We start from the raw sequence: 54,488 nt of genomic DNA, 5'->3' as shown, positions 1-54,488 counted from the left end.
GCGCTTCTTCGCCGAGAACCTCGCGACGGCGGCCCGCGGCCTGGAGCAGACGGTCACGGCCGGGGCCGGCTACCTGCAGGATGCGCCGCTGGCGCTCGCGGGCTGAGGGTCGCTCGCGGGAACCCCTCTCCCGTGCAGGAGAGGGGCTCCCCGCGCCCGATCGAGCGGCGTCACGATCCGTCACGAGGCCCAAGGATACCCATGAAGGATACCCCATGACCGAGCATGTCAGGATCACCCGCGAGGCGGGCGGGGTGTGTCTCATCCGGCTGGCGCGGCCGGAGAAGAAGAACGCCCTCACGGGCGCCATGTACGACGCCATGCGCGAGGCGCTGCTGGCCGCCGACGCCGAAGGGTCGGAGATCGGCGCCGTGGTCTTCGCAGGCGTCGAGGGCGCCTTCTCGGCCGGCAACGACATCGCCGATTTCGTCGCCCGTGCGAACGAATCCTTCGGCAGCGCGCCGTCGCTCCGGTTCATCCGGCAGCTCGGCGCCACCCGCACCCCGATGGTGGCGGCGGTCGACGGGATCGCGGTGGGCATCGGCACGACGCTCACGCTCCATTGCGACCTCGTCTATGCGACGCCGCGGGCGCTGTTCCGCATGCCCTTCGTCGATCTCGGTCTCGTGCCGGAAGCGGCCTCCAGCTACCTGCTGCCGCGCCGGGTCGGCACCGTGAAGGCGACGGAACTCTTGATGCTCGCCGAACCCTTCGGGGCCGAGGAGGCGGTGCGGCTCGGCCTCGCCAACGCGGTGGTGCCGGGCGACACGCTCCTCGAGCACGCGCTCGCCCAGGCCGCCAAGCTCGCGGCGAAGCCGCGGGCGGCGCTGGCGGCCACCCGCGCGCTGATCCGGGGCGACCGCGCCGCCGTCGAGGCCGCGATCGAGGCCGAGGCCAGGGCCTTCGATGCGGCCCTGCGCTCCCCGGAGGCGCAGGCAGCCTTCCGCGCCTTCCTGGACAAGGCCCGCTCATGAGGCCGGCGGGCGTGCCGGACCTCTCCGACAAGGTCTGCCTCGTTGCGGGAGCCTCGCGGGGCGTCGGGCGCGGCATCGCGCGGGCGCTCGGCGAGGCGGGCGCCACCGTGATCGTCACCGGCCGCTCCAGCGAGAGCGGCCCGCGCACCGATGGGCGCCCGGAGGTGCTGGAGGACGCCGCCCGCGAGGTCGATCTCATGGGAGGGCGCGGCGTCCACTATCTCTGCGACCACATCCGCGAGCAGGAAGTCGACGGGCTCGTGCACTGGGCGCTGCGCCGCTTCGGCCGCATCGACGTGGCGGTGTCGAGCGTCTGGGGCGGCAACGAGGGCTATGACGGGGACCGCTTCCCCGACGGGGCCGCCTGGGGCGATCCGTTCTGGCGCCGCGCCGCGACGCCGCTCGGCCATGCTTTGCAATCCGGTCCCTTCGCGGCGCTGCTCCTCGCCCGGGCCGTGGCGCCCGCCATGGTCTCGGCCAAGCGCGGCCTTCTCGTCTTCGTCTCCTTCGGCACGCAGGAGGGCTATCTGGGCGACGTCTTCTACGACCTCGCCATGGCGACGACGAACCGCCTCGCACTGGCAACGGCGGCGGAGCTCGCGCCCTGCGGCGTGACGGCGCTCGCCCTGTCACCCGGGCGGGTGCGGACCGAGCGCGCCATCGATGCCGGGCTGGGGCAGGAGGCCGGCGAGACGCCGCTCTATGCGGGCCGCGCCGTCGCGGCCCTCGCGGGCGATCCCGGTGTGGCGGCGCGCGCCGGCCGCACGCTCCACGTCGCCGACCTCGCCCGCACCTACGGCTTCACGGACGAGGACGGCAGCCGGCCGGACCGGTTCCGCATCGGCGCCTAAGGAGGGCTTTGCCCCCGACCCGCGGCGCCGCCAGGCCAGAACGGGAGGATTCCATGTCGCTCAAGGGCAAGACGCTGTTCATCACCGGGGCCTCGCGGGGCATCGGCCTCGCCATCGGGCTCAGGGCCGCCCGCGACGGCGCGAATGTCGCCATCGCGGCGAAGACCGCCGAGCCGCACCCCAAGCTCGACGGCACCATCCACACCGCCGCCGCGGCGATCGAGCAGGCGGGCGGCACGGCGCTGCCCCTCGTCGTCGACGTCCGCGACGAGGCGCAGGTGAAGGAGGCGATCGCCGCGACCGCCGCGCGCTTCGGCGGGCTCGACATCGTGGTCAACAATGCGAGCGCCATCGCGCTCACCAACACGCCCGCGACCGAGATGAAGCGCTTCGATCTGATGCATCAGATCAACACCCGCGGCACCTACATGGTCTCGAAATACGCGATTCCGCATCTGGAGAAGGCCGAGAACCCGCACATCCTGATGCTCTCACCGCCTCTCGACCTGCAGGAGAAGTGGTTCGCGCCGCACCTCGCCTACACGATGGCGAAGTTCGGCATGTCGCTGTGCGTGCTCGGGCTTGCCGGGGAGCTGCGTCCGAAGGGCATCGCCGTGAACGCGCTCTGGCCGCGCACCACCATCGCGACGGCGGCGGTGAAGAACCTGCTCGGGGGAGACACCCTCATGCAGGCGAGCCGCACGCCCGAGATCCTGGCCGATGCCGCGTGGCGGATCTTCCAGAAGCCCGCGCGCTCCTTCAGCGGCCGCTTCCTCATCGACGACAGCTTCCTGGCGGAAGAGGGCGTCACGGAGTTCTCACACTACCGCGTCACACCGGGCGTGCCGCTTGCACCCGACTTCTTCGTGCCGGATACGAGCCTCCCTCCGCCCCACGCCCTCGACTGAGCCCGCCCTTGATCTTCGTCCACCAGCCGAACGCCTGCGCCAGCACCGGTCAGCCTCTCCTCGAACGGCGCCTCCTCGACCCTCACGAGCCGATCCCGCCCGACTGCCTCTGGATCGACCTCGTCGAGCCGAGCCGCGACGAGGACCTGCGCGTCGAGGCGTTCCTGGGCATCTCCATCCCCACCCGCGAGGAGATGCAGGACATCGAACCGTCCGAACTGCTCTACGTGGAGAACGGCGCCCGCTACATGACCGGGCGCCTCCTCTGCCGGGTCGAGACGGACGACGCCAAGCTCACCGGGGTCACCTTCATCCTGCGCGACAACCGCCTCGCCACCGTCCGCTACGAGGATCCGCAGGCCTTCCGGATGTTCGTGCAGCGCGCCGCCCGGCCGGCGGGCGTGATGCTGGGCGGCGAGGCGATCCTGTCCGGGCTGATCGAGACCGTGATCGACCGCGCCGCGGACGTGCTCCAGCTCCAGGGCGAGCGCATCGATACGCTCTCCCGCCTGATCTTCGACGATCATGCGGATCCGGGAGCGCGCAATGCCGAGCTGCAGAAGACCCTGCGCGGGCTCGGCCGCCACAACGATCTTCTGTCGAAGCAGCGCGAGAGCCTCGTCTCGATGGAGCGCATCCTGCTCTCGCTCTCGGCGAGCTACCGGGCCACCAAGGCGCCCCGCGAGATCCGCGAGGAGGTCCGCTCGACGCTGCGCGACCTCCAGTCCCTGGAGGAGCACGCCACCTTCCTGTCGGGCAAGATCCAGTTCCTCCTCGACGCCACCCTCGGGCTCGTCAACCTGGAGCAGAACAACATCATCAAGCTGTTCTCGGTCATGGCCGTGGTGTTCATGCCGCCGACCCTGATCGCCTCGATGTACGGGATGAACTTCAAGGCGATGCCGGAGCTCGACTGGCCCTACGGCTATCCGCTGGCGATCGTCATGATGGTGGTGGCGGCGATCCTGCCCTATGCGTTCTTCCGGTGGAAGCGCTGGCTGTGAGGCTCCCGCGATGTGCGGCCGGTTCGTGATCCTTTCGCCCCCGGAGGTCTTCCGGGAGACTTACGGCTACCCCGAGCAGCCGAATTTCCCGGCCCGCCACAACGTCGCGCCGACCCAGCCGGTCCCCGTGGTGACGGCCGAGCACGGGCGGCGGCGCTTCGCGCTGATGCGCTGGGGCTTCCTGCCGGCCTGGGTGAAGGATCCGGCCGATTTCCCGCTCGTCATCAATGCGCGGATCGAGACCGCCGCCGAGAAGCCGAGTTTTCGCAATGCCCTGCGGTACCGGCGCTGCATCTTCCTTGCGGATGGCTTCTACGAGTGGCGGCGCGGGGGAGGGCGCGGGGCGGCGCCCTGCCTGATCCGCCGCGCCGACGGGCGGCCGATGGCGCTGGCGGGCCTCTGGGAAACCTGGAGCAGCCCGGACGGCTCCGAGATCGACACGGCGGCCATCGTCACCTGCGGGGCGAACGGCCTGCTCGCCGCCCTGCACGACCGCATGCCTGCGATCCTGGCTCCCCCCAATGTCGACCGCTGGCTCGACCTGCGGGAGGTGGATGCGCGGGCGGCCGCCGGCCTGTGCCGGCCCTGTCCGGAGGGATGGCTGACGCTCGCGCCCGCGAATCCGCGGGTGAACGACCATCGCAACGACGATCCCGACCTGCTGGTCGGGGAGGCGGCGCCGGTTGCACCGCCGCCACCGGCCCCGCCGACGGTCCCGCCGGCGCAAGGGAGCCTGTTCTGAACTATCGGTAAGAGCGCTGCCCCCTCGCTTACCGCTTGCGCCGCCCCTCCCGCCGAAAAACGCCGACGAGTTCCACATGCGGCGAGTGGCGGAACTGATCGATCGGCACCACCTCGTCGAGCCGATAACCACCCGCCAGGAGCAGGGCCGCGTCGCGCGCGAAGCTGCCGGCATCGCAGGAGACGCCCACCACCACCGGGACCTTCGATTCGGCGAGCCGCGCCGCCTGCGCCTCGGCCCCGGCCCGCGGCGGGTCGAACACCACCGCGTCGAAGCGGTCGAGTTCGGGGGCGAGCAGCGGGCGGCGGAAGAGGTCGCGGCGTTCGGTCGTGACGGAGCGCAGGCCCGGCGTGAAGCGGGCGGCGCGGTCGAGGGCGGCGAGGGAAGCGGCATCGCCCTCCACCGCATGGACGGCCCGCTCCTCGGCCAGGCGCAGCGAGAAGGCGCCGGCGCCCGAAAACAGGTCGGCGATGCGCTTGGCTCCGCCCATGGCCGTGACGACGAGTTCCCCGAGGAGCGCCTCGCCGGCCTGCGTCGCCTGCAGGAAGCCGCCGGGCGGCGGCACGAGGGCCGCGCGGCCGGCCCGGATCACCGGCGGCCGGCGCTCCACCAGCACCTCGCCGTGCAGCGACAGGCGCGCGAGGTCGCAGGTCTCGGCGAGCGCGACCAGGACCTGCCGGGCTCGCCCATCGGCCGGGCCGTGGCCGCGCAGATCGATGTCGAGACCGCCCTCGGTGACGGTGGCCTGGACGTCGAGGGGCTTGCCGCCCCCGCCGAGCGGGCGGGCGAGAAGCCGCGCCACCTCGGGAGCCCGGTGCAGGGCGGGCTCGGTGATCGGGCAATGGTCGATCGCCACCAGCGCGTGGCTGCGCGCCGCCATGAACCCGGCCTCGGCCGCCCCCTCGATCCGGCGGACGTGGAAGGTCGCCCGGCGCCGGCCGGCCCCGTGCGCGTCGCGTAACGAGGCAACCGCAGCCTCGATCCCGGCCCGCGCGAGCGCGGTCGCGACGAGGTCGCGCTTCCAGGCCCCGTAGGGCTCCGGCGCGAGGTGCTGGATGGCGCAGCCGCCGCAGCTGCCGAAATAGGGACAGAACGGCGCGATGCGGTCGGGCGAGGGCTCCAGCACCGCATCGAGACGCGCCCGGCGCTGGCTGCCGCGCGCCGCCTCGGGGATCACCCGCACCCTCTCGCCCGGCAGGGCGCCCGCCACCAGGAGCCCGTCCGCCGCGATGCCGTCGCCCCGGGCGCCAAGCCGCAGGATCTCCACGTCCGTGCCGACCTCCCCGGCGCTCATGCGGCCTCTCCGCTCCGGCGCGTCGCGCCGATCAGGAACTCGCGGTTGCCGTCGCCGCCCTCGATCGGCGAGGGGATCAGCCCGGCGACCGTGAAGCCGAGCGAGTCCAGGAGTTCCCGGATGCCCTCGCAGACCTCCTGCTGGACCGCCTCGTCGCGCACGAGGCCGCCGCGGCCGACCCGCTCCCGCCCCGCCTCGAATTGCGGCTTGATCAGCGCGACGAGGCGGGCGTCGGGGGCGACGAGCGGTGGCAGCGTGGGCAGGATGAGGCGCAGCGAGATGAAGCTGACGTCGATCACCACGAGGGAGGGCGGGGCGGCGAAGCGCCAGGCCTCGATGGCACGGGCATCCGTCGCCTCCAGGGAGATGATCCGGGGGGCGCCGGCCAGCCGCGGATGCAGCTGGCCGCGCCCGACATCGACCGCATAGACCCGCGCCGCGCCACGGCGCAGCAGCACGTCGGTGAAGCCGCCGGTCGAGGCGCCGAGATCGAGGCAGGTCAGGCCGGCCGGATCGATGCCGAAGGCGTCGAGGGCGGCGGCGAGCTTCAGCCCGCCGCGCGAGACGTAAGGGTGCGGCGCCTCGGCGCTGAGCCGCGCGGCGCGCGGGATGAGATCGGAGGCGCGACGCACGGGCTCGCCGTCCGCCCGCACCAGCCCCGCCGCGATGGCGGCCTGCGCGCGGGCCCGGCTCTCGAAATGCCCCGCCTCCACCAGGAGACGGTCCGCCCTTACGCGCTCCTCGCTCACCCCTCGCTCCATCCGCTCGCCGCAGGCCTGACGGCCGCCCCGTCCTCCCTTACCTTATGCGGCCATGGAGAGGAGAGGGCGATGATGAGACGCATCCTGCTCGGCGCCGCGGGGGCGCTTGGCGCGGCGATCCCGGCCGTGGGACAGCCGAGCCCGCCGGCCGCGCCGCAGAGCTACGAGGCGCCTGTGATCAACACGAAGGGCGAGACGATCGGCCGGATCCAGATCCGGGACGGGGCGAACGCGCTGGTGCTGCGCCTGACGATCGGCGCCGGCGGCCTGCCGGCCGGCTGGCACGGGATCCACTTCCACGCGGTGGCGAACTGCTCCGACACGGCGAAGTTCGAACTGTCCAAAGGCCACGTGAACCACGATTCCAGCAAGCACGGGCTCCTCAACCCGGAGGGGCCGGACGAGGGCGACCTGCCCAACGTCTTCGCGAATGCCGACGGCTCGGTGAATGCCGAGGTCTCGAGCGAGACCCCGCTGACGGGCGAGGGCGGCCTTAAGGACGCGGATGGCTCGGCCCTGGTGATCCATGCCGGCGAGGACGACCACACGACCCAGCCGATCGGCAATGCGGGGGCCCGCATCGCCTGCGCGGAGATCAAGTAGACCGGAAGGCCGTGCCCTACTTGAAGATCTGCACCATGGCGGGCGTGAGGATCACCACGAACAGGACCGGGAGGAAGAACAGGATCATCGGCACGGTGAGCTTCGGCGGCAGCGCCGCCGCCTTCTTCTCCGCCTCGTTCATCCGCTGGTCGCGGCTCTCCTGGGCGAGGACGCGCAGGGCCTGTCCGACCGGCGTGCCGTAGCGCTCGGCCTGGACCAGGGCCGTGCTGACCGCCTTCACGGATTCGAGCCCCGTGCGCATCGCGAGGTTCTCGTAGGCGATCCGGCGGTCCGTGAGATAGGACAGCTCGGCCGTCGTCAGCGCCAGCTCCTCGGCCAGGACGATGCTCTGATTGGCCATCTCGGCGCTCACCCGGCGGAAGGAATGCTCGATGGCCATGCCGGATTCGACGCAGATCAGCATTAGATCGAGCGCGTCCGGCCAGTGCTTCTTGATCTCCGCCTGCCGCTTGGTGGTCTGGTTCTTGAGAAAGATCTCAGGAGCCTTGATCCCGGCATAGACGGCCGCGATGACGATCATCAGCCGGATGGAGAACGGCTGGTCCAGGGCGTGCAGCACGAAGAGGTAGAAGACCGAGACGACGAAGAAGACCACCGGCATCACGAGCCGGAAGAACAGGAAGGCGGTCTCGGCCTGCGGGCCGCGATAGCCTGCCATCATCAGGCGGTTCTTGGCATCGTCGGTGGCGAGCCAGTTGTCGAGCTTGAAGCGCTCGACGACGCGTTTCATGTAAGCCTTGGGCTGCTGGCGCAGATTGCCGCGCTGGTTGAGCCTTTCGCGCTCGCGCAGGCGGATGCGGTCGCGCTCCTCGCCGACGCTTTTCATCCGGCGCGCGAGGCGGTCCGGCTCAAGGAAGGGCTGCAGGAGCGTGAAAGCGGTGGCGGCGGCCGCCACCGCGGCCAGCATCGAGCCGACGAAGCGCGGATCGATCAGGGAGGACAGAAGGTCTAGCATCCGGCGTCTCAAGGCGGCGCGGCGGTCTCGGCTCACGCCCGGCGCAGAGGCGGGCCCCTGCGAGCCGGGATCTCGCGAGCCTAGATCTCGAAAGTGATCATCCTCTTCATCACCAGCACGCCGATGAGCATCCACAGGCCCGAGGCGGCGATGGCGATCTGCCCGACCTGCGTCGTCCAGAGGAGCGAGATGTAGTCCGGGCTCGACAGATAGCAGAGAATCGCGACGGCGAAGGGCAGGGAGGCGATGATGGCGGCGGAGGCGCGGGCCTCCATGCTCATCGCGCTCACCTTGTCGGCCATGCGGCGGCGGTCGCGCAGAACCCGCGAGAGGTTGCCGAGCGCCTCGGAGAGGTTGCCGCCCGACTTCGACTGGATGCCGATCACGATCGCGAAGAAATTGGCCTCCGGGATCGGCATCCGCTCGTAGAGCTTGGCAGCGGCCTCCGGGAGCGGCAGGCCGATCGCCTGCGATTCGACGATGGCGCGGAACTCCGTCTTGACCGGATCGGGTGCCTCGCGGGCGATGATGCGCAGGCAATCCCCGATCGGCAGCCCGGATTTGATGCCGCGCACGATCACGTCCATGGCATTGGGCAGTTCCAGGACGAAGCGCGCCATGCGGCGCTTGCGCAGATAGGCCAGGAGCCATTGGGGCAGGCCCAGGCCGGCCACGAAGGCGGTCGCCAGGCAGAGCAGCAGGCTGCCGCTCAGCAGCAGCATCGTGACGGCGCTCAGGCCGGCGGCGATCCCGCTGAAGGCATAGAACTGCGGCTTCGTGATCGAGAGACCGGATTGCGTCAGGCGCAGGTCGAGGCTGGGCCGAGCTTTCTTCTCCTTGTTCTCCAACTCCTTGAGGCTTTTGGCGACCTGATCGCGGCGGTTCACCGCCTGGATGCGCTCAGCTACCGGGCGACGTCCGGCGATGGCCTGCTGCCGCTTGGCGGCCCGCGCCTGCTCCGGCAGCAGCGGAACGATGAAAGCGTAGGCGAGGGCGGCCGCCGCCACGGCCAGCAGGCCCGCGACGATCAGGGAATCGAGGCTGGTCATGTCTCCTCTCCCGCTCGCGCCACCTCGGCCGCATCGAGCGCCGCCGCGAGCGCCCGCTCCTCCCCGTAGTAGCGTGCCCGCTCCCAGAAGCGCGGACGGCCGATCCCGGTCGAGCGATGCCGGCCGGTCAGCCTGCCGTTCGCATCCTCGCCCGTGACCTCGTAGACGAACAGGTCCTGGGTGATGATGACGTCGCCCTCCATGCCCATCACCTCGGTGATGTGGGTGATGCGGCGCGAGCCATCGCGCAGGCGCGCCGCCTGGACGATCACGTCGATGGAGCCCGCGATCATCTCGCGGATGGTCCTGGACGGCAGCGAGTAGCCGCCCATCGAGATCATCGATTCGATGCGCGACAGGCACTCGCGCGGGGAGTTCGCGTGCAGCGTGCCCATCGAGCCGTCGTGGCCGGTATTCATCGCCTGCAACAGGTCGAAGGCTTCGGGCCCGCGCACCTCGCCGACGATGATCCGCTCGGGCCGCATACGCAGGCAGTTCTTGATCAGGTCGCGCATGGTGACCTGGCCTTGCCCTTCGAGGTTGGGCGGACGGGTCTCCAGGCGCACGACATGGGGCTGCTGGAGCTGCAGCTCCGCCGCGTCCTCGCAGGTGATGATGCGCTCGTCGTCGTCGATATAGCGGGTCAGGCAGTTGAGAAGGGTGGTCTTGCCCGAGCCGGTGCCCCCCGACACCACCACGTTGCACCTCACGCGGCCGATGATCTGGAGGATCTTCGCGCCTTCGGGCGAGATGGAGCCGAAGCGGACGAGCTGATCGAGGGTGAGCTTGTCCTTCTTGAACTTGCGGATGGTGAGGGCGGGGCCGTCGATGGCCAGCGGCGGGGCGATCACGTTGACGCGTGAGCCGTCGGGCAGGCGCGCGTCGCAGATCGGCGAGGATTCGTCGACGCGGCGGCCGACCTGGCTGACGATGCGCTGGCAGATGTTCATCAGCTGCTGGTTGTCGCGGAAGCGCACATTCGTCAGCTGGATCTTGCCGGAAACCTCGATGTAGGTGCGGTTCGCGCCGTTCACCATCACGTCGGCGATGTCGTCGCGGCCGAGCAACGGCTCGAGCGGGCCGTAGCCCAGGACATCGTTGCAGATGTCGTCGAGCAGGTCCTCCTGCTCGGCGATCGACATCACCACGCTCTTGAGGCCGATGATCTCCGTGACGATGTCGCGGATCTCCTCGCGCGCGGCCTCCGCCTCCAGCCGGGCGAGCTGCGCGAGGTCGATCGCCTCGATCAGCGCGCCGAAGATCATGCTCTTCGTGCGGTAATATTCCTCCGAGCGAGCCGTCTCGACCGCGACCGGCGCCGCACGCGGCGCCTCGCTCCGCGGCGCGCTCGTGTCCTGAAGGATGGGCGCCGTCAGAGGGGCGGGGACGGCCGCCGGCGCAGCCGCAGGCTTGGGGGCCGTCGCTCCGGGTCTCCTGCCGAACATGGGTCCTGCGGCACCTTCGCTTCGGTCGTGCCCGGTGACCCGCGCCCCGCCACGACCGGCACGGGATCACGGCCTCGTGCGGCCTTCGGGCTGCCCCGGGGCCGCCCTCTGGAGCCGTGATCCGACCCCGACCGGGTCGTCTCACAGCTCCAGAGTCTCGATGTCACGCGCTCCCTTACGCCGAACCGGCGTCCACTTCGGCGGGGAGCGCTCCAGCCTGCGCTCAGGACGCCTTGCGGCGCGCGAGCTTGGCGAGGATGGGTTCGAGCAGCGTCGGGCGGGCCTTCTTGGTCTCGGCCCGTCCGGTCACCGCACCGCCAAGCTCGCTGAGGATCTCGGTGATCCTGCTGTTGGTCTGCAGCTCGGCCAGCATCTGCCCGTTATTGGCGGCCGCGCCGAACAGCGCGGGATCGAACGGCACCACGGCCGCGGCCGTCACGTCGAGGGCCTTGGCGAATTCGGCCGCGGCGATCTCCGGTCGCCGGGGCATGGCAACCTGGTTGAGCACGAGCCGCGGCGGCCGGTCGTTCGGCCGGGCTTGGCGCAGCAGGTCGAAGAGGTTGCGGGCGTTGCGCAGCGATGCCAGTTCCGGCGCGGCCACGACCAGGATCTCGTCGGCGCCGATCACCATCTTGCGGCTCCAGGCCGTCCAGACATGCGGCACGTCGAGGACGATGCAGGGCACCATCCCGCGTAAGATATCGATGAGGCCATCGAAGGCGCCCTCGCCGAAATCGTTGGTGCGGTCGAGCGTGGCCGGCGCCGCGAGCAGGCTCAGGTTGTCGGTGCATTTCGACAGCAGGCGGTCGACGAAATTCGCGTCGATGCGCTCGGGCGCGAACAAAGCTTCGGCTACGCCCTGGGGCGGATCCTGGTTGAAGTTGAGGCCCGCCGTGCCGAAGGCGACGTCGAGATCCGCGATCACCGTCGAGACCGCATGATCGCGGGCGATCGCCCAGGCGATGTTGTGGGCGAGCGTCGAGGCCCCGACTCCGCCCTTGGCGCCGACCACCGCCACCGTCCGCCCGAGAGGCTCGGCCCCGGGCTCGGCGAACAGGTCGGAGATCGCCGCGATCACCGTCACGGGATCGATCGGCGCGATCAGGTACTCGCTGACCCCGCGCCGGATGAAGTCGCGGTAGAGCAGCACGTCGTTGACGTGCCCGATCACCACCACCTTGGTGCCCGCGTCGCAAACCTCCGCCAGGCTGTCGAGCTGGGCGAGGGGGTTGGTCCGCCCGCCATGCATCTCGATCAGGAGCACGTTCGGGGTCGGGGCGCTGCGGAAGGCCTCGGTCGCAGCGGCCGCGCCGCCCATCTGGACCTTGAGATGCGCCTTCTGCATCCGGCGGTCCTCGGCCGCGCTCTCGATCACGGCGGCGACGTCCTGGGTCTCGCAGAAGGCCTGGATCGTGATGCGCGGAACCGGGGCGATCACCCGTTCGGCCGGATCGGTCCTGTCAGGCATGGATTGGCTCGCGGACTTGGCAGCTGAGGTTGCAGGCGACGGCGCGCAGGCGTGGCACCGCGTCCCGCTAGTCACTGCCCGACCTGCGACTTCACGCTGGCTTGGCCATCCTGCTTCCAACTGGTTGACGGATCCTTGCCGGTGCGCAGGCTCTCGATGTCCTGCGTGCGCGAGACCGTGTCGATGCGGCCTTCCTGCCGGCCGCGCACCAGATCGACCGGGTCGGCGATCTGGCTCGCGAAGTTCGCGCGCGTGGAGCAGCCGTAGTTCCAGAACGACTCGTTGCGCAGCTCGAAGCCCGGTTCGCTCACCCCCAGATCCTGCGGCCAGAGCCCGCAGGCGCCGCTCACCCTGGCCTGCATGCGCTGGAAGCTCATCCGGACGGGGGCCGCCACCGCGGGATTGACCACCGCGTAGGGGGCGACCACGAGTTCCCGCGCCGGCACGCCGCGGCCCACCGCCCGCTCGCGCAGGAGCGCGGCGGTGCGGGCGACGGCGGGGCCCGGCACCTGCGCCCCGCGCGGCACCTCGATCACCAGGACGCCGCGCCCGTAGCGCCGATACTCGAGCAGGAAGGCGTCGATGTCGTCGGACTGGCGCGGATCGACGTGGCCGATGCCGGTCACGAAGACGTCGAGGCTGCGGGGGGCGTCGGCGAGCACGATCGGGTGGCGGGCCGCTACCGAGGACGGATAGACCGAGCCGGTCGTCGCGGCGCGGTTGGCGACGCAGGCGCCGAGCGACAGGGCGAGCGCTCCGATGCTGACGGCACGCAGGGCGGGCCGGGAGGCGGGGCGGAGGAAGTGGATCATCGCGGGCATCCGTCGTGTCGGGTGCGTAAGGGGCGGGGCAGTCGGAGAGGCGGACTTAGCTAGTCCGTGATGAAGCCGAACCGGCCGTGATAGGCCTTCGGGGCGAGGGGCGAGGCCCCGACCACGCCGTAGAGGCGGTTGAAGCGGCCGAGCAGGACCGCCTGCCCGTCGGTCGCATCGACGAAGCCGTCGTCGGGCCGCTTGATCTCGGCCGGCTCCATCGCCTTGGCGATGTAGGGGGTGACCATGATCATCAGCTCGGTCTCGTCGCGCTGATAGTCGCGCGAGCGGAACAGCGCGCCGAGGATCGGCAGGTTCATCAGCGCGGGCAGGCCGGTGATCGCCGCGCGGTTGCGCTGCTGAATCAGGCCTGCCGTCATCATGGTGGCGCCGGAGGCGAGCTCGACCGTGGTTTCGGAGGTCCGCACCGTGAAGCCCGGGATGGCGGTGGTCGTGCCGCTGAAGTTGATGTTCATCGAGTTCTGCGGATCGATCTCCGTCACGTCGGTGCCGACCCGGATCGAGATCCTGTTCTCGGAAAGAACTACGGGCGTGAAGGTCAGGCTGACGCCGTAGGGCTTGAAGGTGACGCTCGGCGTGCAGAGCTGGACGCCATTCGAAGGGGCCGAGCAGGCGAGATTGCCCGGCACCGGGAGCTGTCCGCCGGCGGTGAACTTGGCGGATTCGCCGGAGATCGCCGTGAGCGTCGGCTCGGCGAGGACGCGCGAGACGCCGGCCTGCTCGAAGGCCTTCAGCGTCGCCGTGAGGGAGGCGCCCCCTCCGAAGTTGATGCTGCCCGAGATCGCGTTCCCGATCGGGAAGCTCCCCCCGTTGAGGGCCAGCGGCGCGACGTTGGCGAAGTTGAGGTTCGACCAGTTCCCGCTCAGGTTCACGCCGAACTGCTTCAGCACCGAGCGCGACACCTCGACCACGGTGACGCGCAGCATGACCTGGTCCTTGCCGCGGATGGTGATGTTGTTGATCACCGCGCCGCGGCCCGGCACGCCGCCGCCGCCGATGCCCACGAAGGCGTTGGCGACGTCGATGGCCTGCTGGGCTTCCGCCGCGGAGTTCACGCTGCCCGAAAGCAGGATCGAATCGCCCGCCGGGCGGACCTCGAACCGCCCCTTGGGGATGCTGCTCGCCAGGGTCTGGCGCAGCACGTTGAGGTCGCGGCCGACCGTCACGTCGAGGGCGGCGATCTGGCGCCCCTCGGCATCCATCACGAAGATCGAGGTGGCGCCGTTCTCGACGCCGATGATGAAGACCTTGCGGGTCGAGCGAACGACGGCGTTGGCGACCTTCGGGTTGGCGACGAAGACCTCCTTGGCGTCGCGCGGCAGGTCCACCACGAGGGAGCGTCCCTGCGTGAGGTCGATGCGACGCGAGATGTCGGCCTCCTGCGGCCCGACGGAGAGCACCGGAGCTGGCATCGCGGGCACCCGCTGCTGCGCCGCTGCGGGACTGGCGAGACCGGAAGGCGTGGCGAGGAGCCCGGCCGCGAGGAGCGCCCGGAGCGCCCGGAAGGGGACGAATCTCATCATGACGCGGGCTTTCTCGGCGCGGTCGGCAGGCGGCGGCTCACCGGCGGGGCGCCTGCTGGGAGACGCCGTAACGGACCACCGTCAGGGCGGGCTCTTTCTCGGTCTCGGGGCTCTCGGGCTGGACCTGGCCCGCATCCGACAGGCTCCGCAGGGCCAGGGAGAGCTGGCCGACCTTCTGGGCGAGCGTGATCTGCTCGGCCTGGGCGGGCGTCAGTTCGAGGGTCGCAGTATCGCCCGTGACCACCCGCTCGCCATTACGCTCCTGCACGGTCTGACCGACCGCGAGCACGCGCACGTTCTTCAGGATCGTCTCCGTGACCTGCACGTCGGACTTGGTCGCGCGGGCCGCCTCTTCGTCGCGGTGGGTGCGCAGCACGTCGACGCGATCGTTCGGCAGGATGAATCCGCCTGCCGTGTTGCTGCCGCGCGCGTCGATGGAGATCGCGACGGCGCGCATCCCGGACGGGAGGATCGCCGACAGGAAGCCGCTGCCGTTGGCCTTGATCAGCTTCTCCCGCCGAATCGGCTCGCCGCCGAGGAAGGGGCTGCGCACGAAGGACCCGAGCGTGTCTTCGAGCGCATTCGCGTTCTGCTCCCGCTGGAGGAAGCCGTCGTTGAGGGAGGTCTTCGGCCATGCCTGCCAGCGCAGGTCCCCGGGCTTCAGGATCTGGCCCATCGGCAGGTCGGCCGCCGCCACGAGCACATCCACGGTGTCGGCGACCATCGGCGGCGGAGGTGCGACGACCGGCGGAGGCGGGGGCGGGCTGCCGCTCATCATGTAGAACGCCGCGAGGCCTGTGACCGCGGCGATGCCGATGAGGAGGGCACGGGAGGACTTCATGGACCAACCGGGACGGGCACGGACGGCACGGCGCCGTCGACCTGTTCACCTTGGCCGCCCATTCCTCAAATTAAGGTTAACCGTTTCCTGCCAACCGCTTCGGCACATGTCCCGATCTGTGCCATCGGAGTGCGAATCCCCGCATCGGCAGACATCTCGCACAATCGGCCATGCCGCAAGGGAGCGACGCCGTCACGATCCGGAAACAAGTGGCCGAGGACGAGCCGCCGAGCCGCACATCACGAGTTTGTTCCGGCTTACCTTGGGAGACGCCGGTGTGAGGGGCCGTGTCAGGCCGAGAGGAGCGGATGCCACATCGGCGCGGCCGGGCAGACGACCAGCGCCGCGAAGGCGAGGGCGATGCCGTAGGGCACGCCGGTCCGCCGGTCGTGCAGGCGCAGGGCCCAGGGCCAGGACACGGCGATGCGAGGCAGAGGATGGATGCGCACCTGGAGGATGAGCAGCGTGAGGACGCCGCCGGCGAGGGAGGCGGCCAGCACGTAGTCGGCGAGCGGCTCGAAGCCGAGCCAGAGCGCGGTCGCCGCCGCGAGCTTGGCATCGCCGCCGCCGATCAGACCGAAGCAGAACAGCGTAAAGGTCAGCGCGAGGGTCAGCCCGCCTGCACCCAGATGCAGCCCGACCTCGCTCCAGGACAGTCCGAGCGCCAGCGCGGCGAGCGGGAAGACCGCGACCAGGACGAGCGAAAGGGCATTCGGGATCGTCATCGTCAGAAGGTCGCTCGCAGCCGCATAGGCCATGAGGAACGGGAAGACGACGAGGAGGATCACGCTGGCCATGGCGGGGAGGTTCGTTCGCGGTGAGACTCGGGTTCGGCCGCAGAGCCTCGGCCTAATCCCAATCGTGGATGACTGCGGAAGCTCAGAAAGGTCGGGTCGCCGGACGCCGAACTGTCCTCTCCGCCACCCACGCTGTTCCTTTGCGGGCGGTGACGGCGAGGCGGCCCGGGAAACGTCCGGACCGTCTCGATGCCGCAGAGTCAGTTGGTGGCCAGGTTGCCGGCAACCTTCGTGAACATCGAGTTGAGGTTGCCGCCAACCGATTTGGCAGCGGTGATCAGAGCCACCGCGATGAGGGTGGCAAGCAGCCCGTACTCGATGGCGGTCGCACCGCTCTCGTCCTTGGCGAAGCGCTTCAGCATGGTCTTCATGGCCCTGTTCCTCGAACTCGTTGCCGGTTTCATTCCCTCGACCAGCCTCTCACCGCCGAGCGGAACTGGCGTGACCCTAGCGGCACCTCGTTGAGGTTGAGTTAAAGCGATCAGTGAGGATGCGGACCTGTAGCGGACCAGAGCCAATGGTTAATGGAAGATGAGATTAGCAACCGAAAGTTTCGAGATCAATTTAGACAATCGCGACGTCTATCGCGTGGGCGGCGGCGCTGTGTCATCGCCGCACGGGACCGGCAGGGCCGGACGGGGCAGGCGCAATGCCCGGATTAGCACTTCCTCAACCATCGTCGCCGTTACCATGCGGGCGCCGCGTTCCCGCCGCCGAGGCCCGACACGATGCGTCCGCAGACCGCCCGCCTGCGCGCTCCGCTGAGCGCTGCCCTGCTCCTCGCCGTGCTGGCCTGTGCCTCGGGTGTCGCGCAGGCCCTGGAGGCCGGCGCCGATCCTGGCATGGTGGTGGTATCGGTCGACAATGCCAAGATCATTCGGCTGCCCGAACGCACCGCGACCGTGGTGGTGGGCAATCCGATCATCGCCGATGTCACGCTGCAGCGGAACGGCATCGTCATCCTGACCGGAAAGAGCTTCGGCAGCACCAACCTGATCGCCCTCGACGCGGCTGGGACGATGCTGGCGGAATCCTTCATCAGCGTGCAGGCCGCGACCTCGTCGGTCGTCACGGTCCAGCGCGGCCTCGAGCGGGAATCCTATTCCTGCACCCCGGCCTGCCAGCCCTCCGTCCAGCTCGGCGACGCGCAACGCTACTTCAGCGAGGTCAGCTCCCAGGCGGGCCAGCGCAACGGCCTCGCCACCCCGAAATAGACGGGAATTGACGCAACGTTTCCGCAAGTCTTTTCCGGCAAGCCATGACGGAACGGCTGGCGCAGGAGACGCCGGCACGCGAGTCCCCGGCATGTCCCGCCATCCCGTTCGAGCCCTGACCCGCAGCCTGCGCGCCTTCGGGCGGGCGCAGCAAGGCGCCACCGCCGTCGAGTTCAGCCTGGTGGCAATCCCGTTCTTCGGCCTCCTGGCCGCCATCATCGAGACGGCGATCGCGTTCTTCGCCGGCCAATTGCTCGATGCGGCCGTGTCCAATGCGTCGCGCCAGATCTATACGGGCGCGTTCCAGACTCAGACCGGCGTCAGCGCGACCACCAGCGAGCAGGCGCTGACCGCGTTTCGGAACAATCTTTGCGCGAACCGGGTGACGATCTTCAACTGCAGCGCCGTCAAGGTCGATATCCGCACCCTCGACGACAATGCCAGCTTCGCGGCGATCAGCCCGGTCGACCCCTCCACCAAGGGCTGGGCCACCGGCTTCGGCACGCGTTACCTCGATGCCGGCGGCAAACCGCCCGGCCCGGGCAAGATCGTGATCGTCCAGGCCGCGGTCGCCTTCCCGATCTTCTTCAGCATGATCAATCCGGCGACGTTCGGCTCCAACCAACGCCTGCTGCAATCGACCGTCGCCTTCCGCACGGAGCCGTACAAGTGATGGACCGGCTGTCGATCCAGGTGCGGGACGGCCTCGCGCCGCTCCGGGCCGTTCGCCGTTTCCGGCGCGCGGCCGAGGCGGTCGCCGCCGTGGAGTTTGCGCTCATCCTTCCGCTGATGCTGTCGCTCTATTTCGGTGTGGCCGAACTCACCCAGTACATCAACACCAGCCGCAAGGTGACGCTCGCGGCCCGCACCATGGCGGATCTGCTCTCCCGCGAGCAGGATCAGGTGTCGCAGAGTTCCCTGCAGCTGATCGTAAAGGCGGCGAAGGCGGTGATGCAGCCCTACGACGCATCGAAGGCGACATTCACCGTGAAGGCGATCGGCGTCTACGACGATGCCGGTGCGCAGGTGAGGATCTGTTCCGGCAGCCGGATCGCCGGCGCCACCGACCCGGGCACGGTCTCGGTTCTGCCCTCGACGACGCCTCCGGTCCCGCCGGGGGCTTACAAGTACAAGGGGGCGCGCTACATCCAGGCGGAACTGACCATGACCTATACGCCGCTGCTCGGATCAGCTTTCTCCACTGTCGCGAACCTGACGACGCTGTCCGAGGTGATCCCTTGGCCGGTGCGGAACGGCGCGACCCATAACGGGGCCGGGCCGGAGGTGACGCTCCCGAACGGCTCCGCGGCCGGTGCACCCTGTCCGGCCACCTTCACCGGCTGAGGCCGCGAGCGGCACGGGCCCAGCGCAGGGCCGGCGGCGCTCAGCCCCGCAGGGTGAGGCGTCCGCCCGCCGCCTCGAAGCTGCGCAGCCGGCGCAGGAACGACATGCCGAGCAGGCTGGTGCCGAGGCGTCCGCGGGGCAGGACCACCGCCTCGACGCCGCGGATCGTGATGCCGCCGACCTGCATCTCGCCGATCCGGACGGGGGCCGCATAGACCACACCGTTCGCGGTGCTCATCGGCCGGCGGAAGTCCCGCTCGCTCACCCGCAGGCCGGCGCGCTCCGCATCCTCCTGCGTGAAGGCGCAGAGCGTGGCTCCGGTATCGACCATCATGCGCAGCCGCCGTCCCTCGACCAGGGGATGAACGGAGTAATGGCCGCTCCAATCCTGCTGCAGGGTCACCACGGGGGCCTCGGACGTGCCGGAGGTTGCGGCGACCGCCGGAGCCTGCCGCTCCCTGAGGCCCGCTGCGACGCGCTCGACGGTGCCGCTGCCGAAACAGGCGGAGAGGGCCAGAACACCGAGGGCCCAGTGTAGCGGACGCGTCATCGCCGTCTCCTTGGCCAGAGGACGGCGCATCCTCGGCGGGGTTCGTTTAAGGATTGCTGGCCGCGGTCCGGCAGGCGCGGCCCCTTCGGGCCGCATGGTTTCGGACCGGTTTCCGCAGAGGCAGGCATCGGCGCGGCACCGTCCGAGCCCCGCTCCTTGCCATCCCGCCGTTGCGCCGCTATAAGCCCGCCCGCGCTGCCGGACACCCTTGGAGGCCGGGGCGCGGCGACGTCGGTTCACAAGGCCGCTCTCGATCGGAGCGGCCTTCGGCGTTTGAGCCACTCACACAATCTGAAGGATCACGCCATGAGCGCCGTGAAGCCGCTTGAGGCCGTGGCACGCGACCGGGTCGGCAAGGGGGCCGCCCGGGCCGTTCGTCGCCAGGGTCGGGTGCCCGCCGTCATCTACGGGGGCGGCCAGTCGCCGCAATCGATCTCGCTCGACGCGAACCAGACCCATCATCTGATCTATGGCGGCGGCTTCCTCACCACCGTCTTCGAGATCGAGGTCGGTGGCCGCAAGATCCGGGCGATCCCGCGCGACTACCAGCTCGATCCGGTCAAGGATCTGCCGCTGCATGTCGACTTCCTGCGCGTGACCGCGGGTCAGACCGTCGCGGTCGAGGTGCCGGTGCATTTCGTCAACCAGGACGCGGCCCCGGGCCTGAAGCAGAAGAGCGGCATGCTCAACGTCGTCCACCATACGGTCGCCCTCGAAGTCTCGCCCGATGCGATTCCCGACGCGATCGATGTCGACCTGACCGGCAAGGACATCGGCGACACGATCCACGTGTCCGACCTCGCCCTGCCGGCCGGCGCGAGCCTCGCCCTCGATCCGTCCGAGACGGTGGCGACGCTGGTGCCGCCGACGGTGCTTCCCGCTGCGGCCGAGGAGGCCGCCGTGTCCGAGGCCGCCCCCGCCGAGACCACCAAGGAGGGCTGAGCCGGTCCGGCTCGTCTCCCACCCATCTCTCGAGCGCCCCGGCCTGCTGCCGGGGCGTTTCGCCGTTCGGGGAACCCTGAAGCGCCATGCGGCTGTTCGTCGGCCTCGGCAATCCCGGATCCCGCTACGCGGGCAACCGGCACAATATCGGCTTCATGGCGCTCGACGCCATCGCGCGCCGCCACCGCGCCGCCCCCTGGCGCCGCAAGTTCCAGGGCGAGGCGAGCGAGGCCGTGCTCGGGAGCGAGCGCGTGCTGCTGCTCAAGCCCGAGACCTACATGAACGAATCGGGCCGGGCGGTCGCCGAGGCGCAGCGCTTCTACAAGATCGCCCTCGACGACGTGGTGGTGTTCCACGACGAGCTCGACCTCGGCCCGACCAAGGTGCGGGTGAAGCGCGGCGGCGGCAATGCGGGTCATAACGGCCTGCGCTCGATCACGGCGCTGTGCGGCAACGAGTACTGGCGGGTGCGGCTCGGCATCGGGCATCCGGGCGACAAGGCGCTCGTCCACGCCTACGTGCTCAACGACTTCGCCAAGGCCGAGCGCCCCTGGGTCGACGACCTCTGCGACGCGCTCGCCGACCACGCGGCGCTCCTCGCCGCGGGCGAGGACGCGGCGTTCCAGAACAAGGTCCACCTCGCCCTGCAGGGGAGGGGTTGGGACGACGTCAGGCGGGTCGGAGACAAGCAGGCTTGATCCGACCGTCCGACACCACAATCCGAAAGGATGCGCCGGCCGCCGGCCGCTCCTTGCGACGAGGATGAACCGATGGGCTTCAAATGCGGCATCGTCGGCCTGCCGAATGTCGGCAAGTCGACGCTCTTCAACGCGCTGACGCAGACGGCGGCCGCCCAGGCGGCGAACTATCCCTTCTGCACCATCGAGCCGAATGTGGGCGAGGTGGCGGTGCCGGATCCGCGCCTCGACGACCTCGCCGGGATCGCGGGCTCGAAGGAGATCATCCCGACGCGGCTGACCTTCGTGGACATCGCCGGCCTGGTCCGCGGTGCCTCGAAGGGGGAGGGCCTCGGCAACCAGTTCCTGGCCAATATCCGCGAGGTCGACGCCATCGCGCATGTGGTGCGCTGCTTCGAGGATGGCGACGTCACCCATGTCGAGGGCAAGGTCGACCCGATCGCCGACATCGAGACGATCGAGACCGAGCTGATGCTCGCGGATCTGGAGAGCCTGGAGAAGCGGCTTCCGGCCCTCGAGAAGAAGGCCAAGGGCTCCGACAAGGAGGCCAAGGAGGTGCTTAACCTCGTGCAGCGCGCGCTCCCGCTCCTGCGCGACGGCAAGCCCGCCCGGCTCGTCGAGCGCAAGCCCGAGGAGGAGCGTCCCTTCGCCCAGCTCGGGCTGATGACGGCGAAGCCCGTCCTCTACGTCTGCAACGTCGAGGAGGCGTCGGCCGAGGGCGGCAACACCCATTCGCAGGCGGTGTTCGCGCGCGCCGCTGCCGAGGGCGCCAAGGCGGTCGTCGTCTCGGCCAAGATCGAGAGCGAGATCGCGGTGCTGCCCCCGGCCGAGCAGACGGAATACCTCGAAGCGGTCGGCCTCACGGAGCCGGGCCTCAACCGGGTGATCCGGGCCGGCTACGAGCTCCTCGGCCTCATCACCTACTTCACGGTCGGGCCCAAGGAGGCCCGCGCCTGGACCATTACCCAGGGCACCCGCGCCCCCGCGGCGGCCGGCGTGATCCACACCGACTTCGAGAAGGGCTTCATCCGGGCCGAGACCATCGCCTTCGCGGATTATGTCGCGCTCAAGGGCGAGGCCGGGGCCCGCGAGGCCGGCAAGCTGCGGCTCGAAGGCAAGGATTACCTGGTGCAGGACGGCGACGTGCTGCATTTCCGCTTCGCCAACTGACACCAACGGTCATAGGAAATGACCGTTGGTTTTGCTCTCGCATTGTCGCCAAGCCTTTGGCTTGATGTCGACAATTCGAGATGGTCAACGGCCCGATGCAGCAGCACCCGCTGCGCCAGCAGCCTGGGCCGTTGGGATAAGACATGAAGCTGCATCCGCGCCATGCCTGGGACGTGAGCCCCGCGGAGGCGGTCGCCCTGCAGAAGCGGCTCGCCGGAGAGGTCGTGGCGGACCGTCCCATCGATCTTCGTACCGTGCGACTCGTTGCGGGCGTCGATGTCAGCGTGAAGCAGAACCGCTCGCATGCGGCGATCGTGGTCTCGACCTATCCGGATTTCCGCGTGGTCGAGACCGTCACGGCCGAGCGCCCGACGCCCTTCCCCTACATTCCCGGCCTCCTCAGCTTCCGCGAGGGGCCGGTTCTGGAGGAGGCTCTGGAGCAGCTCAGGAGCGGTCCCGACGTCTTCCTGTTCGACGGCATGGGCACGGCCCATCCGCGGCGCATCGGCATCGCCTGCCACATGGGCCTGTGGCTGGAACGGCCGACGATCGGCTGCGGCAAGACCCGCCTCGTCGGCCGCAACGACCCGCTGCCCGAGGAGAAGGGCGCCCATGTGCCGCTCGTCGACCGGGGCGAGACCATCGGCGCGGTGGTCCGCACCCGCACGGGCACGCACCCGCTCTTCGTCTCGCCCGGCCACCTCGCCGACATTCCGAGCGCCGTCGCGCTGGTCCTCGCCTGCACGCCGAAGTTCCGGCTGCCCGAGCCGATCCGCCAAGCCCACAAGGCGGCGGGCGCCTTCGGCTGAATAGAAACGGACCTGCATGGCAGCCGCCCCGCTCCTCATGCTGAGGTGGCGGCGGAGCCGGCCCTCGAAGCACGCCGGAACGGTGGTCCGAGGCTCTGGTGGATGGGAACACCGGTCCGGGGTGCTTCGAGGCTCCTTCGGAGCACCTCAGCATGAGGACCGGTGGGGCTGCCATCGGGGGCCTTGCAGTCGGGTTCATCCGTCAAGGTCAGCCGGGCCGGTCGTGAACTGAGACCAACGATCATTGGAAATGACCGTTGGTATGAGACTGGCCGTACGGCGCACCGGATGCTAGCCGGAGCGGATACCTTGTCTGCCCGGCTTCGCGCGATGCTCCGCTACCATTTCGAAGACCTCGTCCCCGGCCTCACTCTCGCGGGCGGTCCGATCGCGGTCACGCGCGAGGACATCATCGGCTTCGCCCGCGCCTTCGACCCGCAGCCCTTCCATCTCGACGAGGAGGCGGCGCGCGACAGCCTTCTCGGCGGCCTGATCGCGTCCGGCTGGCACAGCTGTGCCCTCGGCATGCGGCTTATCGCCGAGAGCCTCATCCTGAAGGCGAACGCGATGGGTTCGCCGGGGATCGACGAGGTGCGCTGGCTGCGGCCGGTCCGGCCCGGCGACACGCTGTCCTCGCGGCTCACCGTGCGCGAGAGTCGCCCCTCGGTCTCGAAGCCCGATCGCGGCTTCGTCCGCCTCCGGCTCGACCTCGCCAACGGCGCGGGCGAGACCGTGATGATCCAGGATTGCTGGGTGATGTTCGGTCGCCGCGGCGCCGCCCCGCTGCCCCCGCGCGCGGTGCCGCCCGCACCGGACGCTCCCGCCGACGCTGCGGATCCGCTCACCGCCTTCCCGGCCGGTCCCGTCGAGACGCTGGAGGTCGGCGCGACCTACGATCTCGGCAGCTATCGCTTCGCGCGCGAGGAGATCCTGCGCTTCGCCCGCGCCTTCGACCCGCAGCCCTTCCACCTGGACGAGGCGGCGGCGCGGGCGAGCCATTTCGGCGGCCTCTGCGCCTCCGGCTGGCACACCGCCGCCGCCTGGATGAACCGGATGGTCGCGGCCCGCGAGCGGGGCGTTGCGGCAGCCCGGGAGCGGGGCGAACCCGTGGCCGCGAGCGGCCCGTCTCCGGGCTTCCGGGACCTGAAATGGCTGAAACCCGTCTATGCGGGCGACACGATCCGCTACGCCGCGACCATCACCGAGGCCCGCCCGTCCCGGTCGCGGCCCGGCTGGGGCCTCGTCGGCCACACCGCCACGGGGGTGAACCAGCACGGCGACACCGTCTTCAGCTTCCGGGGCGCATGGCTCGCCGAGGCGCGGGCCGGGCGCTGACCTGTGGTCATTCCAGGCTCCGGCATCCTGCACGCAAGCGAGGATGAGGCCGGCGCCTGCCGCGCGAGCGGCCCGGCGCTCGGATAAAAATCGCTTAATCTGAAGGATTTGATCCATTCACCATGGGGTTCGACTGGGGCTCTGAGGCTCGCCGCGAACGGCTGTGCTTCCCGAGCCACAGCCGAGCATGAAACCGGCCGAGCGAAGCCGTTTCTCACCGCCCTGTTACAGCCAAGTCTCTTTCCTGCCGTATTTCGACCGGACCACGGCTCTGCTTCCCGGGTGTGCGATTCCGCACATGCCTTCCAGCAACGGGTCCGTGCATGCGCCAACGCCTCCCTCTCGCCGTCCTTGCGGTCGCGGCACCCCTTCCGGCCCTGGCGTTGGAGAGCCCCCGCGACAACATCGACGCGCTGATCGAGGCCCATGCGAAGGCGAACGGCCTCCCGGCAAGCTTCGTGCACCGGGTGGTGAAGCGCGAGAGCGGATACAACCCGCGTGCCGTGGGCCGGGGCGGCGCGCTCGGCCTGATGCAGATCAAGCACGGCACCGCCCGCGCCCTCGGCTATAGCGGTCCCGCCTCCGGCCTGCTCGACGCCAAGGTGAACCTCACTTACGGCGTGGCCTATCTGGCGGGCGCCTACAAGACGGCCCGGGGCAACGAGGCGCAGGCCTACAGCTACTACGCCAGGGGCTATTACTATGCCGCCAAGCGCGCCGGCATCCGCACGGACGTGGCGGAGCTCGAGCCGCCGCCCCCGGCACCGGCGAACCCGCTCAACCAGTTCTTCGGCAAGATCTTCGGCGGCTCCGCCACACGCGCGCCCGTCGTGACCGCCTCGGCGGATCCCTCCATCGCCGCCCTCTCGAACGCCGTTCAGCCGCAGGCCGCCCCGATGCAGGCGGCGCCGGCCGAGGCGCAGCCGGCGACGGCGGCCCCGGCATCCGCCGCGCCGACGCCGACCGGGCCGACGCTGATGGCCGCGCCGCTGCCGCCCCCGCGTCCGGCTGTGTCGCCGGTCCTCGCCTATGCGGCCGCTTCCCCGGTGGCGGGCCTCCCGGTGCCGACCTACGGTCTGCGGGGCGGCGTCGCGGCCATGCCGGAGCCGCCCGCGGCGGCTCCGCAAGCGACCGGGCAGGCCCCTGCCGCCGCAGCGCCCGCCGTGGCTACCGTCGCTTCCGCCGAGCCAGCCGCCGTGGCCGATCCCGAGGCCGCGCCCGCGCGGATCACTGTCCCGCTGCCGCCCCGCCGTCCGGTCGAGTTCCGCCATTTCGCCGTGAGGAAGCCCGCGCCGCCGGCTCCGATGACGGCCTCCGCGGCGCCCGAAGCCACGCCCGCCGTCACCCAGTAGGCTCGGCCCGAACCATCCCGGTTTCCCGGACGCGGTTTTCGTTCCCGGCCGAACGCCGCTATGATCCGCCGTACCGCGTTTTCGAAAGCGCGGCCGATCCGGATCAGGGAGACTCCCATGGGCGAGACGCGGGACGTCTATATCTGCGACTTCGTGCGCACGCCGATCGGGCGCTACGGCGGCGCGCTCGCCTCCGTGCGGGCAGACGACCTTGCGGCCATCCCGCTCGCCGCGCTCCTGCACCGGAACCCGTCGCTGAAGGACGGGGTGGAGGAGGTGTTCCTCGGCTGCGCCAACCAGGCGGGTGAGGACAACCGCAACGTCGCCCGCATGGCGCTCCTGCTGGCGGGCCTGCCCGAGACCGTGCCGGGCCTGACCCTCAACCGCCTGTGCGCCTCCGGTCTCGACGCGGTCGGGGCCGCCGCCCGCGCGATCCGCTCGGGCGACATCGACCTCGCGCTCGCGGGCGGGGTCGAATCGATGACCCGCGCGCCCTTCGTCATGGGCAAGAGCGAGGGCGCCTGGCAGCGGCAGGCGGAGATCCACGACACCACGATCGGCTGGCGCTTCATCAACCCGATGCTCAAGCACCAGTACGGCGTCGATTCGATGCCGGAGACCGCCGAGAACGTGGCCGAGGACTTCCAGATCAGCCGTGCGGACCAGGACGCCTTCGCGCTGCGCTCGCAGGAGCGCGCAGCCCGGGCGCAGGCGGACGGCATCCTCGCGCAGGAGATCACGGCCGTCGCGATTCCGACCCGCCAGGGGGATCATCGCCGTGTCGACCGGGACGAGCATCCCCGGCCCGAGACCACTGCGGAGGGCCTCGCCAAGCTCAAGCCCTTCGTGCGCCGGGACGGCACCGTGACCGCGGGCAATGCGTCGGGCGTCAATGACGGTGCGGCCGCTCTGGTGCTGGCGAGCGCCGAGGCCGCCGCGCGCCACGGCCTCACGCCGCTTACCCGGGTGCTCGGGCTCGCCTCGGCGGGCGTGCCGCCCCGGGTGATGGGGATCGGGCCGGTCCCGGCCGTGACGGCGCTCTGCGCCCGGCTCGGGCTCAAGCCCTCCGACTTCGACGTGATCGAGCTCAACGAGGCCTTCGCGTCCCAGTCGCTCGCCTGCCTGCGGGGTCTCGGCCTCCCGGACGATGCCGAGCACGTCAACCCGCATGGCGGGGCCATCGCGTTCGGCCATCCGCTCGGCATGTCGGGCGCCCGCATCGCCGGCGCGGCGACGCGCGAACTTGTGCGGCGGGGCGGGCGCCTTGGCCTTGCCACCCTATGCGTCGGGGTCGGGCAGGGCGTGGCGCTCGCGGTCGAGCGGGTGGGGTGAAGGCCGCGGCGGAATAGCCGCCGGATCGGGCCGGAAACGGTCCGGTTCTTGCGGCATTCGCGTGAGACAGCTGCGACTTTGCGTCGAATCATGCCGTTTCGGGCGGTGTGCGATGCAACACGGCCTGTCGCCAGCCCGTTTCCTATGCGGTAAGCAGGCGGCTCGGCCGGTCCAGGGCCGCCCGGCTGCGAGGTCCGTCGGGTGGCGGATCCGAGCTCTCTCACGAGTTTTTCAAGGCGATGTCCCCTGGTCCCTCCCTCTCTCTCGCGCGGCCCCCCTCCGATGCGCAGGCTTCCTCCGGCGTTGCGACCCGGGATCGTCCGGTGAACGACGGCACGGCGCACGGCACCGGCGAGGAGGCCGAGGGCCGCTTCCTCGCCGAGCTCGGCCAGCGCGTGCGGACCGCGCGGGCCGTGCGGGCCATGTCCCGCAAGGTGCTGTCGCAGACCTCCGGGCTCTCGGAACGCTACATCGCGCAGCTCGAGACCGGGCAGGGCAACGTCTCGATCATCCTCCTGCGCCGGGTGGCGAACGCGATGGGCGTGCGGCTGGAGGATCTGATCGCCCCGATCGACAGCTCGCCCGACTGGCCGGTGGTGCGCGACCTGCTGCAGGGTGCCTCGGCCGCGCAGGTGGCGGAAGCCAAGCGCATCCTCTCGGGCGTCGGCGGCATGCGGGCCGACGAGGCCGGCCGGGCCGGCGAGGCCGGCCCCCTGCGGGTGGCGCTGATCGGCCTGCGCGGCGCGGGCAAATCCACCCTCGGGCGCATCCTCGCGGAGCGGCTCGGCTGGCGCTTCGTCGAGCTCAATCGCGAGATCGAGCGCGAGAACGGCCTTTCGGTGGCGGAAATCTTCGCGATCTATGGCCAGGAAGGCTATCGGCGCCTGGAGCAGACGGCGCTGCGCCGCTTCACGGCCGATGAGGGGCCGCTGGTGCTGGCGACCGGCGGCGGCATCGTCGCCGAGCCGCTCACCCTCGATCTCCTTCTGTCCTCCTTCTTCACCGTCTGGCTGAAGGCGCGGCCGGAGGAGCACCTGCGCCGCGTGCGCGAGCAGACGGCGCTCGGCGCCGCCCCGGCGCGCCTACCCGACAACGACCGGGCGCTGCGCGAATTGCGGGCGGTGCTCATCAGCCGCGAGCCGCTCTATGCCCGGGCCCGGGCGGTGCTCGACACCGCCGATCTCACCGTGGCGGAGACGGCCGGGCGCCTCACGGGCCTGGTCGAGGGGCATTTCGGCCTGCGGCAGCGCCGCTGATCCCGGCTCGCCGCCGGGCCGGCGCCCGCGCGAGCCTGCCGGGTCCGGACGCACCATCGGCCATCCGAGATCGGGGCGGGCCCTTGCCCGGGGCCGGTCGGCTCCCCAGCCTATGCGAATGTTTTCGCTTGGAGTATGGGGTTCATGCGCAGTGATGCCGCCGAATCCCTCCTGCCGAGGAGAAGATCGATGTCGTCCACCCCCTCTCCCACCCAGCCCCGGCAGGACGCGATCGCCGGGGTGGTCGATCCGGTCTGGCGGCGGCTGCGCCAGGAAGCCGAGGTCGTGGTCCGCGACGAGCCGCGCCTCGCCTCCTTCATCGTCGCGACCATCCTCAACCACGGCTCGCTCGAATCCGCCGTGTCCCATCGGGTCGCCTCGCGGCTCGGACACCCGGCTCTCTCCGCCGACCTGATCGCCCAGAGTTTCGCCGAGGCGGTAGCGGATGATCCGCGCATCGGGCAGGCCTTCCGCGCCGATATCGGCGCCGTGATCGACCGGGATCCGGCCACGACCCGCGCCCTCGAGCCGATGCTCTACTTCAAGGGCTTCCACGCCATCCAGGCCCATCGCCTGAGCAACTGGCTGTGGACCCGCGGCCGCCGCGATCTCGCGCTCTACCTGCAGAGCCGGTCGTCGGAAGTCTTCCAGACCGATATCCACCCGGCCGCCCAGATCGGGCGGGGCATCTTCCTCGACCATGCGACCGGGCTCGTGGTCGGCTCGACGGCAGTGATCGAGGACGACGTCTCGATGCTCCACGCGGTCACCCTCGGCGGTACGGGCAAGCATGGCGGCGACCGGCATCCGAAGATCCGCCACGGCGTGATGATCGGGGCGGGCGCCAAGATCCTCGGCAACATCGAGGTCGGGGCCTGCGCCCGGGTCGCGGCGGGATCGGTGGTGCTCCATCCGGTGCCCCCCTGCACGACCGTCGTGGGCGTGCCGGCCCGCGTCGTGGGCTCGGCCGGCTGCTCCGACCCGGCCCGCGCCATGGATCAGCTCGTCGACATGGACCAGTTCGTCCACGCGATGGACGGCATCTGAGCGCCGGCCCGCGCTTGCCCCGCCGGTTTGCGCGTGGCAAGGCGGACGCCCATTCCCGGCCGCCCGCGGCGCTCCGCACCGGGCCCGACTTCCCCGCGGCCGGGGCGTCTTCACGGCTAAAGCGAAGAGGCCAGCGTGAACAAGACCGAAATGGCGAAGGTGGAGGGCTACCTTCGCCGCAAGTTCGCCAACCATTCCCTCCGTCTCGTCGCCCGCCCGAAGAAGACGGATTCGGCGGAGGTCTATCTCGGCGAGGAGTTCATCGGCGTTCTGTCGGTCGACGATGAGGACGGCGATCGCTCCTACAACTTCTCGATGGCGATCCTCGACACCGATCTCGAGGATTGAGGGTCGCTCAGCCGCCGGTCGGCGCGGTGCCGAAGAGGCGTTCGAGCGCCTGGAGCGCCCCGCTCCAGGCGGACAGGCGATCGGCCGCGAAGCGCAGCCGGAACGAGAGGTCGCCGACCTGCACCTCGCTCAGGCAGGCGGTCTCCGGCGCCGAGAGCGTTCCTTGCGCGGCGCAGCGTGCCGCAAAGCGGCTGCCATCGGCCTCAGCGAGGTAGAGATCCTCGCCCTCGAAGGGTGAGCCTGGCTTGAAGCGCCGCCGCACCAGCCCCTCGGCGAGGGGCTCCACCGTGGCGGTAAGGAAGCGGGCATAGCGCCGGGCGGGGCTCAGCGGAGCCTCCGTGTCGGGTGCGCGGGTGATGGTCACGTGCAGGCGGTCGGGGCCGCCCGCCGCGGCGAGATCGATCCAGGGAATGACGAGATCGAGCCGCTCGGCCGCTTCCCTGCCCGGGACCGGCCCGGCGAACCAGGCGGCCGGCAGCACGACGCGGCGTCCGGCCGGATCGGCGGTGCTGCGCAGGCCCACGGGAGCCGGCGCCCGGGTGAGCCAGGCCGTGGCCAGTCCGGTGCTGGCGATCGCCCCGCCGAGAATGATCGTGCCCGCCATCACGACCATCCGGTCGATCGGAATCCGGCGCGGCGCGGCCTCCCGCGCCCTTCGCGCCATCGCGACGCCTGCTCCCGGTCCCATTGCGGTCATCTCCGGTGGCCGGCCGTGCTGGCGGCCTTCCGCAGAGACGATCGGTCGCGAGGCTTAACGCCGGCTTACTGCGATTCGCAGCTCCCGCGCAGTCTCACGCCGGCACGGCAGCGCCCTGCCTGTGGATAACAAAATCTTAACCATAACAAACCGTTAGCGTCGCGGCAAAGTGGCTCCGTCCTGGTCTCGCGACGGAGCTGACGATGATTCTCACGCCGACCGCCATCGAGAATCTGCAAACCCTGGTGCTCGGGCTCGCCTTTGCGGGGCTGCTGGCCAGCGGCTTCGAACTCGTCACCGCCCGCCGCGCAAGCTTCGGTCTGCTGCAGAGCGGGGGAGTGGCCGCGCTGGCCTGCCTGCCGGTGCTGGCCTTCGGCGCGCCCTTCATCATCCTGCGCAACACCGTGCGCGGCCGGCGGATCGAGCGCCGCCCGATCCCCTTCGTGATGCTGGCGACGATGATCGCCTGCGGCTGGAGCCTCGTGTCGGGCCGCGTCGTCCTAGACCTTGCTCAGCGCGTTGCCGGAGCGTGAGGCGTCAGCGATTCGCGGTCGTGACCGGCGAGGCGACGCCGTTGAGGGACACCCAGGCGAGGCTGTCCTGGCCCTCGCGCTTCACATAGGTGTAGCCGGTGCGCTGCCACGCCAGGATCGCGTTCGTCTTGTTGTCGAGGATGTAGTCGCCGCGATCGGTCCGCACCATCAGGACGGCGTGACCTTCGCCGATCTCGTCGATGACCACGGTCATGCGCAGGGCACGGCGCGGCAGACCGCGCTCAACCAGCATCCGGCGCTTGAGGAGTTGATAATCCTCGCAGTCGCCGTATCCGTCGTCGGGAAAGTCCCAGCGGTCGACGACGCCCCAATGGACCTGATCGGTGAGAGGCTTGATCCGCGCATTGACGCGCCGGTTGACCGCCACGAGGGTCTTCATCAGGGCCGGGGTCAGGGTGATGACCGCCGGCTCGCTGGTATCGACGGCGCATTCGGCCGCATAGCGTTGGCAGAAGTCGGTCCAGGCGCTCACCGGCTTGGCAGTGCCGCCGCGCTCGATTGCCGCGCTGGCGTCCGGCAGGGCCGCGAGGGTCTGCGTCTGGGCTTGGCTCGTCGCGCCCCCGATCAGCAGCGTGGCACCGACCAGGGTGAGCTGCGCGACGCGGGCGCAACGTGAGAAGAGGCCCTGGCGATCGACGCCGCTCGCCCGGTCAAGGCCGTCCACCACAACCCGCATCTGCCCCATCGACCTGTGTGCATCATTCTTGCACACAGGCTGCCACGGGGGAGGGGCCCGCTCAACCGAAAAATTTAAACCTTAGTGAACGCCTCTGCCCCAATTCGGTTCCAATTCGACACATCTTTTTCGGCTGATTCGCCTTCAGCGGTTGGCGGTCATGGTCGGCCCGGTGGCGCCGCCCAGCGAGACCCAGGCGACGGCGTCCTGGGCCTCGCGCTTGATGAAAGTGTAGCCGGTGCGGTGCCAGGGCAGCACCGCGCTGGTCTTGTTGTCGAGCACGAGGTCGCCGCGGTCGGTGCGCAGCATCAGCACCGCATGGCCCTCGCCCTTCTCGTCGATCACCACCGTCATGCGCATCGCCCGCCGCGGCAGGCCGCTCTCGGCCAAGAGCTTGCGCTTGAGCAGCTGGTAATCCTCGCAATCGCCGGTGCCGTCCTCGGCCAGGTCCCAGCGGTCGGGCACGCCCCAATGCTCCTGGTCGGTGAGCGGGCGGATGCGGCTGTTCACGCTGCGGTTCACGCCGGTGATGGTCTGCCACAGCCGCGGGCTCAGCGTGATCGTGTCCGGCTCGCTCACATCCACCGCGCATTCCGACGCATAGCGGCGGCAGAAGTCCGTCCAGGCGGCGATCGGTCGGGCGGTGCCCAGGGTGGGCGCCGCGAGGGTCGGCGCGGGCAGCGCCGCCAGCGTCTGCGCCTGTCCCGGGCTCCCGCCGGCGAGCACGGCCAGCGCGACCGCCACGCCCCGGGTGATCATCCGCCTCGTCATCCCTTCGCTCGCGCCCGTCATCGGTGCCGTCCCCGTTCGTTGGCGACACCATGGCGGCAGGCAGGCTCGGGGGCGCTGAAATCGATCCGCGCAATTTTATCGAAGTTCGGCGCGGACTTCGCCGCCCTCGCTTAGACCGAAGAGCCGGTCAGGAGATCTCGTGAAATCCGGCCCATCCCCTTCATCGCCGCGAAACCATGCGGGCCCGCCAGAAACACCGGCCCGCCCTGCGGTGTTGTCCCGCCCCGGGCGCGACCCGGAGGATCAGCAGGGAGATCGCCGAGATGGGCACGCCGACGCCAGCCGACACCGATGCGCTGCCGAACGGGCCGCTCGATGCCGCCGCCGTGCACCTGTGCGTCGACATGCAGAGGCTCTTCGCCGAGCAGACCGCATGGCACATGCCCTGGATGGCGCGCGTGCTGCCGCGGGTGCGGCGCCTCGCCGAGCGTTTTCCGGAGCGCACCATCTTCACCCGCTTCATCCCGGCGCGGAACCCGGGAGAGGGGAGAGGCTGCTGGAAGCGCTACTATGAGCGCTGGGCCTGCATGACCCTCGAGCAACTCGGCGAGGACATGGTCGCGCTCGTTCCCGACCTCGCCTCCTTCGCGCCGCCGGCGCAGGTGGTCGACAAGCGCGTCTACTCACCCTGGCTGGAATCGAGCCTCGAGCAGATCCTGCGGGAGCGCCGGGCCGACACCCTGGTCATCACCGGCGGCGAGACGGATGTCTGCGTGCTCGCCACGGTGCTTGGCGCCCTCGACCGGGGCTACCGGATGGTGCTCGCCACGGACGGCCTCTGCTCCTCCTCCGACGAGACGCACGACGCGATGCTCACCCTCTATCAGCAGCGCTTCGGCCAGCAGCTCGAAACGGCCACGACCGATCAGATCCTGCGCAATTGGACGTGACATTCCGCAGATCATTGCCCGAATGCAGGACGATCTGGCATTATCCTTCGCAGCTCGAATCGGATCTTACGCACACGCCAATGTGAAGACAGAAGATGGAACTTTTGTTCGGAAGGGCGTGATCCTGCGCGACATCTATGGCATGAGGTCATGTGGCGTGACATAGTCTCGTCCGATTTGGCGGATAGGAGGTCGACCCTGATATCCGCCAAGGCCGGAGGTGATCCGATGCGAAGCTACAACCTCTTCCGCCTGAAGGATCCGAGCGGCCTCGTCTGTGCGGTTCCGGAAGACTATGCGGTGCCGTCCTTCGTCACGGGCTCGCGCTGGGTCTTCGACGGCAAGCTTGACGGCAGCGCGCACCCCCTCGGCTTCGACCGGGCGGCTGCGGCGACCGCGGTGCGCTTCAACGGCTTCTATCTGTTCCAGTGCATGGATGCCGGGAGCGCCTGACCCTTCGGCGACCGTGTCGAAGATTCGTTAATGACCCGCGCGCAAGCTGCCGGCGGACGGCTCGTCGAAGCCGGAGGGCCGGGTTTGCGGGATGTCTGAACTGCGCAAAGAGGTGCGTCTGCGGACCTTCCTGAAGGGGCGCATCGTCTTCAACAACGGCAATGCGTCGATGGATTGTCTGGTCCGCGACCTGTCGGCCACGGGCGCGCGGCTGACGCTGAGCCAGACGGCGGTGCTGCCGGACGCCTTCGACCTGCTCATCCCGGCAAAGGACAAGCTCTACAAGGCCACCTTGCGCTGGCGGCGCAGCGACAGCGTCGGCGTCGCCTTCCAGAATGACCGGATGGAGACGCCGGCCGCGCCGGCAGCGGTCGAGACCTCCGCGGCGGTTCTCCTGCAACGCATCCACGAACTCGAAACCGAGAACGCGACCCTGCGCCGCCTCCTTGCCGAGGCCGAGGCGGCGATGATGGACAAGATCGCCTGACGGGCCGGCCCGGAGGCGACGAAGGGCCGCTCCGTTTCCGGAGCGGCCCTTCCATTGCCGGACCGCGGTCCGGCGGCTTCCTCAATCGGCGCTCAGGCGCAAAGGCCGGAGGCGACGATCCAGGCCAAGTCCGCCGACGACCGCGGCTGATGACAATGAGACACTGGATCACCTCCTTTCCGTTGTTGACGACATCCAGAATGTCGGGGAGGGCGGCCCGCGGCGCAAGCTGCCGGCACCGCGGCCATCGGCCCTGGCGCCGCCGCCTTGACCGCGGCCGTATCCGCGCCACCTGTGGCGCCATGAAGCGCAGGCGTCTCATCAGGCTCGCGAGCGCCGTCACCGTGATGACGCTCGGCGGCGTGGGCTATGCCGCGCATCGGCGCAGTTCCAATCCCTATTACGGGGGGCCGGTCAGCGATCATTTCGACGGCACGCGCTTCTTCTCGCCGGGCCAGCCGCAGGACAAGGATCTCGTCGAGCTGGCGCGCTGGCAGCTCGGCGGCCGGCGCGAGATCTGGCCGTCGCACTTCCCGAGCCCCTTCGCGGCCGACACCCCGCCCGAGCGGGTCGCGGGCCTGCGGGTCGTCCATATCGGCCATGCCAGCCTGCTGATCCAGGTGGCCGGCCGCAACATCCTGATCGACCCCGTCTATGCGAAGCGGGCGAGTCCGATCGGCTTCGCGGGTCCCAGGCGCGTGAACCCGCCCGGGATCGCCTTCGAGGCCCTGCCGCCGATCGACGCGGTGCTGATCACCCACAACCATTACGACCATCTCGACGGGCCGACTCTGGCTCGGCTCTGGGCGGAGCACCAGCCGCTCTTCGTCGCCCCGCTCGGCAACGATGCGATCATCCGTTCCTACGACGCGACGATCGCGGTCGAGACCCGCGACTGGGGCGGCACGGTCGATCTCGGCGGCATCGCGATCCATCTGGCGCCCGCCTATCACTGGTCGGCCCGCGGCATGAACGACCGCCGCATGGCGCTGTGGAGCGCCTATGTGCTCACCACCCCGCACGGGGCGCTCTACCATGTGGGCGACACCGGCTACGGCGACGGCGCGATCTTCCGGACCGTCCGCGACCGCTTCGGCCCGATGCGCCTTGCGACGCTGCCGATCGGCGCCTACGAGCCGCGCTGGTTCATGCAGGCGCAGCACATCAATCCGGAGGAGGCCGTGCGCATCGCCATGGAGGTCGGGGCCGCGCAGGCGCTCGGCCATCACTGGGGAACGTTCCGGCTCACCAACGAAGGGGTGGAGCAGCCCGCTATGGCGCTCGCGGCGGCGCTGGACGCCGCGTCCCTGCCGCCCGACAGGTTCCTTGCCCTGCGACCGGGGCAGGTCTGGACCGGATGAACCGGGGCGCCGCATCGCAGCGCCGCCCGGCCTCTCGGGCTCGGTCCTGTCGTTGCCCGGGGACGACGCGATCAACCGATGCGCGGTGCCGCCGAGCCCCGGCGCTTGGCGAATCGTGAGCCGGCGTCGGGCGGACAGGCCGGGTTCGACGAGGGCGGAAGCATCCCCTCCCACGGGCGCAGACGCATTCCCGTCACCGAGCGGACCCGAGATCCATGGCGGCCGGCGCGCGAGCGTCGTGCGATGAGGGCGCGAGGTCGGACGTCGCCATGCGTCGCGCGAAGCGAACGCGATTGCGGCCGTCCGACTTGGCCCGATAGAGCGCCTCGTCGGCGAGCTCGACCAGACATGGCCACGCCTCTTGGCCGCGCCGACCACGCGCAACGCCGAAGCTCGCCGTCACCCTGACGGGCGTCCCGTCCGGCGTCGTGAAACGCGCGCGTTGCAGAGCGATGCGAACCTTTCTGGCCACCGTGATCGCGCCCGACAGGTCGGCGCCCGGCACGAGAACGGCGAATTCCTCGCCTCCGAACCGAGCGATGACGTCGCTGGCGCGGAGCACAGACTGCAGCAGCTCGGCCATCTGGATCAGCACGCGATCGCCGGTCGCGTGGCCGTAGGTGTCGTTGATCGCCTTGAAGTGATCGATGTCGATGAGGATGAGGCATACCTTGTCGTCGGCGCTTCCGGGTGGCGATTGCGCGAGGCGATCCAGCATGCGGCGATTCAGGAGCCCGGTCAGGCCATCCGTCTCCGCCTGAACCCGCAACTCGCTCGTCATCGTTGCACGCTCCTCGATCTTGCCTTGGAGCACCTCGATGGCCTGAAACAGGCTGAGGATCTCACCGGCCTGGCTCGGGCGCGGCTGACGCACGGCCGGCCGATCCTCGGCCAGCCTGCGGACCTCCTCATGGGCGTGGATGAGCGGGCGGAAAATGTGAATCCTGATGGAGAGGATGAGGCCGATCAAGAGCGCGACGGTGGCCGAGGTCACCAGCACGGCCGTCGTCAGCGTCGCCAGGGCCAAGGCGCGCGCCTCCACGAATCTCTCGACGGCGGCATCGAGGAAGGCGCGGCGATAGGACTCGATCGGCCGCATCGTCGGAACGAAGCGCTCGGTGAATTCGGTCGCCGTCATGGAGTAGCGTCCCTGCTGCCGGCCCTCTCTGATCAGCCGGTCGATCAAGCCGAGACTGTCGCCGAAGAAATGCCTGTCGATTTCCGCGCGGCCCGCCGCCAGCGACGGGTTGCCGTAAAGTGCGCTCTGGCTCCGGATGATGTGCCAGAGTTCGAGCAACCTGCGCTGGCTTCGCCTGCTGTCGACGACATTCTTCAGGGGCAGCCTCTCTCCGGTCGCGATCGGAGCGATGATCTCCGAGCCGATTCTGCCGCCATACTCGCGAAGGTCGCTCAGCATCTGACCGACGAGGACGGGCGCAGCGAGGCCGCTGTCGTGTTGGACAAGCGCGTCTGCTCTCCACGAGACGATAGCCTGGAATGCGTCGAACACCGCGAACATGCTTTCGATCGCGTCCTGGAACTCCTCGCGTTTGAGCGGCGAGCGCGGACGGGACGCCACGTGATCGACCTTGGCCCTCGCTGCGGCGAGCCGATCGCGGACCCGCGCGAGCAGGCCGGTCGGGACCGGGTGGTTGTGGAGCCCGAACGGGGCGTCGGACGCCGTGGCGATCCGGGCGAGTGCCGCATCGGTGCGCGCCCGATACTCCGCAAGGCGCTTTGCCCCGATGCTGTCGGATGACGGCTCTTCGGACATGACGATATTGGCCGGACCGCGCTCGGCCGAAATGTAGGTCGCCGCGTCCAGGATCAGCCGGTAATCCTGAATGTCGTGCAGGTTCTGTCGCGCCAGGGTGAACGCGTGATAGGTGGGGGCGATGATCGTGAATGCGAGGGTGGCTGTGCAGAGAATGACAAGAAACACACGGATCGACAGTTTTTGCTCAAAGCTATAGCGAATGCCGGTGTATCCCGCTTGGCGACGGATCGCACCGTTCGGCTTTCTTGCTCCGGTTGTGAGCTTCTTTTTGAATGTCGGCAGCGTGAAGAGGTGGGTGCGCATATTTGGATCGGAGCCTGGAATTCTTGAAAAGATTTATAGGTAATATGATAACGATCGCCGCCTTCGTTTTGGTGAAGGCGATTGGTTATGGGTTTGTTGCAACCGGGCGGCGTGCCAAGGTGTTAGGGAAATTCAAGCCGCTCGCCGTGACATGCTCGCGCGCCATTGCGTCCGTTTGGCGCCCTGCTCTCACAAGCATCACAGCTGCAGACTCGATGGAACTGACCTGCGTGGTAGCCGCCCCGTTCCTCATGCTGAGGCGCCGGCGATCAAAGATCGCGCAGCCTCGAAGCACCCCGGACCGGTGCTCCCACCAGCCGACCCGGATTTGGGACGAACGTTCAGGCGTGCGTGCCGGCTGATGCCGGCCAGAGGCCCGCTAGCGCGGGCGCCTCAGCATGAGGGCGGTTGGGGCTGTCATAGGGGCGCCCTTGATGCGTCGGCATCTCGGGCCTTTGGTCTGAGAGCGGTGCGGGCTCGGCAGCTCAGGGAGCAGGCGATACGGCCAGCGCAGCGACCGCGAAACCGAGATGCGTCGCACCATGGGCGACCATCGCGCTTTCGAGGTCCTGCCGCATGAAGAGCCAGCCATAGGTCAAGCCGCCGATCGCGTTCAGCAGGATCGTCCGGGCCGCGATGCCCGACGTGATCTCTGCCCCGGTGAGCGCGACGGCCGGCAGGTGGAGGATGCCGAAGAACAGGGCGGCGGCGACATTGCCGGTCCATGCCGCGGCGGCGAGCGGAGCGCTCGACCGGCGCAGCAACCACGCTGCGAGCCAGGTCAGCAGGCTCATCAAGCCGAAGCGGATCATGATCTCCTCGGTAATGCCGCCGTAGAGCAGGCCAGCGGCCAGCATGTGCGGCGTCCAGCCCTCCACGATATCGGGCGGTTGAGCGCTCGCTCCGCGCCAGACCGGTACGGTGAGCCAATCCGCGAGGGCGAGGATGACGCCGAGACCGAGCCCAACGCGCGCCGGCCCGAGCCAGGACCACAAGGAGGGCCAGGGAGAGCGGCGCAAGGCATGGTCGTAGAGCCGCGAGCGGAAGCCGAGCTTCGGCGCGAGCGCCGCACCGACAGCCGTCAGGACGACGAGCATGATCAGCGGGTTGATCACCAGCGCCAGTCGCGGCACGCCGGGAATGTCCGGCGTCGCCAGGAGGATCGAGAAGACCCCCGGCAAGCCGGCGGCGATGATGATGATGAGCGCGCCCATCCAGCGCGCGCGAGAGACAGCGGCCGTCATCGCCGGCGCTCCGCTGCTCCGGAGGGGCCAGGGCGATGCTCAAGGAGATCGCCCGGCCGTCCGTCCAGCCCCCGGCAGATCATGTCAGAGGCCGCGCGGGGGATGATCGGCGAAGGCGAGTGTTCGCCCGGAACAGAATAGTCCGGCATCGGCCCCTCGCATCAGGTCGTCTCCGCATGCCCGCGCCTATACAAGAGCAACCGGGCATGCACAAGCCGGCCGGACAGTGCACGCCGGTCATCAATGAGCCGGCTACGCAATGACTGATTCGCGCACGTCCAGGACTGTCAGCGACTTGGTAAGGCCTGAGCGTGTCTCCCAGGTGATCGACTGACCCGTGCTCAGCCCGATCAGAGCCGCACCGATCGGGGTCAGCACCGAGATCTTGCCCTGCTCGATATTGGCTTCACCGGGATAGACCAGGGTGACAATCTGCACGCGGCCGGTCGTGTCGTCACGGAACTCGACCTGGCAGCCCATCCGCACGAAAGGCGGGAGGCGCCCGCGGCCCGCGACGATCTGGGCGCGATCCAGCTCGTCGGCCAGGCAGGACGCGACGTCCGGCATTCGATCCTGCGCAGCCGCGGCCAGGGCGGACAGGCGCTCGTGATCCTCGACGGTCATCTTGATGCGCGGCTTGCCCGTGCCGTCCGGTGTCTTCTTCACAGCGATGGTCATCGTGGAGGCTTCCCTCTTGGTCAGGCCGCACTGGGACCTGGATCGTGATCCCCATCCGTGTCCGGACGGATCGTCGTCGGTTTTTGCAGGTCGCGCCGTCGCTGCTGCAGCGAAACCACCTTCGAAGAGGCGGCATCGTCGCTCTGCCCTGGCTGCGACGGGCGAGGGCGATCGCTGTTTGGCGTGGTCATGGGCGAAGTCCTTCGCGCGGCAGATGCGCCGGCATGCGATGCGCAAGCCGATGGGCGCCGGGACGGGCGCACGCCCTATCCGGCAGAAGCACTGACGACTTGCAGGTTGAACGGAGTGCCCACCTGTATGGGCTGGCCCTTCAGCAGCTGTCCGCAGACGCCGCACTGTCCCCCGAGCGGGACGGCGACCGCGCGCCGTCGGCTCGGGGCTACTTGCCCGCGATCAGGTTACCTGCCCGATGCAGGCCACGCTGGAAGGTCGCAACGAACGGCATGATGCAGCGAGTATTGGCCAAACTGTCCCGCTTGTCAAATGGGCCAATCGGCCAGTCTCGATCGAGTCCGGAAGCGCGCCGGAGCAGCGTTGCTTGACATCCGGGCTGCTCGGCCGATGTCGCCAGCGCTGCGCCAAGCTGCCTTCGGCGTCCCTGCCGGATGCCTGCATCATGCGAGCGTTGCGGAGCGGCGGCGCAGTCCTGACCGGACGGCTCGGCCTCTCACCCGAACCCGTTCAGGGCATGCACGACCTCGGCCATCAGAGGGCGGCGGCTCGGATCGGCTGCGGTGCAGGCCCGCTCAAGGTCGCAAAGCGCAGGATCGCCGTCCGGAATCAAGGCAAGCAGCTCGCCGAGAAGGATTCCGAAGGCCCGGACCTCGATCCGCTGGAGCGCGGCCCCGAGCGATCCACCCGGCAAGGCGGAGGCCGCACCGAAATCGCTGAGGACCGCCGCACCGGCCTGTCCGTCCCACAGCACGTTGTGACCATAAAGATCGCCGTGAAGAAGGCCCGTCGCGTGCAGATGCGCGGCGGCGGCCGCGATGCCGCGGGCGAGCCGCAGCGCCCTCGCCGCGGAAAGCCCCGATCCCGGGTCGTAGACGTCGCGGCTGCAGCTCTCCAGGCTCGGCGGGCCGGCCAGGACGCGCCAGTCCGCCGGGAGGAGGGGCATCACCAAGCCCTGCTTCCGATCGGGATGAGCGGTCACGCGCCCCAGAGCGCCCGCGAGATGCGGGTGCGGGCCGGCGGCCAGGCAGGCCGCCATCTCGCGTTCGGGCAGGCCGTCGCTCGTCATCGCGCCCTTGAAGAGCTTGAGCGCGACCGGTCGTCCCGTTCCCTCTCCATCCGGACGCCAGATCCCGCGGTGAACCCACCCGGACGCCCCCTCGCCGAGACGCTCGCCGCATTCCAAATGGGACCAGGCCACGGCGGCGCCTTCGGCCCGCCCCAGCTCCGGCTCGCAGGGATTCCCCGACCACGACAGCCAAGCGAGGCGCGGCAGCTCGACGAGCCAGGCTGGCAGCGCCTCGAAGCCGTTGGCGGAGAGCCGCAGCAATTCGAGATTGGGGGCCGCCGCGAGCGTGTTCGGCAGATCCCGCAGGCGATTGCCCGCCAGCATCAGCTTCTGAAGAAGCGGACGATTGCCCAGGGCCCCGGGCAGGCGTTCGATGCGGTTGTCGGTGAGCGTGAGCCACCGCAGGAACGGCGGCAGCGACTCGGCGGGCACGTCGCGCAGACCCGTACTGCGAAAGCCGATCTGGCCGAGCGCGGGACAATCCCCGAGCGAAGGCGGAAGACGCTCGAATCGCGTGCCCGAGCAGAACAGCACGCGCAGCTTGCGCAGGCGTCCCAGGTCGTGCGGCAGCGCCGAGAGAGAGCCGCCGCTGAGGTCGAGCAGTTCCAGCGTGTCGGCCAGACCGAAGATCTCGCGAGGGAACTCGGATACGATACCTGGCAGACGCAGCTCCCGCGTGCCGGCGAGGTCGCCGCGGCCAAGCGCGCGGAGCAGGTCTGACGGGGAGGGCGAGGCCGGCATCGAGCTTACCAGGGTTGGACTTCCGAGCGGTCATGCCGGAGGAGCGGCGTGGGACGCGGCGAGGCCGAAGCATGACGCCTCGCCTGACCGCCGCGGCGGCGGGGCCATGTAACACGGGATGCGGCTGCCGTGCGGGAGAGCCCCGGCGGGCTGTCCAAGGGCCGGCGGCGTCCCGGAGAGACGGCCCCATGGTCTGCGGGAGCCCTTGCGAGTTCCATGCGTTCCTCCGCATCAGGCCATCGCGTCAGGACTCGGAGAACCCCCGATGCCGCATCGTGGCTATACCGTTCGCAAGGACCGAGAGGGTTGGGGCGTCTACCAGCTGCACACGGGTGAGCCGGTCCGCGTGAACGGCCGCGTGCAGACGGGGCTGCCGCGCGAAACCGCCGCAGAACTGGCCTCGGCCTTGAAGACTCTCAACGAGCCCGAAGCGGCTTCCGGCGAACGGCTCGTCCGGAATTCGGCGTGATCACCAGACCGCGCAGCGTCCGGCGATCGGTGCCCGATGACGATCACCGGCGGATGCGTCCCGTCGTCGAAGGCGACGGCCTCACCGCGTCCACGAGTGCGCCCTGGATTCCGCCGGGCTCCGCAACGGGCCATCACGCCTGGTCGGCGTCACGGCCTGAAAGGTCAAGCTCCTGGTGGCGCTACCATTCTGTTCTCGCACCAGGGGATCTGTGACAGGATGGCACGCTCCGGACGAGGAGGCCGATCATGATCCGCATGCTCGCCTATTCGAGCTTTCTCGTGATCCTGCTTACCGGCATCGCCGTCTCCGCCACCTGAAGCGGGCCCATGCCAGGAGAGGCGAGACCCGACCGGCGGTTCGGGCGGCCCGGATCCCGCCTCTCCGCCGTCAGAGGCCGATGTCATCTCCTCCGACGCGGCATCATCGCGTCAGCCGCAGGCTTCCGACGCTCTTGGCGATCTGATTGAAGGCGGAAATCAAAGTGTTCGCGTCATTCGCGACGAAGGCTTGGCTCGACGACGACGCGCAGTTGCTCAGAAGGCTCAAGCCCTTGTCGTCGATCGAGTCCGATGGAGTGCTGAACCCGATGGTGTAAACGGAAATCCCGGCCGCTTTCGCATTGGTGTAAGCCTGCGTCGTCAGCGCGTCCAAGGCATTGCGTATGTTGATTGGCGTCGTCAAGTCCTGGTTTGTCGGCGGAAATCGTGAGCTGGGATTGCTTCCGTCTGTATTCACTATGTAACCAATTGATGTGTAAACTGACTTGTTGTAGTTTTTATCTGGAATGGGCGGCGCGTGCTGGATCCGAGCCGGGCTGTCGGCTGTCATCCTCGTGCCGGTCTTGCTTTGGGGGGCGCGGACGGCGCTTGGTGCAGGCGGTCCGTGCGAAGCTGGTCTGTCTTGCCCGCAGCCGCAGCAGTTCTGTTCATGACCAACAGAAGCACGCCCAGCCGGGGATCAGGACCCGAACTGGGCGTCTCTGACTGAATTCGGGTGTGATGATGGGCTCCCTTGCTGTTTCGCCGGACGAGAAACCCGCCTTCGGCAACAGCGGTTCCAGCTTGAGAACATGCTCGCGTTGAGAATCACCCTGTTCTTAGTCTGGCTTGTCAAGCTGTTAAATTCATGGCGAAGCTGAAACCTGCGGAATGGTGTGCCGTTCAGGTCGAGGCGCGACTCTATTGAGGAAGCTGGTTGTGAGGCACAAAACCGAGCTGCGGATAAAGAGAAGGTTCCTGCGCGATCTTGACGGGATACTTGTCCATCGGTCCACGACGGGCGTGAGCGCCGCCTCCCCGGACCAGCAGGTGGACCCGCGTGAGGACTCATCCGACCCCGGCTGAGTGACGCCGTATCGAGCACGGCTTGGTCTCCGCCTGAGGCCTCATCCTCGCGCGGGCGGATCGGAATTCTCCCGTATGGCGGGCCAGCAGCCCCCGGCGGCTTCTCGCCGACCCGGCCTCGCCGTCAGGCCGCGGCCGAGCGTCCTGGGCAAGAGGCATTCTCTTCGATGCAGCCCCTCACCCAGCGCATTGCATCCTCGGCGCTGTCGAACACCTGGGCTGGCAGGTGCGAGCAGGGGCCGAATCCTGCTTCGATGAACCAGCGGCCCGCGAATTCATCGCTCACCGAGTTGCGAAGCTGAGTGATGACTGCCAGAAGAGTGTCGTTCAGGAACACCAGCATACCGTCTTCGAATCCGGTTTCGAGAGCGATGCGGGCCGGCTGTGATCTGAGTTGAGCGGTCATGGGCGCCGCATACCGGAACCGCCGCGCTCTTGCTTTCACTAATGATAATACAACTGTGCCGTCGCATGCCGGCGGGCCTCCGACGTCCGCGACACGGTCGCCCAAAGGGCCGGGATGCCGACCGCCGGCCGGCGGCAGGCCGGATCGCCGGGCGGAGAGCAAGGGCTCATTGAGGTCAGGCCACGCAGTTGCGGTGGTACCGATGCGTATGCCGATGGCGGCGCCGACGCTGCCGCCGAAAGGGGCCGCGGCCAGCGCCAGACCATCTCCGTGAGAAGCCGTCAGCGCGGCTGCCGCGGTAATGCCGGCAAAGGCTGTGGCGACGATGATTCACGATCGGGATACGACCGCTCGGTCGCTCGAGGCTTCTGGTGCGCCGCGTGAGGCGAGCGGCGGGGCGCCGCCGCACCGCCCTGCCTGACCATGCGCTATCCCGGCTTCCGCTGCGTCGCCGCAGCCTTGAATGCGTCGGCCTTGGCCGGGTCGGATCCCTTGAGGTCGCCGCGTGCCGCGCGGCCGTCATGCGCCGGATCGGTGCCGGTGCCATGACGGCTTCTGGTGACGGGCTCTCCTGCGTGGCTGCTGCCGTCCTTGATGCCGATATTCTCCTCCCGCTCCAGCGGGTTCAGTGGCTTGCGGGTCTCTGTCATCGGTGCCTCCCGGGGGACTTGTTCAGGCCGACCATCAGCCTGAGGTCGTGTCGCGATCGGCGGCTCCTCTCGAGGCTCCGCCCTGCGCGGTCCGCGCCGCAACCGACGGTCGGCGCGGCTGGGGTCAGCCTCAACGCAGCAGACCGCCCTCGGGTGCCGCCGGCAGCCGGCGCGCGCTCCACGAACTGCGGCATCGCCGGCCGGTTCAGCGCGCCCGACCCGTCCCGGTCAGGGCGCGAACCTGCGCGTCGCGAAGCGGCCACGAGGCTGACGCCCGCGATCATGAGAGCGCGTGGCGGCAAGACCTGAGAGCCGGAATGGCTTGGGTTGCCGATCGCGGCGGCTCGCCCCGGGGGCGGGCCGATTTTCGCGACCCTGTGCCTTTCCGGTTCACGGCGACGACCCGCGCGCTCCGATCACCTCCCCCTGAGGTTCGCCCGCCTCGGTGATGCTCCGTTCCGGGGCAGCCGAGCTACGTTTCACCCGTGCGCCCGCGCGCAGACCGCTCCAGCCGTGATCGAGGATCGTGGCGGCGATCTGCAACCGAATCCGTGTCGCTCGTGTTATACGGCACAGCTTCCGCAACCTTGGACTCCTCTGATGCTGACCCTCGCGCTCCTCACGGCAGGCAACCTGCTGCTTGCCGGAATCTTCTCTGTCGTTGCCGTGCTCGCCGACTAGGCGGGCCGGCGCCGCGGGCCCGATCCGGGGGCGGGCGGTCCGCCGCAGCTGATCGTGCGGTTGACGCAAGGGAGGGGGTGCGCCCGCGCATAGCTCGGCGGTGCGCAGGCGCTATGTGGGCCGGATGCCGAATCCCTCGACTGTTGCCGACCTCTGCAATGCCGATCTCGTCACCCGCGCTCAGGTGGATGCCGCCATCGCGGCCTTCCTCTCGGATCCGACGCCCGGACCGCACCGCATCGCGGAGGGCGTGACGATCGACATTGCGGCCGCCGTCCAGGAGCATCCCTGGGCCCACATGGTGGCGTATGATGCGGAGGTGAGCCGCACGGCCCGCCATCTCGCCGTTAGGACCGCCGTCCTGCTCGCTATCCTCGGCTGACGCAGGGGGTCTCCGTGCCGGAGTCCTGCTCAATCGCGGTTGCCCAAAGTTCCCTCGTTGCAGCACTCGGCCGCACCACCCATTCGGCCAGTTGCCTTGTGCGCTGCACCATGGCATTTAGGGGATGCGCGGTCGCGATGGCGTCGCGATCGCGCTGCCCTCTTTGGGCGTTTCCTCCCTAGACTTCGGGCCGTTCCGCAAGGGCGGCCTTTTTTCTGTCTCGAACGCATCCGGGATCGGCGCGCGGGCGCCGCCCTCGCTGGCCCGTCTCACGGGACAGCGTGCCTCGTCTCCCGACGGTGCGCATGACCGTTCATGCCGGTGGATGCGGCGCGCTTTGCGCGGCCGGCTGCCGCATGGCGGCGCTTTCCGCCGCGAAGGACTCCATCTCTCCGCAGCCCGCGGGTGCTGCCGGGCCATCGGGATGTCACGTCGCCCCGGCAACCAACGGCCGGCGGCGGATCTTCCGGAATCCGGTCCTGCATGCCCAGCGACAGTCACGGTCGATGCATGGCGCCGTTCGTGCCCGGATGGAGCACCTTTTCCTGATCCTCCGCTGATCGGGGCGGGCTCATTTCCTCGGGGTGCGAAGCGCCGTCGGGAGGTGAGGCATGAACAGCACCCCCTTTCTCCTCATGCGCGACGCGGCTGTGCGCCGGCTGGCGAGCCTGCGCACCACGCAGCGCCTGTTTGCCGCCATGGCGGCCTCGCTCGTCTTCACCTTCGTGGTGGCGCCGCTGGCCGCGAAGAGCCGGAAGGCCGAGCTCGTCATCGTGCCGGCCCTCGACATCCTGCAATCCGTGCCGGTGCAGCTGCTGATGGACGAGCCCGTCTCGGCCCTCGACGTGCTGACCGCCGAGACCCTGCGCACCGACCTCCTCGATCTCTGGACCGAAGGGCGCATGCCGATCCGGGCGATCCTCATCGTCACGCACAACATCGAGGAGGCGGTGCTGATGTCCGACCGCATCCTGGTGTTCTCGTCCAATCCGGGGCGGATCGTGGCCGAGATCAAGTGATGCTGCCGCAGCCGCGCAACCGCCTCGACCCCGCCTTCCGGGCGCTCGTCGACGACATCTACGCCCGCAAGACGGGCAGGCCGACCTGTCGGCCCTGGCGAGCGAACTCCAGCTCGAGGTGGACGAGCTGTTCCCGATCGCCGAGACGCTGCAGCTCCTGCGCTTCGCCGAGCCGGAGGGCGGTGACATCCGCCTGACCGCGGGTGGCCACCGCTTCGCCGAAGGGGAGGTGGACGAGCGCAAGCGCCTCTTCGCCCAGCATCTCCTCGCTCATGTGCCGCTCGCCGCCCATGTCCGGCGCGTGCTCGACGAGCGGACCAGCCACCGGCCGCCCGCGAGCCGTTTTCGCGATGAGCTTGAGGACGCCATGTCGGAGGATTACGCCGAGCAGACCATGCGGGCGCTGATCTCCTGGGCGCGCTACGCCGAGGTCTTCGCCTATGACGAGGACGGGGGCGTCCTGAGCCTGGAGAACCCATCCTGACTTGGGCTCCTGACTTGGGCCCGGTCAGGACAGGATGTTGACCGCGCGGGCGGCGACCAGGGCCACGGTCAGCAGCGAGATCGACGCCTCCGCCATCATCAGGAGCTTGGCCCGCGCGGTGAGGGGCAGCGTGTCGGTGGGCGAGAAGGCCGTCGCATTGGTGAAGGACACGAACAGGTAGTCGACGAAGCCCGGCACGAACGGCGTCTCGCCGGTCCTGGCCTCCAGGGTCATCTGCGGGAACAGGAAATCGGCGCCCCGTTCCGTGCGGAAACTGCGCAGCGCGGGGCCGCCGCGATCCGTCGACCAGAACCACAGGGCGAAGACGATGACGTTCGTCGCCCAGATGTTCAGCGCGTCGAGGAGGAGCGTGGGCGCGCTGCCGGCCTTGCCGGCCAGGAGCGCGCGCACCAGCCCCCCGAGCGCCACCGTGTTCATGGCGGTGACGAGGACCGTCAGCACCAGGGCCGCGCGGCGGATGAGCCGGCGGTGATGGCCGATGAGCTGCCAGTGCTGATCCGTCGTCGCCCGCCGCGCCCGGTGCTGGTTCCAGGCCGTCGCGGCCGAGAGCGGAACCAGCAGGGCGAGTTCGAGGCCGGGCGCGAGCCAGCGGGGGCCGACGCTCAGGTCGTTGACGACGAGGAGCTGAAGGGCGGCGACGACCGCGATCGCGCCGCGCGCGAGCCAGAAGTCTAGGGCGCGGGTGTGGACGAGGTGACGGTGCATCCGGGATCTCGCGAGGGAGAGGGCGGCCGCAGGGCGCAACGGGTCCGGCCGTCGGCGGTGCCGGTCTGCATCACCCCGCCGCGGCCGGATCGCGGCCCGGCTGGTCGAGCAAGGACCGGCGCCGGTGCCGGGAGGCTGCGGCTTGTCGGCGCACCCCGGCGGCCGGGATGCCGATGCGGCGCATTCGCTCCTCCCTCGCCGGACGACGTCGCCCGGGGACCGGGCGGCCATCCTGCGCGGGGAGGTCTTGGGGCTTCGTGGCCTGCGGCGCAAAGCGGTGGCGGCCGGGCCTGCGCGGCCTTCACGATGCCATGGTGCTCGCCTCCAAGGCAGCCGGAGCGGCTTCGGCCGCCGACGATCGAATCAGGAGTGAGCCCGCGTGCCGAGCATCACCAACGAGGCCTGCGTCCAAGGCGTCGATACCGGTTTCGTCACCCTGGGCTACGCCAAGGTGGCGGTGCTCGGCGTCGTGCAGGGACTGACCGAGCTTTTGCCGATCTCGTCGACCGCGCATATGCGGGTGGTGCCCGGACTGCTGGGCTGGCCGGATCCGGGCTCCGCCTTCTCGGCCGCGATGCAGCTCGCGGCGCTTGCTGCCGTCGTCAGCTATTACTGGCGCGACCTGCGCGAGATCGTCGTCGGATCGCTCGGCGCGGTGGCGCGGCGGGATTTCGGCAGCGTGGACGTCCGCTTTGCGGTTGGCATCGTGCTGGCGACCGTCCCGATCGTGGTGGCGGGCGTGCTGCTCTCGCCGGTGCTGAATGCCTGCGGCTCGCCGCTTCGGACCCTGCCGGTGATCGCCTGGGCGTGCGTGGTCATGGGGCTGCTGCTCGCCTTCGCGGAGGCCGCCGCGCGCCACCGGCGTCCGGCGCGGGAGGCGCGGCTGCGCGACATGCTTGCCGTCGGGATCGCACAGGTGGGCGCCCTGGTCCCGGGAGTCTCGCGCTCCGGCTCGACCCTGACGGGCGCGCTGATGCTCGGCTTCAAGCGCGCGGATGCCGCCCGTATCTCCTTCCTGCTCGGATTGCCGGCGATCCTGCTCGCGGGGCTGCGGGAGATCTGGATCCTGCACAAGGCCGGGCTCAGTGCGCAGGGCTGGAGCGTGCTCGGTGTCGGGCTCGTGGTCGCCAGCCTCTCGGCCTTCGCGGCGATCTGGTTGCTGATGCGCGTGCTGGAGCGGTTCTCGGCTTGGCCGTTCGTGCTCTACCGCATCGCGCTCGGGATCGGGCTCCTGGCCGCCCTGCATGTCGGCCTCCTCGCCGCCTGAACAGAAACTGAGGAGCGGAGCGGCTGCCCCAGAAGGAAGCGCTCAGTCAGCTGCGGTTTCATCCGCCAGGGTCGGCTCGGCCGGTGGTGAGTTGATAGCACCGGCCCTGGCAGCGAATCTCGGCGTGGCGCTTGAGCGCCCAGAGGCCGCGGATGTCGTCCTGCTGGTCGATTCCCTGCACCCGCTCCCGCGCGCCATCCGGGTTGCGCGGCGGGCGCAAGATCGCAGGACCCGGACCTCGTTCCTGACGAATGCAAGCGGCTGATTGCGCTGAATCAATGCGCTCGGGTCCGGGTTGGGCGACAAGTCTCGAGGACAGCGACCGGAGGTCTTTTCCATGATCAAGGATCTGATGGTGGTCGTGGATGGGGTGGGCCTGCGCGCGGCGCCCTACGCGCTCTCGCTCGCCAGGGAGCTCGGCGCATCGATCTGCGCCGCGGGCGTTCTGCCGACCGTGCCGTTCCAGACTTTCGCCTGGGCCGAGATCCCCTACGACATGGTCACGTCCGCGCAGCAGGATGCTCGCGGGCAGGCGGCGGACGCCGCCGAAGCGGTGGCGCGGGCGGCGCTGGCGGGCGGGCTCCCCTGCGAGACGACGACGGTCTGCGAGCAGCCCGCCGAAGCGGACAGAACCCTGTCGCGGCTGGCGGGGGCCACGGATCTCGTGGTGATCGAACAGCCCGAGGGGCAGCGGCCGAAGCCCGCCGACGCTCATCTGGAGACGCTCCTCCTCCGGTCGGGCCGCCCGACCCTGGTCGTGCCCTATATCCATACGGCTCCGGCGAACCTGCAATCAGCCGTGGTGGCCTGGGACGCGAGCCCCACGGCGGCGCGCGCCCTGGCCGATGCCATTCCTCTCTTGTCCCGCATCGGCCGGGTCCAGGTGGTCACGGTCGCCGGCGAGCAGCCGCCCGATGCGCTGCAGCAGCGGCTCGTCCGCCATCTTGCCCGGCACGGGATCGAGGCCAAGATCAGCGCCTTCTCCGCTCAGATCCCGGTTGCCGAGGCGCTGCTGTCGCATGCGGCGGATACGGGCGCGGACCTGCTGGTGATGGGGGCCTATGGTCATTCCCCGTTGCGGGAGGCGATCCTGGGCGGGACGAGCCGCACCATCCTGGAGTCGATGACGGTTCCGGTGCTGATGTCGCACTGAGGCGCGGCGATGGGCCGGCGGCGGACCGGATGAGCGGCCGGCCCTTCGCCATCGCCACGGCACGGCAGCCCCGGCGACGCGAATCGTCCCGGTCACGCTTGACTGGCAGCCCCAGCGGTGCGAGTGGCGCGCCCCAATCGAACGATGTCAGGGGCAGGAAGCTTCAGCCGTGTCGCGCGCCTTCATCTTTCCGGGCCAGGGCAGCCAAGCGGTCGGCATGGGCGCCGGCCTCAGCCAGAACCATGCGGCGGCCCGGGAGGTCTTCGCCGAGGTCGACGAGGCGCTCAGCCAGAATCTCTCGCGGCTGATGTTCGAGGGGCCGGCCGACGAACTCACCCTGACGGCAAACGCCCAGCCGGCGCTGATGGCGGCGAGCCTCGCGGTGCTGCGGGTGCTCGAAGCCGAGCGCGGCCTCGAGCTTGCCCGCGACGTCGCCTTCGTGGCGGGCCATTCGCTCGGCGAGTACAGCGCGCTCGCGGCGGCCGGGGCGCTCAACCTGGCCGACACGGCGCGGCTCCTGCGCCTGCGGGGCGAGGCGATGCAGCGGGCGGTCCCGGTCGGAACGGGCGCCATGGCGGCGCTCCTCGGCCTCGAGGTCGAGGCCGCCGAGGAGATCGCCGGCGAGGCCGAGCAGGGCGAGGTCTGCGACGTCGCCAATGACAACGGCGCCGGACAGGTGGTGGTGTCCGGCCATCGCAGCGCGGTTGAGCGAGCCGTCGCGCTCGCCCAGACGCGGGGCGCCAAGCGCGCCGTCATGCTCAACGTCTCGGCGCCCTTCCACTGCGCGCTGATGAGCCCGGCCGCCGAGACCATGCGGGCCGCCCTCGACCAGGTGACGCTCGTCGCCGCGAAGGTGCCCGTGATGGCGAACATCCTGGCGAGCCCGATCCGCGAGCCTGCCGCGATCCGCGACGCTCTGGTGCGGCAGGTCACCGGCACCGTGCGCTGGCGCGAATGCGTCGCCGCGATGGCGGGTGCAGGGGTCGACGCCTTCTACGAGATCGGCACCGGCAAGGTGCTCTCCGGCCTCGTCAAGCGCATCGCCCCGGGTGCGAGCGCCACCCCCATCGGCACGCCGGCCGACATCGCCGCCTTCAGCCTGTAAGCGGGGACATCACTCCATGTTCGACCTCACCGGCCGCAAGGCCCTCGTCACCGGCGCGACTGGCGGCCTCGGGGGCGCCATCGCCCGTGCCTTCCACGCGCAGGGCGCCGAGGTGGCGATCTCGGGGACGCGCCGGGACGCGCTCGATGCCCTCGCGGCCGAATTCGGGGGCGAGCGCGTCCACGTCGTCGAGGCCAATCTCGCCGATACGGCCGCCGTCGAGGGGCTGGTGCCGGCGGCCGAGGCCGCCCTCGGCGGCCTCGACATCCTGGTCAACAACGCCGGCATCACCCGCGACAACCTCTTCCTGCGCATGAAGGACGAGGAGTGGGACAGCGTCATCGCGGTCAATCTCACGGCGGCCTTCCGGCTGTCGCGCGCGGCCGTGAAGGGCATGATGCGCCGCCGCTACGGCCGCATCGTCAATATCGGCTCGGTGGTGGGCTCCACCGGCAATGCCGGGCAGGGCAACTACGCCGCCGCCAAGGCCGGCCTCGTCGGCCTCACCAAGGCCCTCGCCGCCGAGGTGGCGAGCCGCAAGATCACGGTGAACTGCATCGCCCCGGGCTTCATCGCCTCCCCGATGACTGATGCGCTCAACGAGAAGCAGCGGGAGGGCATCCTGGCCACCGTGCCGATGGGGCGCCTCGGGGAGGGGGCCGAGGTGGCGGCGGCAGCCGTCTATCTCGCCTCCGACGAGGCCGCTTACGTCACCGGGCATACCCTGCACGTCAACGGCGGCATGGCGATGCTGTGAGCCAGCGCGGGATTGCGCCTCCCGCGCCTCTGAACAGGCCATGAACCGGCCCTCGCCACGGCGGAATCCCTGTGTTAAGCACCCGGCCGGCCGTGCAAGGGGATTGAGCGGTCCGGCCGCGTGCGGCCTCCCATGACACAAGCGGCCGGCGGAACCGGCCGCCACCAGCTTCCCGGGATCGCCGGCTGATGAAGAGCGGCGCCTCCCTCACCACGAGAACAACCGAGGACCATCAGATGAGCGATATCGCGGACCGGGTGAAGAAGATCGTTGTCGAGCACCTCGGCGTCGAAGCCGAGAAGGTGACCGAGAACGCGAACTTCATCGACGATCTCGGGGCCGACAGCCTCGACACGGTCGAGCTGGTGATGGCGTTCGAGGAGGAGTTCAACGTCGAGATCCCGGATGACGCGGCCGAGACCATCCAGACGGTCGGCGACGCGATCAAGTTCCTGGAGAAGAACTCCGGCTGAAGGCCAGCGTTGAGCATCTGAACGGCTCGGGCTGAACGGGTCTGAGCGGAACGCGAATGGGATCGGGTCGGGATAACGCGATGCGTCGGGTCGTCGTCACGGGCCTCGGGATAGTGTCGCCGCTGGGAAGCGGCGTCGACGTCACATGGCGCCGCCTCATCGAGGGGCAGAGCGGGGCTGCCCGCGTCGAAGCCTTCGACGTCTCCGACCTGCCCTGCCAGATCGCCTGCTCGATTCCGCTCGGCAATGCCGGCGAGGGCGCCTTCGATCCGGACACCTACATGGAGCCGAAGGAGCAGCGGAAGGTCGATCCCTTCATCGTCTACGCGATGGCGGCCTCCGCGCAGGCGCTCGACGATGCGGGCTGGCATCCGACCTCCTACGAGGACCAGTGCGCGACGGGCGTGCTGATCGGCTCCGGCATCGGCGGCATCGGCGGCATCTACGATGCCTCCGTCACGCTGTTCGAGAAGGGGCCCCGGCGCATCTCCCCGTTCTTCATCCCGGGCCGCATCATCAACCTCGCCTCGGGGCAGGTCTCGATCGCGCACGGGCTGAAGGGCCCGAACCACGCGGTCGTGACCGCCTGCTCGACGGGCGCGCACGCGGTCGGCGATGCTGCCCGCCTGATCGCCCTCGGCGATGCCGACGTGATGCTCGCGGGCGGCGCCGAGTCGCCGATCAACCGGCTCTCGCTCGCCGGCTTCGCGGCCTGCCGGGCGCTCTCGACTGGCTTCAACGACCGGCCCGAGAAGGCCTCGCGGCCCTACGACCGCGACCGCGACGGCTTCGTGATGGGCGAGGGCGCGGGCGTGCTGGTGCTCGAAGAATACGAGCATGCCAAGGCGCGGGGCGCACGGATCTATGCCGAGGTGATCGGCTACGGCCTGTCGGGCGACGCCTACCACATCACCTCGCCCTCGCCGGATGGCGACGGCGCCTATCGCTGCATGACGGCGGCGGTGAAGCGGGCGGGCATCCGGGCCTCGGACATCGACTACATCAACGCCCACGGCACCTCGACGCCGCTCGGTGACGAGCTGGAGCTCAAGGCCGTCGAGCGGCTGATCGGCGAGGCCCGCGGCGTCTCGATGTCCTCGACCAAATCCGCGACCGGCCACCTGCTGGGTGCCGCGGGCGCCATCGAGGCGATTTTTTCGGTGCTGGCGATCCGCGATCAGGTCGTCCCGCCGACCCTCAACCTCGACAACCCGTCGGTCGAGACCACCATCGACCTCGTCCCGCACGAGGCGCGCCGCCGCAAGGTCGATGTGGTGCTGTCGAACTCCTTCGGCTTCGGCGGCACCAATGCGTCGCTGATCATGCGGCGGGTGGACTGAACGCTCAACCGGCCCGACTGCTCCTCCTCCGAGCCGCCACGCGCTCGCCCATGCCGCTCGTCCAGGCACGGCCCTCGCCCGGCGATGAGCCGATTCGCCTCCTGCCGAACGGCCGGGCCCTGACGCTTGGCCTCCCGCGCCGGCATCCTCCCGCGGGATCTTCGGCTCCATTTCGCCATAAAGGCTGGTAGGGTCGGGGGCCCCGGACCCGCGGGCCGGGCAAGCGCGTCCATCGCATCGAGGACCGCCACAACAGGACCGCCATGTTCCGCAAGCGAAAGACCGACGCGCCTGCGCCCAGCGCGCCGGACCAGCCGGCCCCGCCGGGCCGCCTCGCGCCGCGCAGCCCGAGCGAGGCGATCAAGCCGACCGCCGCACCGCCGCCGCCGGCCCCGCCGGAGCGCGAGCGCGGCGGGCTCCTCTCCGCGATCAGCGGCTTTCTCACCCTGTTCGCCATCCTGGGCATCGGCGCGATGCTCGGGATCGTGGTGCTCGACCGGCAGGTCAACGAGCCCGGCCCGCTCCTGAGCGACAAGATCGTGGTCGTGCCGCCGCGCTCCAGCGTCAGCGAGATGGCGGAGCTCCTGGCCCGCGAGGGGGTGATCGAGCATCCCTCCCTCTTCGAGCTGACGGCGCGCTTCGCGCGCAAGCAGCCCCTCAAGGCCGGGGAGTTCAACTTCAAGGCCCATGCCAGCATCGACGACGTGATCGACACCCTGATCCAGGGCCGCCCCGTCCAGCACGCCATCACCTTCCCGGAGGGCCTGACGAGCGAGCAGATCGTCGCCCGGCTCAACGAGAACGACATTCTCACCGGCGACATCAACGAGACGCCGCCGGAGGGCTCGCT

The 54,488-nt window shown here is 69.7% G+C and carries 57 protein-coding genes and 1 pseudogene (2 of these 58 cut by a window edge); 35 read left to right on the top strand and 23 right to left on the bottom strand.

Translation table 11 applies throughout. From position 1 onward, the window contains the following. From MNOD_RS13530 to MNOD_RS13505, 6 genes are all read left to right on the top strand, one after another. Window positions 1-106, top strand: partial view of an acyl-CoA dehydrogenase family protein gene (locus MNOD_RS13530; RefSeq protein WP_015929467.1) — the end only. Its footprint begins 1,673 nt before the window's first position; the window shows 106 of its 1,779 coding nt (coding positions 1,674-1,779); its start codon lies beyond the left edge, outside the window; it ends in the stop codon at window positions 104-106. A gap of 109 nt (window positions 107-215) precedes the next feature. Then, entirely contained in the window at window positions 216-974 is a 759-nt protein-coding gene (locus MNOD_RS13525) for an enoyl-CoA hydratase-related protein (RefSeq protein WP_015929466.1), read from the top strand. Beyond that, complete coding sequence (locus tag MNOD_RS13520; protein WP_015929465.1) at window positions 971-1,825, top strand: SDR family NAD(P)-dependent oxidoreductase; 855 nt, start codon at window positions 971-973, stop codon at window positions 1,823-1,825. Before MNOD_RS13525 ends, MNOD_RS13520 begins: the two co-directional genes overlap by 4 nt. Before the next feature lie 53 nt (window positions 1,826-1,878). Continuing rightward, a complete protein-coding gene (locus tag MNOD_RS13515; protein WP_015929464.1) occupies window positions 1,879-2,733 on the top strand; it encodes an SDR family oxidoreductase in 855 nt (284 codons plus the stop codon). An 8-nt stretch (window positions 2,734-2,741) separates the two neighbouring features. After that, window positions 2,742-3,737 carry a magnesium/cobalt transporter CorA gene (gene corA / locus MNOD_RS13510; RefSeq protein ID WP_015929463.1) on the top strand — a complete coding sequence of 332 codons (996 nt, stop codon included), beginning with the start codon at window positions 2,742-2,744 and terminating at the stop codon, window positions 3,735-3,737. Window positions 3,738-3,747: 10 nt separating this feature from the next. Next, the gene (locus MNOD_RS13505; protein WP_015929462.1) at window positions 3,748-4,479 is read left to right on the top strand and encodes an SOS response-associated peptidase; all 732 of its coding nucleotides are present in this window, start codon (window positions 3,748-3,750) and stop codon (window positions 4,477-4,479) included. A 28-nt stretch (window positions 4,480-4,507) separates the two neighbouring features. Here the strand turns inward: MNOD_RS13505 and MNOD_RS13500 are convergent, their stop codons facing one another. Next, window positions 4,508-5,773 carry a class I SAM-dependent RNA methyltransferase gene (locus MNOD_RS13500; protein ID WP_015929461.1) on the bottom strand — a complete coding sequence of 422 codons (1,266 nt, stop codon included), beginning with the start codon at window positions 5,771-5,773 and terminating at the stop codon, window positions 4,508-4,510. Then, window positions 5,770-6,522 (bottom strand): TlyA family RNA methyltransferase, encoded by a 753-nt coding sequence (locus MNOD_RS13495; RefSeq protein WP_015929460.1) that lies wholly within the window; start codon window positions 6,520-6,522, stop codon window positions 5,770-5,772. Before MNOD_RS13495 ends, MNOD_RS13500 begins: the two co-directional genes overlap by 4 nt. 81 nt (window positions 6,523-6,603) lie before the next feature. Here MNOD_RS13495 and MNOD_RS13490 point away from each other — a divergent pair, with 81 nt between their 5' ends. Beyond that, window positions 6,604-7,137 carry a superoxide dismutase family protein gene (locus MNOD_RS13490; protein ID WP_015929459.1) on the top strand — a complete coding sequence of 178 codons (534 nt, stop codon included), beginning with the start codon at window positions 6,604-6,606 and terminating at the stop codon, window positions 7,135-7,137. Window positions 7,138-7,153: 16 nt separating this feature from the next. Here MNOD_RS13490 and MNOD_RS13485 read toward each other — a convergent pair whose 3' ends face one another. The 9 genes from MNOD_RS13485 to MNOD_RS13445 form a co-directional block, all read right to left on the bottom strand. Then, window positions 7,154-8,113, bottom strand: coding sequence for a type II secretion system F family protein (locus tag MNOD_RS13485; RefSeq protein ID WP_015929458.1), 960 nt, complete (start codon window positions 8,111-8,113; stop codon window positions 7,154-7,156). 80 nt (window positions 8,114-8,193) lie between these two features. Then, window positions 8,194-9,162 carry a type II secretion system F family protein gene (locus MNOD_RS13480; protein WP_015929457.1) on the bottom strand — a complete coding sequence of 323 codons (969 nt, stop codon included), beginning with the start codon at window positions 9,160-9,162 and terminating at the stop codon, window positions 8,194-8,196. Beyond that, window positions 9,159-10,607 carry a TadA family conjugal transfer-associated ATPase gene (locus tag MNOD_RS13475; protein ID WP_015929456.1) on the bottom strand — a complete coding sequence of 483 codons (1,449 nt, stop codon included), beginning with the start codon at window positions 10,605-10,607 and terminating at the stop codon, window positions 9,159-9,161. Before MNOD_RS13475 ends, MNOD_RS13480 begins: the two co-directional genes overlap by 4 nt. Window positions 10,608-10,830: 223 nt before the next feature. After that, a complete protein-coding gene (locus tag MNOD_RS13470; RefSeq protein WP_015929455.1) occupies window positions 10,831-12,075 on the bottom strand; it encodes a CpaE/TadZ family protein in 1,245 nt (414 codons plus the stop codon). Window positions 12,076-12,146: 71 nt separating this feature from the next. Beyond that, the gene (locus tag MNOD_RS13465) at window positions 12,147-12,887 is read right to left on the bottom strand and encodes a CpaD family pilus assembly protein (RefSeq protein ID WP_015929454.1); all 741 of its coding nucleotides are present in this window, start codon (window positions 12,885-12,887) and stop codon (window positions 12,147-12,149) included. 59 nt (window positions 12,888-12,946) lie between these two features. Beyond that, window positions 12,947-14,431 (bottom strand): type II and III secretion system protein family protein, encoded by a 1,485-nt coding sequence (locus MNOD_RS13460; RefSeq protein WP_015929453.1) that lies wholly within the window; start codon window positions 14,429-14,431, stop codon window positions 12,947-12,949. A 37-nt stretch (window positions 14,432-14,468) separates the two neighbouring features. Beyond that, window positions 14,469-15,272, bottom strand: a complete 804-nt coding sequence (gene cpaB / locus MNOD_RS13455) for a Flp pilus assembly protein CpaB (RefSeq protein ID WP_015929452.1) — start codon at window positions 15,270-15,272, stop codon at window positions 14,469-14,471. Window positions 15,273-15,562: 290 nt separating this feature from the next. After that, the gene (locus tag MNOD_RS13450) at window positions 15,563-16,069 is read right to left on the bottom strand and encodes an A24 family peptidase (protein WP_015929451.1); all 507 of its coding nucleotides are present in this window, start codon (window positions 16,067-16,069) and stop codon (window positions 15,563-15,565) included. Window positions 16,070-16,269: 200 nt separating this feature from the next. Beyond that, a complete protein-coding gene (locus MNOD_RS13445) occupies window positions 16,270-16,440 on the bottom strand; it encodes a Flp family type IVb pilin (RefSeq protein ID WP_015929450.1) in 171 nt (56 codons plus the stop codon). A 357-nt stretch (window positions 16,441-16,797) separates the two neighbouring features. Between MNOD_RS13445 and MNOD_RS13440 the strand changes: the two genes are divergently transcribed. From MNOD_RS13440 to MNOD_RS13430, 3 genes are all read left to right on the top strand, one after another. Next, window positions 16,798-17,283, top strand: a complete 486-nt coding sequence (locus MNOD_RS13440; protein WP_015929449.1) for a pilus assembly protein N-terminal domain-containing protein — start codon at window positions 16,798-16,800, stop codon at window positions 17,281-17,283. Window positions 17,284-17,374: 91 nt separating this feature from the next. Continuing rightward, window positions 17,375-17,956 carry a TadE/TadG family type IV pilus assembly protein gene (locus MNOD_RS13435; protein ID WP_015929448.1) on the top strand — a complete coding sequence of 194 codons (582 nt, stop codon included), beginning with the start codon at window positions 17,375-17,377 and terminating at the stop codon, window positions 17,954-17,956. Then, complete coding sequence (locus tag MNOD_RS13430; protein ID WP_015929447.1) at window positions 17,956-18,627, top strand: TadE/TadG family type IV pilus assembly protein; 672 nt, start codon at window positions 17,956-17,958, stop codon at window positions 18,625-18,627. The genes MNOD_RS13435 and MNOD_RS13430 overlap by 1 nt, the downstream gene beginning before the upstream one ends. A gap of 40 nt (window positions 18,628-18,667) precedes the next feature. Here the strand turns inward: MNOD_RS13430 and MNOD_RS13425 are convergent, their stop codons facing one another. After that, entirely contained in the window at window positions 18,668-19,177 is a 510-nt protein-coding gene (locus tag MNOD_RS13425; RefSeq protein WP_015929446.1) for a retropepsin-like aspartic protease family protein, read from the bottom strand. Between the two features lie 306 nt (window positions 19,178-19,483). Between MNOD_RS13425 and MNOD_RS13420 the strand changes: the two genes are divergently transcribed. The 10 genes from MNOD_RS13420 to MNOD_RS13375 all read left to right on the top strand — a co-directional run bounded on the left by MNOD_RS13420 (window position 19,484) and on the right by MNOD_RS13375 (window position 29,466). Continuing rightward, window positions 19,484-20,119 carry a 50S ribosomal protein L25/general stress protein Ctc gene (locus tag MNOD_RS13420; RefSeq protein ID WP_015929445.1) on the top strand — a complete coding sequence of 212 codons (636 nt, stop codon included), beginning with the start codon at window positions 19,484-19,486 and terminating at the stop codon, window positions 20,117-20,119. Between the two features lie 86 nt (window positions 20,120-20,205). Then, a complete protein-coding gene (gene pth / locus MNOD_RS13415) occupies window positions 20,206-20,817 on the top strand; it encodes an aminoacyl-tRNA hydrolase (protein WP_015929444.1) in 612 nt (203 codons plus the stop codon). A gap of 72 nt (window positions 20,818-20,889) precedes the next feature. Continuing rightward, window positions 20,890-21,987, top strand: a complete 1,098-nt coding sequence (gene ychF, locus MNOD_RS13410) for a redox-regulated ATPase YchF (RefSeq protein ID WP_015929443.1) — start codon at window positions 20,890-20,892, stop codon at window positions 21,985-21,987. Window positions 21,988-22,130: 143 nt separating this feature from the next. Beyond that, window positions 22,131-22,796, top strand: a complete 666-nt coding sequence (gene nfi, locus MNOD_RS13405) for a deoxyribonuclease V (RefSeq protein WP_015929442.1) — start codon at window positions 22,131-22,133, stop codon at window positions 22,794-22,796. A gap of 330 nt (window positions 22,797-23,126) precedes the next feature. Further along, a complete protein-coding gene (locus MNOD_RS13400) occupies window positions 23,127-24,131 on the top strand; it encodes a MaoC family dehydratase (RefSeq protein ID WP_015929441.1) in 1,005 nt (334 codons plus the stop codon). A gap of 323 nt (window positions 24,132-24,454) precedes the next feature. Then, complete coding sequence (locus MNOD_RS13395) at window positions 24,455-25,483, top strand: transglycosylase SLT domain-containing protein (protein WP_015929440.1); 1,029 nt, start codon at window positions 24,455-24,457, stop codon at window positions 25,481-25,483. Window positions 25,484-25,600: 117 nt separating this feature from the next. Further along, the gene (gene pcaF / locus MNOD_RS13390) at window positions 25,601-26,815 is read left to right on the top strand and encodes a 3-oxoadipyl-CoA thiolase (RefSeq protein ID WP_015929439.1); all 1,215 of its coding nucleotides are present in this window, start codon (window positions 25,601-25,603) and stop codon (window positions 26,813-26,815) included. Window positions 26,816-27,054: 239 nt separating this feature from the next. Beyond that, the gene (locus tag MNOD_RS13385; protein WP_015929438.1) at window positions 27,055-28,071 is read left to right on the top strand and encodes a helix-turn-helix transcriptional regulator; all 1,017 of its coding nucleotides are present in this window, start codon (window positions 27,055-27,057) and stop codon (window positions 28,069-28,071) included. Between the two features lie 189 nt (window positions 28,072-28,260). Continuing rightward, the gene (cysE, locus tag MNOD_RS13380; protein ID WP_015929437.1) at window positions 28,261-29,118 is read left to right on the top strand and encodes a serine O-acetyltransferase; all 858 of its coding nucleotides are present in this window, start codon (window positions 28,261-28,263) and stop codon (window positions 29,116-29,118) included. Between the two features lie 150 nt (window positions 29,119-29,268). Then, window positions 29,269-29,466, top strand: coding sequence for a DUF3126 family protein (locus MNOD_RS13375; RefSeq protein ID WP_425277509.1), 198 nt, complete (start codon window positions 29,269-29,271; stop codon window positions 29,464-29,466). A gap of 7 nt (window positions 29,467-29,473) precedes the next feature. Here MNOD_RS13375 and MNOD_RS13370 read toward each other — a convergent pair whose 3' ends face one another. Then, window positions 29,474-30,154, bottom strand: coding sequence for a hypothetical protein (locus MNOD_RS13370; RefSeq protein WP_015929435.1), 681 nt, complete (start codon window positions 30,152-30,154; stop codon window positions 29,474-29,476). 212 nt (window positions 30,155-30,366) lie between these two features. Between MNOD_RS13370 and MNOD_RS13365 the strand changes: the two genes are divergently transcribed. Next, window positions 30,367-30,696, top strand: coding sequence for a DUF6949 family protein (locus MNOD_RS13365; protein ID WP_015929434.1), 330 nt, complete (start codon window positions 30,367-30,369; stop codon window positions 30,694-30,696). A 4-nt stretch (window positions 30,697-30,700) separates the two neighbouring features. On the opposite strand, the gene MNOD_RS13360 is transcribed toward MNOD_RS13365, so the two are convergent. Both MNOD_RS13360 and MNOD_RS13355 read right to left on the bottom strand, forming a co-directional pair. Next, on the bottom strand, window positions 30,701-31,393 hold the full coding sequence (locus MNOD_RS13360) for a transglutaminase-like cysteine peptidase (protein ID WP_015929433.1): 693 nt from the start codon (window positions 31,391-31,393) through the stop codon (window positions 30,701-30,703). Window positions 31,394-31,537: 144 nt separating this feature from the next. After that, window positions 31,538-32,152, bottom strand: a complete 615-nt coding sequence (locus MNOD_RS13355) for a transglutaminase-like cysteine peptidase (protein ID WP_425277508.1) — start codon at window positions 32,150-32,152, stop codon at window positions 31,538-31,540. Window positions 32,153-32,448: 296 nt separating this feature from the next. Here MNOD_RS13355 and MNOD_RS13350 point away from each other — a divergent pair, with 296 nt between their 5' ends. From MNOD_RS13350 to MNOD_RS13335, 4 genes are all read left to right on the top strand, one after another. Next, on the top strand, window positions 32,449-33,075 hold the full coding sequence (locus MNOD_RS13350; RefSeq protein ID WP_015929431.1) for a cysteine hydrolase family protein: 627 nt from the start codon (window positions 32,449-32,451) through the stop codon (window positions 33,073-33,075). Between the two features lie 228 nt (window positions 33,076-33,303). After that, window positions 33,304-33,528: a hypothetical protein gene (locus MNOD_RS13345; RefSeq protein WP_015929430.1), complete on the top strand. Its 225-nt coding sequence runs from the start codon at window positions 33,304-33,306 to the stop codon at window positions 33,526-33,528. A gap of 91 nt (window positions 33,529-33,619) precedes the next feature. Next, entirely contained in the window at window positions 33,620-34,015 is a 396-nt protein-coding gene (locus MNOD_RS13340) for a PilZ domain-containing protein (protein ID WP_015929429.1), read from the top strand. Window positions 34,016-34,317: 302 nt separating this feature from the next. Then, complete coding sequence (locus tag MNOD_RS13335) at window positions 34,318-35,376, top strand: MBL fold metallo-hydrolase (RefSeq protein WP_015929428.1); 1,059 nt, start codon at window positions 34,318-34,320, stop codon at window positions 35,374-35,376. Window positions 35,377-35,569: 193 nt separating this feature from the next. Here the strand turns inward: MNOD_RS13335 and MNOD_RS13330 are convergent, their stop codons facing one another. The 4 genes from MNOD_RS13330 to MNOD_RS13315 all read right to left on the bottom strand — a co-directional run bounded on the left by MNOD_RS13330 (window position 35,570) and on the right by MNOD_RS13315 (window position 41,380). Next, window positions 35,570-37,456 (bottom strand): GGDEF domain-containing protein, encoded by a 1,887-nt coding sequence (locus MNOD_RS13330; RefSeq protein ID WP_015929427.1) that lies wholly within the window; start codon window positions 37,454-37,456, stop codon window positions 35,570-35,572. Window positions 37,457-37,941: 485 nt separating this feature from the next. Then, window positions 37,942-38,700, bottom strand: a complete 759-nt coding sequence (locus MNOD_RS41485; RefSeq protein ID WP_015929426.1) for a CPBP family glutamic-type intramembrane protease — start codon at window positions 38,698-38,700, stop codon at window positions 37,942-37,944. A 252-nt stretch (window positions 38,701-38,952) separates the two neighbouring features. Beyond that, on the bottom strand, window positions 38,953-39,378 hold the full coding sequence (rnk, locus tag MNOD_RS13320) for a nucleoside diphosphate kinase regulator (RefSeq protein ID WP_015929425.1): 426 nt from the start codon (window positions 39,376-39,378) through the stop codon (window positions 38,953-38,955). Between the two features lie 688 nt (window positions 39,379-40,066). Beyond that, window positions 40,067-41,380 carry a leucine-rich repeat-containing protein kinase family protein gene (locus tag MNOD_RS13315; protein WP_015929424.1) on the bottom strand — a complete coding sequence of 438 codons (1,314 nt, stop codon included), beginning with the start codon at window positions 41,378-41,380 and terminating at the stop codon, window positions 40,067-40,069. 265 nt (window positions 41,381-41,645) lie between these two features. Here MNOD_RS13315 and MNOD_RS13310 point away from each other — a divergent pair, with 265 nt between their 5' ends. After that, entirely contained in the window at window positions 41,646-41,849 is a 204-nt protein-coding gene (locus MNOD_RS13310; RefSeq protein ID WP_015929423.1) for a hypothetical protein, read from the top strand. Between the two features lie 423 nt (window positions 41,850-42,272). Here MNOD_RS13310 and MNOD_RS46470 read toward each other — a convergent pair whose 3' ends face one another. The 3 genes from MNOD_RS46470 to MNOD_RS13300 form a co-directional block, all read right to left on the bottom strand. Next, complete coding sequence (locus MNOD_RS46470) at window positions 42,273-42,680, bottom strand: hypothetical protein (protein ID WP_015929422.1); 408 nt, start codon at window positions 42,678-42,680, stop codon at window positions 42,273-42,275. A 639-nt stretch (window positions 42,681-43,319) separates the two neighbouring features. Beyond that, a complete protein-coding gene (locus MNOD_RS13305) occupies window positions 43,320-43,601 on the bottom strand; it encodes a hypothetical protein (RefSeq protein ID WP_063748563.1) in 282 nt (93 codons plus the stop codon). Between the two features lie 428 nt (window positions 43,602-44,029). Continuing rightward, entirely contained in the window at window positions 44,030-44,251 is a 222-nt protein-coding gene (locus MNOD_RS13300) for a hypothetical protein (protein ID WP_015929420.1), read from the bottom strand. 805 nt (window positions 44,252-45,056) lie between these two features. Between MNOD_RS13300 and MNOD_RS13295 the strand changes: the two genes are divergently transcribed. Further along, on the top strand, window positions 45,057-45,314 hold the full coding sequence (locus MNOD_RS13295) for a hypothetical protein (RefSeq protein ID WP_015929419.1): 258 nt from the start codon (window positions 45,057-45,059) through the stop codon (window positions 45,312-45,314). 803 nt (window positions 45,315-46,117) lie between these two features. Beyond that, window positions 46,118-46,817, top strand: a pseudogene (locus tag MNOD_RS43170) (AAA-associated domain-containing protein); the annotation flags it as partial. 24 nt (window positions 46,818-46,841) lie between these two features. On the opposite strand, the gene MNOD_RS13285 reads toward MNOD_RS43170, so the two are convergent. Further along, on the bottom strand, window positions 46,842-47,543 hold the full coding sequence (locus tag MNOD_RS13285) for a hypothetical protein (protein WP_015929418.1): 702 nt from the start codon (window positions 47,541-47,543) through the stop codon (window positions 46,842-46,844). A 379-nt stretch (window positions 47,544-47,922) separates the two neighbouring features. Here MNOD_RS13285 and MNOD_RS13280 point away from each other — a divergent pair, with 379 nt between their 5' ends. The 7 genes from MNOD_RS13280 to mltG form a co-directional block, all read left to right on the top strand. Beyond that, window positions 47,923-48,810: an undecaprenyl-diphosphate phosphatase gene (locus MNOD_RS13280; protein WP_015929416.1), complete on the top strand. Its 888-nt coding sequence runs from the start codon at window positions 47,923-47,925 to the stop codon at window positions 48,808-48,810. Window positions 48,811-49,147: 337 nt separating this feature from the next. After that, window positions 49,148-49,963, top strand: a complete 816-nt coding sequence (locus MNOD_RS13275; protein WP_015929415.1) for a universal stress protein — start codon at window positions 49,148-49,150, stop codon at window positions 49,961-49,963. A 169-nt stretch (window positions 49,964-50,132) separates the two neighbouring features. Further along, the gene (gene fabD, locus MNOD_RS13270) at window positions 50,133-51,068 is read left to right on the top strand and encodes an ACP S-malonyltransferase (RefSeq protein ID WP_015929414.1); all 936 of its coding nucleotides are present in this window, start codon (window positions 50,133-50,135) and stop codon (window positions 51,066-51,068) included. A 16-nt stretch (window positions 51,069-51,084) separates the two neighbouring features. Then, the gene (gene fabG / locus MNOD_RS13265) at window positions 51,085-51,825 is read left to right on the top strand and encodes a 3-oxoacyl-[acyl-carrier-protein] reductase (RefSeq protein ID WP_015929413.1); all 741 of its coding nucleotides are present in this window, start codon (window positions 51,085-51,087) and stop codon (window positions 51,823-51,825) included. 236 nt (window positions 51,826-52,061) lie between these two features. Further along, the gene (locus tag MNOD_RS13260; RefSeq protein ID WP_012333004.1) at window positions 52,062-52,298 is read left to right on the top strand and encodes an acyl carrier protein; all 237 of its coding nucleotides are present in this window, start codon (window positions 52,062-52,064) and stop codon (window positions 52,296-52,298) included. Window positions 52,299-52,378: 80 nt separating this feature from the next. Continuing rightward, entirely contained in the window at window positions 52,379-53,638 is a 1,260-nt protein-coding gene (gene fabF / locus MNOD_RS13255) for a beta-ketoacyl-ACP synthase II (protein ID WP_015929412.1), read from the top strand. 263 nt (window positions 53,639-53,901) lie between these two features. Further along, window positions 53,902-54,488 carry the beginning of an endolytic transglycosylase MltG gene (gene mltG, locus MNOD_RS13250; RefSeq protein ID WP_015929411.1) on the top strand. It continues 784 nt past the right edge of the window, so 587 of the gene's 1,371 nt are visible here — the first part of the coding sequence; the start codon lies at window positions 53,902-53,904; the stop codon falls past the right edge of the window.

It is taken from the genome of Methylobacterium nodulans ORS 2060, assembly GCF_000022085.1.
Classification (GTDB): domain Bacteria; phylum Pseudomonadota; class Alphaproteobacteria; order Rhizobiales; family Beijerinckiaceae; genus Methylobacterium; species Methylobacterium nodulans.
The sequence above is the reverse complement of the archived record's forward strand: the minus strand, read 5'-3'. Positions and strand labels throughout refer to the sequence as shown.

Coding starts and splice junctions, on each gene's coding strand:
- MNOD_RS13310 (WP_015929423.1), top strand. CDS start 41,646: ATGCCGCATCGTGGCTATACCGTTCGCAAGGACCGAGAGGGTTGGGGC.
- MNOD_RS13375 (WP_425277509.1), top strand. CDS start 29,269: ATGGCGAAGGTGGAGGGCTACCTTCGCCGCAAGTTCGCCAACCATTCC.
- MNOD_RS13445 (WP_015929450.1), bottom strand. CDS start 16,440: ATGAAGACCATGCTGAAGCGCTTCGCCAAGGACGAGAGCGGTGCGACC.
- MNOD_RS13480 (WP_015929457.1), bottom strand. CDS start 9,162: ATGACCAGCCTCGATTCCCTGATCGTCGCGGGCCTGCTGGCCGTGGCG.
- fabF (WP_015929412.1), top strand. CDS start 52,379: ATGCGTCGGGTCGTCGTCACGGGCCTCGGGATAGTGTCGCCGCTGGGA.
- MNOD_RS13500 (WP_015929461.1), bottom strand. CDS start 5,773: ATGAGCGCCGGGGAGGTCGGCACGGACGTGGAGATCCTGCGGCTTGGC.
- MNOD_RS13340 (WP_015929429.1), top strand. CDS start 33,620: ATGTCTGAACTGCGCAAAGAGGTGCGTCTGCGGACCTTCCTGAAGGGG.
- MNOD_RS13400 (WP_015929441.1), top strand. CDS start 23,127: ATGCTCCGCTACCATTTCGAAGACCTCGTCCCCGGCCTCACTCTCGCG.
- MNOD_RS13450 (WP_015929451.1), bottom strand. CDS start 16,069: ATGGCCAGCGTGATCCTCCTCGTCGTCTTCCCGTTCCTCATGGCCTAT.
- MNOD_RS13515 (WP_015929464.1), top strand. CDS start 1,879: ATGTCGCTCAAGGGCAAGACGCTGTTCATCACCGGGGCCTCGCGGGGC.
- MNOD_RS13370 (WP_015929435.1), bottom strand. CDS start 30,154: ATGGGACCGGGAGCAGGCGTCGCGATGGCGCGAAGGGCGCGGGAGGCC.
- MNOD_RS13425 (WP_015929446.1), bottom strand. CDS start 19,177: ATGACGCGTCCGCTACACTGGGCCCTCGGTGTTCTGGCCCTCTCCGCC.
- MNOD_RS13505 (WP_015929462.1), top strand. CDS start 3,748: ATGTGCGGCCGGTTCGTGATCCTTTCGCCCCCGGAGGTCTTCCGGGAG.
- MNOD_RS13440 (WP_015929449.1), top strand. CDS start 16,798: ATGCGTCCGCAGACCGCCCGCCTGCGCGCTCCGCTGAGCGCTGCCCTG.
- MNOD_RS13525 (WP_015929466.1), top strand. CDS start 216: ATGACCGAGCATGTCAGGATCACCCGCGAGGCGGGCGGGGTGTGTCTC.
- MNOD_RS13355 (WP_425277508.1), bottom strand. CDS start 32,152: ATGATCACCCGGGGCGTGGCGGTCGCGCTGGCCGTGCTCGCCGGCGGG.
- MNOD_RS13490 (WP_015929459.1), top strand. CDS start 6,604: ATGATGAGACGCATCCTGCTCGGCGCCGCGGGGGCGCTTGGCGCGGCG.
- MNOD_RS13330 (WP_015929427.1), bottom strand. CDS start 37,456: ATGCGCACCCACCTCTTCACGCTGCCGACATTCAAAAAGAAGCTCACA.
- pcaF (WP_015929439.1), top strand. CDS start 25,601: ATGGGCGAGACGCGGGACGTCTATATCTGCGACTTCGTGCGCACGCCG.
- pth (WP_015929444.1), top strand. CDS start 20,206: ATGCGGCTGTTCGTCGGCCTCGGCAATCCCGGATCCCGCTACGCGGGC.
- MNOD_RS13360 (WP_015929433.1), bottom strand. CDS start 31,393: ATGCGGGTTGTGGTGGACGGCCTTGACCGGGCGAGCGGCGTCGATCGC.
- cpaB (WP_015929452.1), bottom strand. CDS start 15,272: ATGAAGTCCTCCCGTGCCCTCCTCATCGGCATCGCCGCGGTCACAGGC.
- MNOD_RS13285 (WP_015929418.1), bottom strand. CDS start 47,543: ATGCACCGTCACCTCGTCCACACCCGCGCCCTAGACTTCTGGCTCGCG.
- MNOD_RS13385 (WP_015929438.1), top strand. CDS start 27,055: ATGTCCCCTGGTCCCTCCCTCTCTCTCGCGCGGCCCCCCTCCGATGCG.
- MNOD_RS13300 (WP_015929420.1), bottom strand. CDS start 44,251: ATGACAGAGACCCGCAAGCCACTGAACCCGCTGGAGCGGGAGGAGAAT.
- MNOD_RS13315 (WP_015929424.1), bottom strand. CDS start 41,380: ATGCCGGCCTCGCCCTCCCCGTCAGACCTGCTCCGCGCGCTTGGCCGC.
- MNOD_RS13420 (WP_015929445.1), top strand. CDS start 19,484: ATGAGCGCCGTGAAGCCGCTTGAGGCCGTGGCACGCGACCGGGTCGGC.
- MNOD_RS13485 (WP_015929458.1), bottom strand. CDS start 8,113: ATGCTAGACCTTCTGTCCTCCCTGATCGATCCGCGCTTCGTCGGCTCG.
- cysE (WP_015929437.1), top strand. CDS start 28,261: ATGTCGTCCACCCCCTCTCCCACCCAGCCCCGGCAGGACGCGATCGCC.
- rnk (WP_015929425.1), bottom strand. CDS start 39,378: ATGACCATCGCTGTGAAGAAGACACCGGACGGCACGGGCAAGCCGCGC.
- MNOD_RS46470 (WP_015929422.1), bottom strand. CDS start 42,680: ATGACAGCCGACAGCCCGGCTCGGATCCAGCACGCGCCGCCCATTCCA.
- MNOD_RS41485 (WP_015929426.1), bottom strand. CDS start 38,700: ATGACGGCCGCTGTCTCTCGCGCGCGCTGGATGGGCGCGCTCATCATC.
- MNOD_RS13465 (WP_015929454.1), bottom strand. CDS start 12,887: ATGATCCACTTCCTCCGCCCCGCCTCCCGGCCCGCCCTGCGTGCCGTC.
- MNOD_RS13470 (WP_015929455.1), bottom strand. CDS start 12,075: ATGCCTGACAGGACCGATCCGGCCGAACGGGTGATCGCCCCGGTTCCG.
- MNOD_RS13435 (WP_015929448.1), top strand. CDS start 17,375: ATGTCCCGCCATCCCGTTCGAGCCCTGACCCGCAGCCTGCGCGCCTTC.
- MNOD_RS13295 (WP_015929419.1), top strand. CDS start 45,057: ATGCCGAATCCCTCGACTGTTGCCGACCTCTGCAATGCCGATCTCGTC.
- fabG (WP_015929413.1), top strand. CDS start 51,085: ATGTTCGACCTCACCGGCCGCAAGGCCCTCGTCACCGGCGCGACTGGC.
- MNOD_RS13335 (WP_015929428.1), top strand. CDS start 34,318: ATGAAGCGCAGGCGTCTCATCAGGCTCGCGAGCGCCGTCACCGTGATG.
- MNOD_RS13520 (WP_015929465.1), top strand. CDS start 971: ATGAGGCCGGCGGGCGTGCCGGACCTCTCCGACAAGGTCTGCCTCGTT.
- MNOD_RS13475 (WP_015929456.1), bottom strand. CDS start 10,607: ATGTTCGGCAGGAGACCCGGAGCGACGGCCCCCAAGCCTGCGGCTGCG.
- MNOD_RS13460 (WP_015929453.1), bottom strand. CDS start 14,431: ATGATGAGATTCGTCCCCTTCCGGGCGCTCCGGGCGCTCCTCGCGGCC.
- MNOD_RS13365 (WP_015929434.1), top strand. CDS start 30,367: ATGATTCTCACGCCGACCGCCATCGAGAATCTGCAAACCCTGGTGCTC.
- MNOD_RS13345 (WP_015929430.1), top strand. CDS start 33,304: ATGCGAAGCTACAACCTCTTCCGCCTGAAGGATCCGAGCGGCCTCGTC.
- MNOD_RS13260 (WP_012333004.1), top strand. CDS start 52,062: ATGAGCGATATCGCGGACCGGGTGAAGAAGATCGTTGTCGAGCACCTC.
- ychF (WP_015929443.1), top strand. CDS start 20,890: ATGGGCTTCAAATGCGGCATCGTCGGCCTGCCGAATGTCGGCAAGTCG.
- MNOD_RS13350 (WP_015929431.1), top strand. CDS start 32,449: ATGGGCACGCCGACGCCAGCCGACACCGATGCGCTGCCGAACGGGCCG.
- MNOD_RS13395 (WP_015929440.1), top strand. CDS start 24,455: ATGCGCCAACGCCTCCCTCTCGCCGTCCTTGCGGTCGCGGCACCCCTT.
- nfi (WP_015929442.1), top strand. CDS start 22,131: ATGAAGCTGCATCCGCGCCATGCCTGGGACGTGAGCCCCGCGGAGGCG.
- MNOD_RS13430 (WP_015929447.1), top strand. CDS start 17,956: ATGGACCGGCTGTCGATCCAGGTGCGGGACGGCCTCGCGCCGCTCCGG.
- MNOD_RS13305 (WP_063748563.1), bottom strand. CDS start 43,601: ATGACCGCTCAACTCAGATCACAGCCGGCCCGCATCGCTCTCGAAACC.
- MNOD_RS13275 (WP_015929415.1), top strand. CDS start 49,148: ATGATCAAGGATCTGATGGTGGTCGTGGATGGGGTGGGCCTGCGCGCG.